This is a genomic window from Paenirhizobium cremeum, from assembly GCF_047553425.1.
GTDB classification, from domain to species: Bacteria; Pseudomonadota; Alphaproteobacteria; order Rhizobiales; family Rhizobiaceae; genus Allorhizobium; species Allorhizobium cremeum.
This window is the reverse complement of record NZ_CP180219.1, coordinates 57,672-114,608: the sequence shown is the minus strand read 5'-3', so window position 1 is coordinate 114,608 and position 56,937 is coordinate 57,672. Positions and strand designations below refer to the sequence as shown.

Genomic DNA, 56,937 nt, shown 5'->3' with positions numbered 1-56,937 from the left:
CGGCTGCCTCCATGCTAAGCGCCACCATAAGCGGCCTCGTTTTCGAATGGGCCCTGGGGAAGGGTGCCTTTCACATCTCTCCCGACGGAAGTTTGTTCGTCCGCACAATTCTCTCCAGTCTGACAAAGTGATTGACGGAGGGGGGGCCGCCAATAGTGGCGGTTTCACCTCTTTGGCCGAACGCGTGTGAAGGTACGCGCAGGTATCTGCGTCGTCTCGACAACCTGCCTGGTCGGCGGCGCTGCGCCTTTCTTTCTATCCATTCGGTTTCTCACAGGTATCCAAGACATTCCGGTCGAGTTGAGCGACTTCCACCTTTGGTCCGCGGAACGCAGAAAGCTTGCTATTTCAAATTTACAAACGTTGTGTTTGTATGTATAAACGAGACCAATCGTCCAGCGAGCGCGGTTCGACGGTTTGGTCGCTTCTGCACGGTGCGGCTTCGTCGCCTTCCCGTCCGATGGGGTCAAAGGCGGCGCGGCTGGTTCTTGCGCCATGGGGTGGAGGTGAACTGGAGATGTCGGAACACAGCGAGACCATTGCTGACGAAGCGATATCCGCAACGGCGGGGAGCCGTCGTCGTGCCATCGCTGCGAGCCATCGGCGAAAGCAAAGAGGCCGCTTCACAGGAATTTTCCGCTTACCGACTCTTATTCGGAGCCCCGCGGATCAGGGTCGGTGATGTCCGTGGGTTCCCCCGATCTCGGACATCAATCGGGACGCGCGCTCTCCGCTGCGCGCGTCCCAACTTTCTTCGGTATCTTTCGTGCCGCGATATCAAACCGGCGCAGGGCCATCTCCAACCGCTTCCGGCAACCCTCGGACTGGATACGTCTGGTCGCGCTCGGCATCCTTCTTATCGATCTTGCGGCCCTATCCTTGTTGAACACACTGTCAGGCTGGGGCATGAACGGTTATCGGCCGGGGATGGGTGCCGTCTTCGGAGGATTGCTCACCGGCATCATCACCATCCGGGTAGCGCGACCGGCACTTTACATGGATTGGATCGCAACCGGGATCCTGCAGATCGGGCTTGGGTTCATCCTTCCAGGGGAGCCGCAGTTGGCGGCCATGCCGGCATTCGCTCTGTTCTGCATTCTGTTCGCCGCTCTCGGAACAGTGAGGCTCTGGATTGGCGCGACACTGGAACCTGGCAAGGGAGCCGCCTCCCTGATGGCCGGCGGGTTGACGAGCCTGTTCTGCGTCGCATGGGCCGTCATCGACCGTTTCGCCGCAATCGGCGTGGCTTCCGATGTCATCGTGGCGACCGATCTCCTGCTCACGGGAATCTCGATCGTCGGCTTCGGTCTTGCCTTGCGTCATCCCCCTTCAAAGATGGAGTGAACCTGTGACGTGGGGTGCTTGCATGGAGCCTGGAGTTCCGCGTGACGTCCTGGTCGGTTCGCTGCCGGAACTGCCGGGGTGAGTTACAGCAATTGCGGGGTCCTCCCCAAAGGGCGAGCCTGAATTCCTGTCTACGATGCCTGCGGGAGTGCGGAGAGAGTATTCGTTTGGGGAGACAATGCAGCCGTTAGGATCGTCGACTCGGCCAAGGGGGAAACGGGAAGGATGAAGGAACCATGCTGTCCGTGTTCGACGATGTGAGCCTCGATGCCATAGACCGCGCGCAGGCGGGCCGATGTGAGGACTTCCGCTCCGCTGCCGGTAGCCTCGAGCCTTCCGCGATGCAGGAGCAGCAGGGTGTCGCCGTTCCGGGCCGCAAGGTTCAGGTCGTGTATCGCCATCAGAACGAGCGCGCCGGTGCGCTTCACATAGGCTCGCAGGCGGTCGAGGACGACCAACTGATGGCGCAGATCCAGGGCACATGTTGCCTCATCGAGAATCAGCAGCCGCGGTTGCCGCATCATCCTTTGCGCCAGCAATACCAGTTGCTGCTGCCCGCCCGATAGTGTGTTGATGCATCGCTCCGCCAGATGTTTCAGGCCGAACTCTTCCAGCATCCGGCCGGCGGCATCGATATCGTGGTCACCGATCCGCCAGCCTAGCTGCTCATGCCGCCCGAGAAGCAGTGTCTGCAGCACGGATAGCTCTGCTTTGACCGCGCAGTTCTGCGGCATAAAGCCGATGCATTTGCGGTCGACAGGCATGCCGTCCCAGAGGATGCGTCCGGAATGGGGGATCGAACCGGCGATGGTATTGAGAAGTGATGACTTGCCGGCGCCGTTCGGTCCGATCAGCGCGACGATCTGGCCCGCATGCAGGGACAGTGAAACACGGTCTATCACCTGCGTTCTTCCCCGGTTGACGCTGACGTTCCTGAGAGTGAGGCGATCGGTCATGCGATTTCTCCTTTGCCGCGGCGGGCGATGACGACGAACAACATGGGGACGCCGGCGACGGCGGTAATTATACCGACTGGAATGACTGCGGCGGGCGAGATGAGTTTTCCGAAAACCGAGGCACCGATCAGGATGATCGCACCGGTGAGGGCGGAAAGCGGCAGGGCGAAGCGGTGGTCTTCTCCGACGGCTGCCCGCGCCACATGTGGGGCGATCAGGCCGACGAAACCGATCGTCCCGACGAAGGATACCGCTGCCGCAGTCAGCAGTGCGACGAGCAGGAAGCTGCGCTTGCGCAGGGCATCGACCGACAGACCGAGGCTGGCAGCGTTGGCTTCCCCGAGGCGAAGAAGGGTGAGGTTCCAGCTGTCGCGCACCATGAAGGGCAGGCAGGCGACCAGGATCACGGCCGTGACCGTGACAGAGGTCCATGACGCTTTCAGAAGGCTCCCGAACAGCCAGAAGACGATCTCCTGCAGAACCTCCGGCGAGGCCATGAACTGCAGGAGGGATTGCATGGACTGGAAGAAGAAAAGGACGGCAATGCCGGCAAGAACGAGAATTTCCGGCGTGGAACCGCGCAGCAGCGCGACGAAATAGACGAGCGCGCAGGCAGCGAGGGTCATCAGAAAGGCAGAGGCCGGCACGCTGATGAAGCCGGGCAGGGGAAGGAGTCCGCCGAACATGATGGCTAGCGCCGCGCCGAAGCCGGCTGCTGCTGAAAAACCCAGTGTGAACGGGCTTGCAAGCGGATTGGCGAGAATGGTCTGCATCTGAAGGCCGGCAAGCCCGAGGCAGGCGCCGACCAGCACGCCCATGATGGTTTGCGGCATGCGCAACTGCCAGAGAATGGTGGCAGCCATACGGTCCTCGCCTGCCGGCCCGGCGACGAGCGCCGCCCATACGTCGGCGAGTGGCATGCCGGATGGGCCGCTGACCAGATCGAAGAGCAGCAGGGCGGCGAGAGCCGCCATGGCGAAGATGAGGGCGGTGAGTCGGGCAATGGCTGCGCGGCGATAGCCGCCACGCAGAGCGTGAATGGATATGGCCTCGGCTGTCATTGTCCGAGTGCCTTGTAGGGCAGCACGAAGACGCCATCGGCCTTGATCGGCATCCAGGTGTCGTAATAGCGCCGGATTTCGGCGGCCGGATCGATGTCCTTGAACGCCTCTGGATAGAGCTGCTTGGCGATGTACTGGGCGTAGACATAGTCGGAAAGCGTGCGCGCGCCGCCGTGATAGATGGCGTGCACCTGGTCGTTCCTGACGGCCGGCAGCTGATCCCAGCCCGGTCGTCCGAGATAGGCCTTCATGCGTTCTCGGGCAAGTTCATCCGTGGCTCCGAAGCCTACGGTGACGGCTTGCGGCCTGTTCAGCCATTCGGAGCCGGCAAGGAAGATAAGGTCCGGCTGCTGCGCCAGCACGTATTCCGGACTGAGAGGGCCCCAGTTCTCCACCTGCCCTTTGGCGATGTTGATGCCGCCGAGTTTTTCGATCAGCGTGCCCCACATGCCGTTGCCGTAGCTGTTTCCGACTTCCGACGGACCTTTCTGTGCGAGTTCGACATAGACTTTCTTGGTTGTCGGGGCAGCCTTTTGGATGCGCGCTTCTATATCCTCCATAGCTGCCTTGTATTCGGCCGCGAGCGCCTCGGCGCGCTTCTCGGAGCCCGTGACCTTGCCGAGCAGCAGCGTGGACTGCACATGTTTTTCCACCGTCTGGGCATTGTAGTCGAGGGTAAGCACCGGAATGCCGGCGGCATCGAACTGTTTTACGGCATCGCCGAGCGCGTCATACGACCAGGCGGCGAGGATGACGAGATCCGGCTTGGTGGCAATCGCCTTCTCAACGGAGAAAGTGCCGTTTTCGGTGTCGCCGATATCGGGAATGTTCTCGATCCCCGGGATTGCCCGGACATAGGTGGCAAACTGGTTCGGGCGCCAGTCCTTCCAGGTCGAGAGGGAAAGCGCAACCACCCGGTCCATGGCGCCCGGCCCGGCAACGGCAATGAAATCCTCATAATAAAAGCCAAGGACGATGCGCTTGGCAGGCTCGGCGAGTGAAACCTCACGTCCTTTCACATCCGTTACCCGGATTTCGGCAAATGCCTTGCCGGACAGGATGAGTATCGTGGCTACGGCAAGCAGTCTGAAAGCGTTTTTCATGACGTGTTTCTTTCGATTGGAGAATAGAGGGGTATCAGGCGATACACAGCGTGCCATCGACTGCGCCGCCACCGGCCAGCGCGGCCAATTTGTCGGCGTCGAGGATGCTGACGATCTGCGGATCGGAGAAATCGATGATTCCGCCTCGCTTCAACTGGTTGAGGTATCGGCTGACGGTCTCAATCGTCAGCCCCAGCCAATCGCCCAGATCGCTGCGGGTGAGGTAGAGATGAAAGGTTTCGGCCCGGCGACTTCCTACAAATCCCGGTCGACCGAATTGAAGGGCAAGATCGGCAATCGCCGCCGCGATCTTTTCCATCGTGGTCTTGCGGCCGAGAAGGGTTGCATGTTTCTGCGCGCGTTTCAGGCTATGAAGCAGCGCGTCCTCCACGTTCAGGCGTTCTCTCTGCGGGTCCACCGCTTCGATTTCGCTGTAGGTGCAGGCCTCGGCGCTGCAGTGGTTGGTCTTGCCGTGGGCAAGACCGAACAGGCGGCCCGGGCCGATCACGTCGAGGATCTGGCGTCTTTTTCCGTCAAGCGATTGCGTGAGCACGACGCAGCCGTCCTTCAGGCGAAGGATCGACGATCGTTCGGCGCCTTCGGTGTAGATCAGGGCGCCGGGGGCGATGAGGCGGCGCGGCGAGAACGGCGGTCTTGCGATTGGCGGCTGGGCCTGGAATTCAGGCGGCAGTCCGCGTGCCACCAAGGAAGCGGCTGGCAGGTCGAGCATAATGATACTCCGGCTTTCGACCGTCGCGTTGCGCAGGAAGGTTGGGGCATCGCGCGGTCGTGACGAATGATGTCTGCGGACGCGCTTGCGCCGCAGGTCTCAGACGATCAGGTCGGCCGGAGGGGCCCTCGGCGATGCGTTGGGGGCCAGTATAAGCCGCGGGACGACGGTTCTACGCGGTTCGAAAAGCGGTCCCGCGGCAAGCGCGATGCGCTCTCCCACCATATCGGCGGGTTGGGGCAGAAGGATAGAGGCGCCGAGGCGGCATGCCTCGCAGTCGCCGGAATAAGCATGATCCTGATCGCTGCCGTGTTCTGTGGTTAGGCATATGTCGGGCAACGTGCCGTCCGGCAGGACATAGGCCGCGAGCTCGGCGGCGGCGACCTCAGCCGGGAAGATAACAGGCACCTTGTGAGCGAATCCGACAGACAACAGGGCAATGGCGCAAAGCATGCGCACAGCCATCCGCCATTTGTCGCAGATCCGTTTCAAATCAGTCTCCCTCGCTTAATCTTAGAAAAGATATCCAGCCGATGGAATATGTTTGTTGCGCCAAATCAAACTTCGGTCCGTTTGTAGCTTCGACCGACGCGCAGCTGGGATCAGGCGATGGTCCCGAAAAGTCCTGCAACCGGCATAAGAACTGTCGTGTTGCCCGGCTCGCTCATTTTGGCGAAGGACCGCGCAATCGGATGACCCCACAGGCATGATGAAGCCGGACTGGTTGCAGGCGTTGCCGCTACTCCGCCCATCGCGGCTTGCGCTTTTCCGCGAATGCCTGACGTCCTTCGTGTGCGTCCGGGGTGTCGGCGAGTTCGGCGATCTTCCTCTCGGCGAAGGTAAGAATATCCCCCTCCGCCATGTTGCGCATTTCCCTCAAGGCTCGCTTGCCGGCGGCGATGGCATCCGGAGAATTCTGGGCGAGCCTGTCCAGAACGTCTGCAACAACCGTGTCCAGGACATCGGCAGGCGCAATGCCGTTGACCAGGCCGTATTGCCGTGCCGTCGTCGCATCGATGGTTTCGCCGAGATAGGCCATTTCCTGCAAATGCCGTCGGGGTATCTGGGTCGTCAACCTCGCGGCGACCATCATCGGAAAGAGGCCGACCCGGACCTCCGGTAGGCTGAATTTTGCGTGGTCGGCGGCGTAGGCGAGATCGCAGGCGGCGACCAGACCCATGCCGCCCGCCAGAACGGAGCCGTTGATCCGTGCGATCACCGGCTTGTTGCAGGCCTCGATGGCACGCAGCACCGCGGCGATCGGGTTGCCGCCGTCGGCTGCCCGGAAGATCCCCCCAGAATTTTCCTTGAGATCGGCGCCCGAGCAGAAGCTCCGCTCACCGGCGCCGGTCAGCACCACTGTCCGCAAGGTCGTGTCAGCGGAACCGTCTTCGAACGCCTCGACCATATGTTTCGCCAAGACGGCATTGAGGGCGTTATGCACCTCCGGGCGATTGAGTGTCAGCCACAATGTCTGTCCCTTACGCTCTCGCAGCAGTTCATCGGCCATCCTGTCCTCCGCTGTGTCGTCTGGCGAGCACTGCCCGGCCAGCCCGCGATTCATTGTGTCGTCCCAGCAGACGGCTGATCCAGTCGCCGGTTTCGGCGATAGCCTCTAGGTCGACCCCGGTCGAGATCTCAAGGCCGTGCAGCAGGTAGAGCAGGTCTTCCGTTGCGATATTGCCGCTCGCCCCCGGCGCATAGGGGCACCCTCCCAGGCCCGCGACGGAACTGTCGAAGACGGCAATTCCTTCCTCAAGGCTCGCCAGCACATTGGCGATGCCCTGCCCGTAAGTGTCGTGGAAATGCATCGCGATCCGTTCACGCGGTATCGTTGTCGCGACTTGGCTGATGAGGTTGCGGATCTGCCTTGCCGTGCCTACGCCGATCGTGTCGCCCAGCGAGATTTCGTAACAGCCCATGACAAGCAGTTCGTGCGCCATGGCCGCTACTTCGGCCGGCGGCACGTCGCCGTCATAGGGGCAGCCGGCGATGCAGGAAACATAGCCGCGAACCCGGATGCCCCGGGTAATGGCGAGATCGAAGACGTCACGAAGCCGGGCGAGGCTTTCGGCTCTCGAGCAGGCGATGTTCTTCAGGCTGAAGCCTTCCGACGCCGAAACGAACACCGCAATTTCGTTGACGCCTGCGGCAATTGCTGCTTCCAGACCCCTGAGATTGGGTATGAGAGCCGGATAGGTCACGCCCAGTCGCTTCTGAAGAGTGCGGAAGACCTCGGCAGAATCGGCCATCTGCGGCACCCATTTCGGCGAAACGAACGCGCCCGCCTCCACTGCCGGCAATCCGGCCTTTGCGAGACGTTCGATCAACTCGACCTTTACGGCGACAGGCACCTGTGTGCTCTCGTTCTGCAATCCGTCGCGGGGTCCGACTTCGACGACCCTCACTCTTTCCGGCATCCGCATGTCAGCCGGCCTCCGCTTCGAAATCCACCAGCACCGTGCCTGCCTCGACCATTGCCCCTTCCGCGCAGTTGAGGGTCACCACTAGCCCGGCGGCGGGCGCTCGGATCGTGTGTTCCATCTTCATCGCTTCCATGATGACAAGCGCTTCGCCCGCCTCGACGCGGTTACCCGCATCGGTCAGGATCGCACGAATGACGCCCGGCATCGGCGCTGCCAGCCCGCCGGTCGATGCTTCGGGCGCTGCGAACCCGGCGAGGTCGGGGGTGGTCACGTGATGGACGGTTCCGTCGACCACCAGATCGAAACCATCTCCATTCGGGAGAAAATAGCCTGTGCGTTTCCTCCCCCCGATGGTCGTCGAGAGCCTTCCATCTTCGGCCAGCAGACCCTCGGCAGATACAGTTTCACCGCCGATGCCGATCTCGATACCGCGTTGGAGAAAAAGGACATCCACTTCCAAGGGCTTTCCGGCAATGATGAGTTGCAGTCCCTGCCGTGCCGGACGGTTGAGCCGAAAGCCATTGGTCATCGCCCATGGGCTATGAGGATCGGCCGTCGCCATCGCGCGGCGCTGCATATCCGCCTTGTGTGCAAGCAAGAACCCGACTGCAGCCATTGCCGTCATCGTTCCGTCGGGAGTAAGGTCTGATCGCAGTCCGGCTTCATTGCGAGCGATGAATCCGGTGTCGAGATTTGCGGCCTCGAAATCCGGAAGTCCTGACAGCCGCGCCAGGAAGCCGGTATTGCTTGCCATGCCGGTGACGACCGTTTCGTGGAGCGCCGCACGCAGCCTGCGGACGGCCGTGGGACGGTCGACATCCCATACGATCAGCTTCGCGATCATCGGGTCGTAATGCACCGTGATCGCGTCGCCGGCCCTCACGCCGCTGTCGATACGAACATGGCCGTCCCGTTCGGGCAGGATGAGATGGCCGATCCGGCCGATTGATGGCAGGAAGCCGTGATCCGGGTCCTCTGCGTAGAGCCGCGCCTCTATCGCATGGCCCTGGATTTTGAGATCGGCCCAGTTATCCGGCAGGAACTCGCCCGCCGCAACCCGGACCTGCCATTCGACAAGATCCAGGCCGGTGATGAATTCGGTGACGGGGTGCTCTACCTGAAGGCGGGTATTCATCTCCATGAAGTAGAAATTGCCGTCCGCATCGAGCAGAAATTCCACCGTGCCGGCGCCGGAATAACCGATTGCGCGGGCACAGGCGATGGCGGCCTCGCTCATCCTCTTCCGCATCGCCTGCGTCAGACCGGGAGCGGGAGCCTCCTCGATCACCTTCTGGTGCCGGCGCTGGATGGAGCAGTCGCGTTCGAACAGCGAATGGCAATTGCCATGGTTGTCGGCAAAGACCTGCACTTCCACATGGCGGGGACGGGCGAGGTATTTCTCGACGAGCATCCGCTCGTCGCCAAAGGCAGCGAGTGCCTCCCGCCTTGCCGCTGCCAGTTCGGCGGCAAAATCCTCTGCCTTTGCGACGATCCGCATGCCTTTGCCGCCACCGCCGGCGGAGGCCTTGATGAGCACGGGGTAGCCGATCTTCATCGCTTCAGAGGCAAGGATCGTCGGCGACTGGTCATCGCCGTGATAGCCGGGAACCAGCGGCACGTCGGCCACGGCCATCAGGGCCTTTGCCGCGCTCTTGCCGCCCATGGCGCGGATTGCTGCAGCCGGCGGGCCGATGAAAACAAGACCGGCTGCCGCGCACGCTTCGGCGAAGTCGGCATTTTCCGAGAGGAAGCCATAGCCGGGGTGGATGGCCTCGGCTCCGCTCGTCAACGCGGCCTGGATGATCCTGTCGCCATCAAGGTAGGATTGGCGTGCTGGTGCCGGGCCGATGGCAACGGCTTCATCGGCCATGGCGACATGAGCGGCATCCCGGTCCGCTTCCGAATAGACGGCGACCGCCGCAATCCCCATGCGTTTTGCCGTGCGAATGACACGACAGGCGATTTCTCCGCGATTGGCAACAAGGATCTTTGAAAACATCGCCGCCTCACATCCTGAATATGCCGAATTGCGTACGCTCGACAGGGGCGTTCAGAGCCGCGGAAATACCAAGGCCAAGCACCATTCGTGTGTCCGCCGGGTCGATCAGGCCGTCATCCCACAACCGTGCACTGGCATGGTAGGGATGACCCTCGGTTTCGTATTTCTTGCGGATCGGCGCCTTGAAGGCTTCTTCCTCCTCGGCGGGCCAATCCTTGCGCTGGGCTTCCATGCCGTCGCGCCGGACTTGCGCCAGCACGGACGCCGCCTGCTCGCCGCCCATCACCGAAATCCGCGCATTCGGCCACATCCAGAGGAAGCGCGGCGAATAGGCCCGGCCGCACATGCCGTAATTGCCCGCCCCGAAGGAGCCGCCGATGATGACTGTGAATTTCGGCACCCTTGCGCAGGCGACAGCCGTCACCAGCTTGGCGCCGTCCTTGGCGATGCCTCCCGCCTCGTATTTCTTTCCGACCATGAAGCCGGTGATGTTCTGCAGGAAGACAAGTGGAATTCCACGCTGGCAGCAGAGTTCAATGAAATGGGCTCCTTTCAGCGCCGACTCCGAAAACAGAATGCCGTTATTGGCGACGATGCCGACGGGATAGCCGAAGATATGGGCAAAGCCGCAGACCAGCGTCGTGCCGTAGAGCGCCTTGAACTCTTCGAATTCGGAACCGTCGACGATGCGGGCGATGACCTCGCGAACGTCGAAGGGTTTTCTCGTGTCGTTGGGCACGATGCCGTACAGCTCCTCTGCCGGATAAAGCGGCTCGGCAGGCTGTCGGATTTCGATGTCGACGCGTTTCGCACGGTTGAGCGTGCCGACGATCCGGCGCGCCAGCGCCAGCGCGTGACGGTCGTCATTGGCGTAGTGATCGGTCACGCCCGAAATGCGGGAATGAACGTCGGCCCCGCCCAGTTCCTCGGCGGTCACCACTTCGCCGGTGGCGGCCTTCACGAGCGGCGGGCCGCCGAGAAAGATCGTGCCCTGATTTTTCACGATGATCGACTGGTCGCTCATCGCAGGCACATAGGCGCCGCCTGCCGTGCAGCTTCCCATGACGATGGCGATCTGGGGTATGCCTTCCGCCGACATGGTCGCCTGGTTGTAGAAGATACGGCCGAAATGATCCCGGTCAGGAAAGACCTCGTCCTGAAGCGGCAGGTATGCGCCGCCGGAATCGACGAGATAGAGGCAGGGCAGGCGGTTCTCCCGCGCGATTTCCTGGGCGCGTAGATGCTTCTTGACCGTCAGGGGATAGTAAGTCCCGCCTTTCACGGTCGGATCGTTGGCCACGATCATGCATTCCCGACCGGCCACCCGACCGATGCCGGTGAGAATACCTGCGGCCGGCACGGTTTCGTCATAAACGTCGTAGGCGGCGAACTGCGACAGTTCCAGAAACGGCGTGCCGGGATCGAGAAGCGCGTCCACCCGGTCGCGAGGGAGGAGCTTTCCACGAGCCGTGTGACGATTGCGGGCCGCTTCACCGCCGCCCATGGCGATCTCGGAAGCCTTTGCATTGAGGTCATCGACAAGGCCGCGCATGAAGGCGGTGTTGGCGTGATAGCTGGCGTCGCGCGTGATGTTGGATTTGAGCCGCATCATTCCCTCACGCATGACTCTTGAACAATTCACGGCCGATCAGCATGCGCCTGATTTCGCTGGTGCCGGCGCCGATCTCGTAAAGCTTGGCGTCGCGCAAGAGCCGCCCGGCGGGGCTTTCGTTCATGTAGCCGATGCCGCCGAGAAGTTGGATCGCATCGAGCGTCACCTGCGTCGCGCGCTCGGCGGAAAACAGGATCGCACCTGCCGCATCCTGCCGAGTGAGACGACTGTTATCGCCGGCGCGGGCCACCGCATAAACATAAGCGCGCGAGGCGTTCATCGCGGTGTACATGTCGGCAATCTTGCCCTGCACGAGCTGGAATTCGCCGATCGCCTTGCCGAACTGGTGCCGTTCGCGGCAGTAGGGAAGAACGAGGTCGAGTGCCGATTGCATGATGCCGATCGGGCCCGCCGCCAGCACGGTCCGTTCGTAGTCGAGGCCGCTCATCAGCACGGTAACGCCGTCGTTCACCTTGCCCAGCACGTTTTCCTCGGGCACTTCGCAATCCTCGAAAACGAGTTCGGACGTCGGAGAACCGCGCATGCCGAGCTTGTCGAGCTTCTGCGCCGGCCGGAAGCCCTTGAAGCCCTTCTCGATGATAAAGGCAGTAATGCCGCGCGGGCCGGCAGCCATGTCCGTCTTGGCGTAGACGACCAGCGTATCGGCTTCGTGGCCATTGGTGATCCACATCTTGGAGCCGTTCAGGAGGTAGTGGTCCCCTTTTCGCTCAGCCTTCAGCCGCATGGATACGACATCGGAGCCCGCTTCGGTCTCGCTCATCGCCAGCGAGCCGAGATGCTCGCCGGATATGAGCTTCGGCAGGTATCGCCGCTTCTGCTCGCCCGTGCCCCAGCGGTGGATCTGGTTAATGCAGAGGTTGGAATGGGCGCCGTAGGAAAGGCCGATGGATGCCGAGGCGCGGCTGATCTCCTCCATGGCGACGCAATGAGCGAGGTAGCCCATCTCCGCCCCGCCATATTCTGCGGAGACCGTGATGCCATGCAGGCCGAGCGCGCCCATCTCCGGCCAGAGATGTCTCGGGAAACGATCATTCCGGTCAATTTCCGCCGCAAGCGGCGCGATCCTGTCATGAGCAAACTTGCGCACGCTGTCGCGCAGCGCCCCGATCTCCTCCCCGAGACCGGCGTCGAAAACTGCGGCAAGATCCAGGCTCATCGCATATTCCTCCTCCCGACGGATTTCATGCAGCCGTCTTCAGTTGTGAAAGGCGGTCCGGCGTCTCCTCCACGCCGGCCGCCCCGCTCTATGTTTCCGTACCTCCGGTGAAGGCGGCCGACCGGCGCACGAAAGTCTTGATGGCGAAATTGGACTGGATGCGCGCCACACCCGGAACCGTCGTCAGGAAGTCCAGAAGCTCCTGGTAATGCGGCAGGTCGCGCACCATGGCGTGGATCAGGTAGTCCGAGCTTCCGCTGGTCTGGTAGCCGCCGACCACCTCCGGAATGGAGGCGACGCTATGTTCGAACGTCGTCAACGCGTCCTTGATCTGCCGTTCCAGCGTAACGGAGATGAACACGCCCATTGTGCCTAAAAGCCGGTTTTCGTCGAAGACGGCGGTGTAGCCGCGAATGATCCCCGATTCCTCCAGCTTGCGCACGCGCCTCAGCGTCGGGGTGAACGACAGTCCGATCCGGGATGCGAGATCGCGCCAGCTAATCCGCCCGTCCTCGCCGAGAACATGCAGGATTTTCTGATCGAAGGCGTCGAGCGTTTCCATGGATCAAATGATCTATAGTTCTTGAAGTTGATGGATCAAAGATATCGCTGTTGTCAAATCTGTCAATCAAAATAGCTTTGAAATGAAGTGGGGATAGTGATACCGTTCGCTCAGTCGGGAATTTTCAGATCGTTTGATCTCATGTCCCGGTGGTAAGCGTCCCGGCTTGGAGGAGCCGTGATGCGAGCAAGGCTCTTTCCAGGGAGGTGGAAAGTGACTGAGCATGATCCAGTCGTTATCGTCGGTTCCGCCCGTACGCCCATGGGGGGTTTTCAGGGCGATTTGAAATCCGTGGCCGCTCCGGCTCTCGGTGCCGTAGCTATTCGTGCCGCGCTCGAACGAGTCGGTCTTGCTGGAGATCAGGTCGATGAGGTGCTGTTCGGCTGCGTGTTGTCGGCAGGACAAGGGCAGGCGCCTGCGCGGCAGGCGGCGATGATGGCCGGCATTCCCAGTTCGACCGGTGCGACCACCATCAACAAGATGTGCGGTTCCGGCATGAAAGCCGCAATGCTGGCCCACGATCTCATCATTGCCGGCAGTTCGTCCATCGCGGTTGCAGGTGGCATGGAGAGCATGACCAATGCGCCCTATCTGCTCGACCGCGCCCGCAATGGTTATCGGTTGGGCCATGGCAGGGTTATGGACCACATGTTCCTCGACGGTCTCGAAGACGCCTATGACAAGGGCCGGCTGATGGGCACCTTCGCTGAAGAGTGCGCCGAAGCCTACCAATTCACGCGCGACATGCAGGATTCCTATGCTGTCTCCTCGCTGGAACGTGCCCGCAGGGCAATCGCTGAAGGCCGGTTCGACGGGGAGATCGCACCCGTGGCGGTTCCCGTTGGTCGGGACGAGCAGGTGATTGCCATCGATGAGCAGCCGGGCAAGGCGCGACCGGAAAAGATCCCGACCCTCAAGCCGGCCTTTCGCGAGGGCGGCACGGTTACGGCCGCAAATTCCAGTTCGATTTCCGACGGTGCGGCAGCGTTGGTGCTGATGCGCCGGTCTGAGGCCGAGCGGCGTGGGCTTGCACCCTTGGCCACGATCATGGGGCACGCGACCGATGCACGGGCGCCCGCCCGGTTCACCACCGCTCCCATTGGAGCGCTCGAGCGGCTTTCCGAAAAGGTCGGCTGGAAGCTGGACGACGTCGATCTCTTCGAAATCAACGAAGCCTTTGCCGTGGTTGCGATGGCGGCCATGCGTGACCTCGATCTGCCGCATGACAAGGTCAACGTCCATGGCGGCGCCTGCGCGCTTGGCCATCCGATTGGCGCCTCGGGCGCCCGCATCGTGGTGACGCTGCTCTCCGCACTGCGGCAGCACGGTCTCAAACGAGGAATGGCGGCGATCTGCATCGGTGGCGGGGAGGCCACCGCGGTCGCTGTCGAACTTTGCTGAAGAGTGGAACTCTTCGGCAAGCCGTCCGGAGGAGGCGGCGAGAGTAGGGAGGAAGCACAGGGCATGACCGAAAGCACGCATTTGAGCCTGCATGTGCCGGAGCCGGCAGTTCGGCCGGGCGACCAGCCGGACTTTTCCAACGTCAAGATTCCGAAGGCCGGCTCGGTGCCGCGACCGGAGATCGACGCCGCGCCCGAGAGCATACGCGAACTCGCCTATTCGATCATTCGCGTGCTCGATCATGAGGGCAATGCCGTCGGTCCCTGGGCTGGTCTTTTGTCCGACGAGGAGCTTCTTTCCGGGCTTCGGCACATGCTGCTGCTGCGCGCTTTCGATGCGCGCATGCTGATGGCGCAACGGCAGGGCAAGACGTCCTTCTACATGCAGCATCTTGGCGAGGAGGCGGTAAGCTGCGCCTTTCGCAAGGCGCTCTCCAGGGGCGACATGAACTTCCCCACTTATCGCCAGGCCGGATTGCTGATTGCGGATGGCTATCCGCTGGTGACCATGATGAACCAGATCTTCTCCAACGAGGGAGATCCGCTGCATGGCCGGCAGTTGCCGGTGCTCTATTCGTCGAAGGAGCACGGCTTTTTCACACTTTCCGGCAATCTCGCCACTCAGTTTGTGCAGGCGGTGGGATGGGCAATGGCTTCCGCCATCAAGGGAGACACGAAGATCGCGGCCGGCTGGATCGGTGACGGATCGACGGCGGAATCGGATTTTCATTCGGCCATGGTTTTCGCCTCGACCTACAAGGCGCCGGTCGTGCTCAACGTGGTCAACAACCAGTGGGCCATTTCCACCTTCCAGGGCATTGCCCGGGGTGGCTCCGGCACATTCGCCGCCCGTGGCCTCGGCTTCGGCATTCCGGCGCTGCGGGTCGATGGAAACGACTATCTCGCCGTCCACGCCGTCGCGCGCTGGGCGGTCGAGCGGGCGCGGCGCAATCTCGGGCCGACCTTGATCGAATATGTCACCTACCGCGTCGGCGCCCATTCCACCTCGGACGATCCGAGCGCCTATCGTCCGAAGACGGAGTCGGAAGCCTGGCCGCTCGGTGATCCCGTGTTGCGGCTGAAGAAGCATCTCATCGCGCGCGGGGTTTGGTCGGAGGAGCGGCACCTGCAGGCCGAAGCCGAGATCATGGACACGGTGATCGAGGCGCAGAAGGAGGCGGAAAGCCACGGTACCCTGCATGCGGGAGGCAAACCGTCCGTGCGCGATATCTTCGAGGGCGTCTATGCCGTGATGCCGGCCCATCTCCATCGTCAACGCAGGATGGCGGGGTGCTGACATGACCAGAATGACCATGATCGAAGCGGTGCGCAGCGCCATGGAGATATCCATGGCGCGTGACGACAACGTCGTCGTCTTCGGCGAGGATGTGGGCTATTTCGGCGGCGTCTTCCGCGCCACGCAGGGGCTTCAGGCGAAATACGGCAAGACGCGCTGCTTCGACACGCCGATCAGTGAATCCGGCATCGTCGGCACGGCCATCGGCATGGCGGCCTACGGGTTGAGGCCATGCGTCGAAATCCAGTTCGCCGATTACATGTTTCCCGCCTACGACCAGATCACCCAGGAGGCGGCGCGTATCCGCTATCGTTCCAACGGCGATTTCACCTGTCCGATCGTGCTGAGAATGCCGACGGGCGGCGGAATCTTCGGCGGCCAGACGCACAGCCAGAGCCCTGAGGCGCTGTTCACCCATGTCTGCGGCCTGAAGGTCATCGTTCCGTCGAACCCCTTTGACGCCAAGGGACTGCTGATCTCCTCGATAGAGGACCCCGACCCGGTGATGTTCCTGGAACCCAAGCGGCTCTACAACGGCCCGTTCGACGGCCATCACGACCGTCCGGTGGTTCCATGGTCCACCCATCCTCTCGGCGACGTCCCCGAGGGGCACTACACCGTCCCGATCGGCAAGGCCAAGGTCCGGCGGCCGGGCAATGATGTGACCGTGATCGCCTATGGCACCATGGTTCACGTGGCGCTCGCCGCCGTCGAGGAGACGGGCGTCGATGCCGAGGTGATCGATCTTAGAAGCCTGCTGCCGCTCGATCTCGATACGATCGTGCAATCCGTCTCGAAGACCGGCCGCTGCATCATGGTGCATGAGGCGACGCTGACCTCGGGCTTCGGCGCGGAGGTGGTATCGCTCGTGCAGGAGCATTGTTTCTACCATCTGGAAGTGCCCGTGATCCGCATCTGCGGATGGGACACTCCTTATCCGCACGCCCAGGAATGGGACTATTTCCCCGGCCCGCAGCGCATCGGCAGGGCGCTCGCAGAAATCATGAAGGCGTGACCCATGAGCGAATATGTTCTCAATATGCCCGATGTCGGCGAAGGTGTCGCAGAAGCCGAACTGGTGGAATGGCACGTGAAGCCCGGCGATCCAGTCCGTGAGGACATGGTGCTGGCTGCGGTGATGACTGACAAGGCGACGGTTGAAATTCCCTCGCCCGTCGCCGGTATCGTGACATGGCTCGCCGCGGAAGTGGGAGACTCGGTGGCGGTCAGGGCGCCGCTGGTCAGGATCGAGATCGCTTCCGGTTCGGTTGCGCCCGCACCGGTGGAGGAACCGCAGCCGGTTGCGAAAGCCGAAATGCCAGCGCTCCCGGTTCAGGTCGCACCCGCTCAGGACATCGTTCAGCCGGAGCCTTCCGAAAAACCCGGAAAGAGCGAATTCCTGCCGATGCCAGCCGGCGAGGCGGAAGCAAAGCCGCTGGCGGCTCCGGCCGTGCGGCATCGGGCACAGGCCTCCGGTGTCGACCTGAACAAGGTAAAAGGGACCGGGCCGGAGGGGCGCATCACACATGAGGATCTCGACGCCTTCCTGGCAAGCCGACCGCGTATGCCGGGCACGGCGACGGGCTTCGGCCGGAACACGGCGGTCGAGGAGATCAGGATCACCGGCTTGCGGCGGAAGATCGCCGAGAAGGTGGCCCTTTCCGCCGCGCGCATCCCCCACATCACCTATGTCGAGGAAGTCGATGTAACCGATCTGGAGGGGCTTCGGGCCGCGATGAATGGCGGGCGCAGGCCGGATCAGCCCAAACTGACGATCCTGCCGTTTCTGATGCGGGCGCTGGTCAGGGCAGTGGACGAGCAGCCGGTGATGAACGCCACTTTCGACGACGAGACGGGTATCGTCACACGATATGGCGCGGTGCATGTCGGCATTGCGACGCAGACGCCGTCGGGACTTTCCGTGCCGGTGGTACGTCATGCGGAGGCGCGCGGCATCTGGAATTGCGCTGCCGAACTCGCCCGCGTGGCCGAAGCAGCCCGGACCGGCCGTGCTAAGCGCGAGGAGCTGACGGGTTCCACCATTACCATTAGTTCGCTCGGGGCATTGGGCGGCATCGTCTCGACGCCGATCATCAATCACCCGGAGGTGGCGATCATCGGCGTCAACAAGATTGTCACGCGCCCGATGTGGGACGGCAGGGGACAGTTCATCCCCCGCAGGATGATGAACCTGTCCTCCAGCTTCGATCACCGCGTGGTCGACGGCTGGGACGCGGCAACCTTCGTCCAGCGGCTGAAAACCCTGCTGGAAACACCGGCGCTGATCTTCGTCGAGGACTGAAGGGTTCTTTCTGTTGCAGAAATCGCGTCGATGTCCGAGAGAGCACCGAAGATTTTTCGCGGGATTTCAGACCGGCGAATTTAACCGCCGGCGTTTTGCACTCAGAAGCGGTGGATCTTGAGGCCGAGGAATTTCTCCGTCACCACCACGACGATTAAGGTCAGAACCACCGAGATCGTGGAGACCGCGGCTGCTTCCGGCGTGAAGTTGGTGCGCAGGTAGTCGTAAAGCTGGATCGGCAGCGTCGCCGTCCCGACGCTCTTCAGCATGAACGAGATGGTGAAGATGTCGAAGGAGATGATGAAGGCGAAGAGGCAGCCGCCGATGACGCCCGGCTTGATGAGCGGCAGCATAATGCGGCGGAAGCGGGTGAATGCGCCTGCGCCTAGGCTGCGGGCTGCCATGCTCCAAGCCGTATCGTAGCTTTCAAGCGATGTGGAAACGTTGATGAACACGAAGGGAAGGGTAATCAGCACATGCCCGACGATCATGGCGAACATGGTCTGGGTTCCGATGCCGATCGTATAGACGAAGAACAGCAGTGCGATGGCGGTCAGCACTTCGGGAAGAAGCAACGGCGCCATCATGGTGATCCGCACCGCTTCCTTCAGCCGACCGGCGAACTGCACGAAGTAGATCGCCGCCATGGTGCCGATGACGCCGGAGATCACCGTCGATACGGCGGCGACCCACAGCGAGGTCTTGATTGCCCGGAGGAAGACCTCGTTATGGAAGAAGACGTTGTACCATTTCAGCGACAGGCCCTGCGGCGGAAAGGTGAGAAAGGCGCCGGCGTTAAACGAAGCGCCGACGACCACGAGGATCGGCGCCAGCAGAAAGACATAGATGAACAGGCAATAGACGGTGAAAAAGCGCTTGGACATCTCAGTTCGCCTTCCATTTCATGCGGGTCGCCAGCGAGAAGGCAACGACGATCAGGCCGCCGGTGACGGCGAGGCCAAGGGCCAGTGCGGAGCCGAAGGGCCACTGGAAGGTGTCCACGAGCGCATCAACGACCGAGACCGCCATTGTCTTCACCTTGGAGCCGCCGATCAGGGACGGTGTCACATAGGCCGACAGCGACAGGACGAAGGTCAGGATGCAGCCGGCCTGGATGCCGGGCATGGCGAGCGGCAGGATGATGCGCCGGAAGATGGTCGCCTTCGACGCACCGAGCGAGCGGGCGGCGGATTCCAGCGAGGGATCGATACCCTGGATGGCGTTCATGATCGGCAGGATCATGAAGGGCAGGAAGACGTGGGACAGCGCGATGACGATGCCGAGCGTGTTGTACATCAGGCCGACCGGGCGATCGACGATGCCGAGGTTCATCAGCGTGCGGTTGATGACGCCGTTATTGCCGAGCAGGATCGTCCAGCCGTAACTGCGGATGACGATGCCAACGAGAAGCGGAGAAAGCACGATGCCATAGGCAAGGCCGCGAAAACGCGAATTGCCGCGGGCAAGCTGCCAGGCAACCGGGAAGCCGAGCACGAGGCAGACGACCGTACAGATGAAGCCGATCATCAGGGTGTTCAGTGTCTGGCCGATGTAGAAGCTGTCGGACAGGAAGCGAATGTAGTTCGCCAGCGTATAGCCTTCGCCATAGGGCGCACCCTCACCCGGCGTGCGAAAGCTCATCACGACGATGGTGAGATAGGGCAGCAGGATGAAGACGAAGAGCAGGATTGCGGCGGGCGCGATCAACAGAAGCGGGGTGTGACGTCTGAAACCTGCTTCCGTCATGCGCCGATCTCCAATACCCAGTAGCGATCCGCAGGAACGCTCAGCTTTACCTGTTCGCCATCGGAGAAACGGTGGCGCGGGAAGGTCTGTACGTCGATTTCGGTGCCGCCATCGAGCTTCAGGCGATAATCCATGAGGCTGCCGGAATAGTAGCTGGACAGGACGGTCGCCGCGGTCCCTTCGCCGGAGGTGGCGATCTCGATGCCCTCAGGGCGGACGGCAAGGGTGATCGTCTCTCCCTGCCTCAAGGTTCGCTCGCAGGCGATTTCGGCCGGGCCGAGCGCGCTCTTCACACCGTAGCGGCCATCGCCAGCAACCGTCTCGACCGTTGCTGGCAGGAGGTTGACCTGACCGACGAATTTCGCCACCTCGGTGCTGGCGGGACGCTCATAGATATCCGAAGGGCTGCCGCACTGGGCGATCCGTCCGCCGAACATGACGACAACGCGGTCGGACATGGTCATCGCCTCGGCCTGATCGTGGGTGACGTAGACGGTGGTGATGCCGACGCGGCGCTGGATGTCGCGGATGAAGACGCGCATTTCCTCGCGCAGCTTGGCGTCGAGATTGGCGAGCGGTTCGTCGAGCAGCAGGATCTTCGGTTCGATAACCAGCGCGCGAGCAAGCGCTACGCGCTGTTGCTGGCCACCGGAAAGCTGGCGGGGATAGCGGTCGGCATGGTTGGACAGTTGCACCATGTCAAGCACCTTGGCGATGCGGTCGCGCATCTCGGCCTTCGGCACCTTGCGCATCTCCAGCCCAAAGGCGAGATTGCCGGCAACAGTCATATGGGGAAACAGCGCGTAATTCTGGAACACCATCCCAATATCGCGTTTTTCGGCGGGGACGTGCACGACATCCTTGCCGTCGAAGCGGATCGCGCCGCTCGAGACATCCTCGAAACCGGCAATCATCTTCAGCGTCGTGGTCTTGCCGCAACCGGAAGGTCCAAGCAGCGAGACGAATTCGCCCTCGGCGATGCGGATGGAGATCCCGTCCACGGCACGTGAGCTACCGTAGTCCTTGGTCAGCCGTTCGATGCTAACCTCTGTCATGGTGTCCAACTTTCCTATGGCCCGCAGAAAAGCGCGGGCATGCCTCGATGTCGAAAGTCCAGGCCGGCGGAGGGAATGCCGGCCTGGCATGCAATGAGGACGGGGATGCGCGCACGTATCACCCGCCCTTCCGGCAAGGTTACTTGACGGTCTTTGCCCAGGTCTCGGCGAATTCCGCCTGCTTGCTGTTCATGAATTCCCAGTCCCAGGTCAGGATATTGTCCATCTGGGTACCGGAAATCGGCACGTCGGCCTTGAGATCGTCGGGAACGACTACTTTCGAATTGGTCGGCGAGACAAAGAATTCCTTCATCAGCAGCGTCTGTACCTCGGGCGACAGCATGAAGTTCGCGTATTCGTAGGCGAGTTCCTTTTCCGGCGCGTTGACGAGGATGTTCAGCGTCTGGTCGAACATCAGCATGCCTTCCTCGGGCACGATGATATCGATCGGCAGACCCTGCTTGCGCAGGCGGGCGACTTCGCCAAAGTCGAAGGGTGCAACGACGAATTCGCCGGCGGCGATGCCGGTGGAGAGGTTGAAGTCCGCCTGGATCACGGGCCCGAGGTTTTCGAGCGCCTTGAAGCCGGCATCGACATCGTACTGATCCTTGCCGAAGATCTTGGAGAAGAGCATCAGCTCCATCTTGCCGGCGGTGTTGGCGAAATTGTAGAGGCCGATGCGGCCCTTGAATTCCGGATTGTCCCACAGATCTTTCCAGCCCTTTGGCGGCGTCGACACGAGGTCCGTGCGGTAGGCAAGCCCGATCGGCGAAACCATGGCGACCGCGCCCCAGCCGTCGGTCTTTTTCGCCAACGGATAGAGGTCGGCATAGTTCGGCAGCTTGGTGAGGTCGAGCTTTTCGAAGAAGCCTTCCTTGCGCAGGCTGTTGGCGAAGGCCTCGTTGGTCATGAGGAACGAATGGGGCGGTTTGTCGACGCCCGCGGCGCGCAGGTTGGCGCTCCAGACGCGGCCGTTGCCAGCGTCAAGCGTTACCGCGGCTCCGCTCTTGGCGGTGAAGGCCGGCGCAAGTGTCGTGCGCCAGAACTGCTCCCAGGCGCCCCCGAGGGTCGGTATCACCAGGGTCTTCTGCTGCGCGCGCGCCGGCAGACCGAACATGGCGGCTGCGGAAAATCCGGCCATCGCCGAAAGCGTCTGGCGTCTCGTCAAATTCGTCATTTCAGTTCCCCTTGTTGTTCAGGTCGTTCAGTGCATGCGTATTGCGAGTCTTGCATTCCCCCAGTCAGGCCTTCGAAAAGGCCTGGCTGGTCTTCAGCGCGATGTATTCGCCATAGGTGATCGGTTGGTATTTTGCCGTCTTGCCGCCCCGGGTGAAGGGTTCGAGGCACTCGATCACCGTTTCGGCGTTCGGGTTCAGAAAGAAGGGAATGGACTGGCGCCGGGCGCTGCCCTTGCGATCGCCCGGCGGATTTGCCACCCGGTGGGGCGTCGAGACCCATTCGTCATTCGTCCAGCGCATGAAGGCGTCGCCGATGTTGACGACGTAGGCGCCATCGATATTGGGTGCATCCAGCCATTCTCCGTCGCGGCGCTGGACCTGCAACCCGCCGGGGGAGGCTTCCGAGCGCAGGATGGTCATGAAGCCGTAATCCGTATGCATGCCGGCACGCATCTGGCCGGGCAGGGGCGTTTCCTCCTGCTCCGGATAGTTGATGACCCGGAGGGCCGAGAGGTGATTGACGAAGGAGGGCTCGAAGTATTCGGGCGGCAGGCCGATTGCCGCGCAGAACGCCCGACGCAGGTGAAATGCCAGCCGTTCCATCTCGCCGAAATAGTCGATGAAGGCCTGCTGAAGACCGGGCGGCTGGTCGGGCCACGCGCCGCCCTTGAGGCGGGGACCGAAGTTCAGGCTTTCCTTGTAGTCGCCGGGGGTCTTGATGCCGAGCGTCGCGGCAAGCGCCTCGTCCGCGATAGGCGAAAAGGCAACGCCGCCTTCGATGTCGGCGGTCCGGCCCTGTGCGGCTTTCCATTCCTGCGGATAATCGAAGAACTTACGGGCAAGATCGTAGAGCCGCCTGGTCACATCAGGCGAGACACCGTGGCCGGTGACAAGGAAGAAACCGGTGTCGCGCGCAGCTTTTTCAAGCTGGCGAACCACGTCCGAAGCGCCTTCCCCTCCTGCGATGAAGGGGGCGACATCTATGACCGGGATGGCCTGTCCGGAGACCTGTGGCGTTGTCTCACGCTGCATGACGACGATTTCCCTCTCGTACGGAGCGATCTTGCTTGTCGTTCCTTTTATAAACAGATGTTGACAAAAACATCTGTTGTTGTCCATATCCTGACAGCAGCAATTTTTCGAAAAACGCGGTCGGGTACGGATGGAAGAACTCGGAGAGCAGGAACGCGCGGTTCTGGAGCTGGTGAAGGCCAATCCGTTTGCCGGGCAGCAGGAGATCGCCACCATGATGGGGTTGGCGCGCTCCACCGTGGCGGCTCACATCGTCCAGCTCATTCAGAAGGGCTACATTCTCGGTCGCGGCTATGTGCTGCCGGCGACCCGGCGCGTGGCCTGTCTCGGCGGCGCCGTCTTCGATCGCAAGTACCGCGCCCTCGATCCGCTTGTGGAGGATACCTCCAACCCCGTCCAGGGATCGCGTACCAGCGGCGGCGTGGCCCGCAACGTGACGGAAAATCTTGCCCTGCTCGGCACGGAAACGAGCTTCATCTCGATCATCGGCAATGACGAACCAGGCCGGGAGATCCTCAATCATCTGCGCGAGCGGGGCGTCGATGTCAGCCAGGTGCAAATCAGCGACAAGGGCCGCACGGCTGAATACGTGGCGCTGCTGGAATCGACCGGCGCCCTGCGCTTCGGTCTTGCCGATATGGCGATCTTCGAGGAATTCCAACCGGCCGTGCTCGACCGCGTCTGGTCGCATATCGGTTCCGCCACCTGGATTTTTGCCGACTGCAACCTTCCGGTTGAAACCCTCGAGGCGCTCATTATGCGCAAGCGCGGCTCGCGCGCGAAACTTGCGATCGATGCCGTTTCGACGCCGAAGGTCGCCCGCCTGCCGAAGGATCTTTCCGGCGTCGATATCATCTTCATGAATATTGCCGAGGCAAACGCCTTCCTTGGCTGGCAGATGCCGGCATCCGGCGCGTCTTTGGACGAGGCGTGCGAGGCCGCGCGGGCTCTTCAGGCTGCGGGCGCCACTGAAGCCGTGGTCACGCTGGGGTCCACCGGTGTTGCCGTTGCCGCGCAGGACGGGATTGCCAGTTTCGCAGCCGTTCAGGCCTTGCCGGTCGATATGACCGGTGCGGGCGACGCGATGATCGCGGCGACGCTCCACCGGATCATTTCCGGCGACGATATCGTCCGCGCGGCTCGCATCGGCAGTCTCATGGGCACTTTGACCACCGAATGCACTACCAGCGTTCACCCCGCTCTTTCGGCGCATTTCATCGAGGCGAACCTCCATCGCCTCCAAGATTGACGCGCCCGCATACTGAAAGGAACCTCGGAAATAATGCCCCTTCTGAAACCCGAAATGAGCGCCGAAGTTGCCGCAGCCCTGGCTGAAGGTCGTCCTGTCGTCGCGCTCGAATCGACCATCATCACCCATGGCATGCCGTATCCGGCCAATCTGGAGACCGCGATTGCGGTGGAAGACACCATCCGGGCGAACGGCGCGGTACCTGCGACCATCGCCGTGATCGGCGGCAAGCTGCATGCTGGCCTCGATCGCGACACGCTTGCCGCGCTTGCCGCTGACAAGAGCGCGGTCAAGGCTTCCGGCCGCGACCTTGCCGCGGTCATGACGCGTGGCGGCACGGCCGGCACGACGGTCTCGGCCACCATGCGCATTGCCGAGCTTGCCGGCATTCCGGTTTTTGCGACCGGCGGCGTTGGCGGCGTGCATCGCGGCGCCGAGGAGAGCTTCGATATCTCTGCCGACTTGACCGAACTCGGCAGGACCGGCACGGCCGTCGTCTGCGCTGGCGTAAAGTCGATCCTCGATATCCCGAAGACGCTCGAGTTTCTCGAGACGCAGCGGGTTCCGGTCATCGCCTATGGCACGGATGCCTTCCCCGCCTTCTTCACTCGCGATAGCGGAGAAAAGGCCGATCATCGCCTCGACAGCGCCGAGGAGATCGCCAGGGCCATCGTCAGCCATCACGCGCTCGGTTCGGGAACGGGTCTGCTCATCGCCAATCCCATTCCGGAAGAGGCGGCACTCGACCCAGCCTTCATCAATGCAACGATTGCCGATGCTCTGGCAGAAGCCGAGGAGCGCGGCGTGACCCGCAAGGACGTGACGCCCTTCCTGCTCGCCCGGATCAACGAACTGTCCGAGGGCCGCAGCCTCAAGGCAAATATCGCGCTGGTGATGAACAATGCCGCGTTTGCCGCGAAGATCGCCGTCGCGATCAGAGCGTTGGCCCCAAGTGTGTTGGCCAGCGGTCGCTAGAGATTTCACGAAAGGAACGCCCCCATGAGCGACATGCCTGTTTTCGAGACCATTCTTTTCGAGAAGGACGCGACCGACAAGTTTGCGACCATTACTCTCAACCGGCCCGACAAACTGAACGCGATGAACAAGACGGCGATCCGCGAGATCGACGCTGCCGTGGCTGCGGCCGTCGCGGATCCGGATATCAATGCGCTGGTCATCACCGGCGCCGGCCGGGCGTTTTCCGCCGGCTATGATCTGCAGGGCGCCGACTACGACGTCGATATCGAGGACTGGCATGCCGATATGGGTGAGAACACCCAGGCGCTGCTGAACATCTGGAAGGCGCCGATCCCGGTTATCGCTTCCGTCAACGGTTACGCGCTTGCCGGCGCTCTCGAACTGATGATGGCTTGCGACCTTGCGATCGCCGCCGACACCGCCAAGTTCGGCGAGCCGGAAGTGCGACACAATTCCGGTCCGCCGTCGCTGTTCATGCCCTGGCTGCTCGCCACCCGCGATGTTCGCTGGCTGATGTATACCGGCGATCTCGTGGATGCCGAGGAAGCATTGCGCATGCATCTTGTCAACAAGGTCGTGCCCGCCGCCGAACTCAAGCAAAAGACCGAAAACCTGGCCCGCAAACTGGCACGCATGCCGGTTCCGGCGATCAAATACGCCAAGGCTTCGATCAACAACCAGCAGATCGCCGCCGGCCTGATGACCTCGATGGACTACAACGTGCATGCGATCGCCGCACTTCACGTCAGCCGCAAGGGCCAGGAGTGGATGGCCAATCTTGGCAGGATGTCCCTGAAGGAATATCTCGAGGTGCGTGACGCGCCGTTCAAGGGGCTTGACGACTAAGCTTCCCCCGGCCTTCTCATCCCCCGAAGGCCGGTCTTTGGGGCGGTGTCCGGTAGCTTTCGGCACCGCTCCCTCTTTCCTTCGGTTCATGCGCCGACCCGCTGGCGCGGTGCAATGGATGTCGCAGACGCCAGCACCGCAAGACGCTCCGTGAGAAGCGAGAAGAATGCCGCGTCATCCACGTCGCGAATGAAGAGCGCGTTGGCCGGGCGGCCGCTGACTTTCCACCAGTCGACCACGGTCATGCCCTTGGTCAGTTCGGATTCGGTTTCGATCTCGACGTTGCAGTGGCGGCCGCCGTAGATGTCCGGCCGGATCAGGTAGGCGATCACATTCGGATCGTGCAGCGGGCCGCCGTCGGTTCCGTATTTCTCCTCGTCGAAACGCTCGAAATAGTCGAGCCAGCCGGCAGCCACCGCGCCGAATTCGCCTTCCAGTGCGCGGATGTGTTCTACCCGTTCGCGCGTCGTGCGCACCTTATGCGTGACGTCGAGCGGCATCATGACGATCGGGACGCCGGAGGCGAAGACAATGGCCGCCGCCTGCGGATCGACGAAGATGTTGAATTCCGCGGCAGGGGTAATGTTACCGCCTTCGAACAGCCCGCCGCCCATCAGCACGATCCGATGGATGCGTGAGGCGATTTTCGGGGCCTTGGTCAGCGCTGTCCCGATATTGGTGAGCGGGCCGAGCGGGCAAAGCGTCACGGACCCTTCGGGCTCCTTCATCAGCGTATCGATGATGAAGTCGACGGCGTGGCGATCCTGCAGCGGCATAACGGGTTCAGGCAGATCGGCGCCGTCAAGTCCGGTTGCGCCGTGCACGTGTTCGGCAGTGACAAGCGGTGCGGCCATCGGTCTTGCGCAGCCGGCGAAAACGGGGACGTCGGCGCGGCCGGCAAGTTCCAGCACTTGGCGCGCATTGCGGTGAGTGAGGTTGAGCGGAACATTGCCGGCGACGGTTGTGATGCCCAGCACCTCCACCTCGGGACTGGCAAGCGCCAGCAGAATGGCAAAGGCGTCGTCCTGACCCGGATCGGTGTCGATGATGATTTTCTCAGCCATGAGCTTGTCCTTCGGTACCAGTTTCATCCTCGACGCCTCCTCTTCATGCGCTCTGGGAAAGCGGCGCTTCGCTCCGCCAGCGTCCGAGCAACTCATTCTTGCGCGCTTCGTATCGGCGGGCGGCTTCAAGCTTCACCGGTCCGAACCCGCGCACCATGTCCGGCAGGCCGGCAATTTCGATGGCGGAATTCAGCTTCGCCCGGGATAGATTTGCGGAGAGTTCCTCGACGAGCGCCACATAGTCCTCGATCATGCGCCGTTCCATGCGACGCTCCTCGGTACGCCCGAAGGGGTCGAGACGGGTGCCGCGCAAGCCCTTCAGCTTTGCCAGGATGCCGAAGACCAGGCTGATCCACGCGCCGAACGCAAGCTTTGCCGGTCGGCCGGTGCGCGCGTCGATGCGCCGCGAAAGGAACGGCGGCGCCAGATGATGGCGAATGCGGAAATCGCCCTCGAACTGTTCGGAAATCGCCTTGGCGAAGGACGGATCGCGGTGAAGCCGGGCCACTTCGTATTCGTCCTTGTAGGCCATGAGCTTGAAGGCGTTGCGGGCGACGGTTTCAGCGAATTCGCCTTTGCCGCCGATGGCCGCTTCCGCGACGCGTGCCCGTTCCACCATTGTGCGGTAACGCTTGGCATAAGCCGCATCCTGATAGTTGGTCAGGAATACGGCGCGCTTGTCGATCAGCATGCCGAGGCTTTCTACCTCGGGTGCTTCCTGTGAGAGGCCTGCGGCCTTGGCGACCGCATCGGGTTCGACGGCGAGGCGGCGGCCCCAGGCGAAGGCGGCGCGATTCATCGTGACGCCAGTGCCGTTGAGTTCGATGGCGCGCTGGATGGCGTCGAGGCTGATCGGGATCAAGCCGCGCTGCCAGGCGTTGCCGAGCAGCAGCATGTTGGCGGCGATGGCATCGCCGAGGAGCGCGGTTCCGGCGGTCGTCGCCGGCACCAGCGTAAGCGCATCCTCCCCGGCTGCCTTCTTCAGCGCACGCAGTGTGGCTTCCTGACGAAGGTCGATTGCGGTGTTCTGCACGAAGGCCGCGGTCGGGGCAAAGTGGTCGTCGATGACGGCGCGGGTACGGCCCTTGACGAAGGTCGGCAGCGCGGTGCGTCCGGCCGATACCACGACGTCGAAGCCCAGCACAACATCGCTTTCGCCGGGGCCGATGCGCACGGTGTTCAGCGCCTCGGGATTGGCGGAAATGCGAAGGTGAGAGACGACAGCGCCGTTCTTCTGGGCAAGCCCGGTCTGGTCAAGCGTCAGAACGGCAAGTCCGTCGATATGGGCAGCCATCGACAATATGGCGCTCACCGTGATGACGCCGGTACCGCCGATGCCGGCAAGCAGCATATTGTAGGGTTGGCTGAGATCGGCCTCGATCACGGGCAGCGGCAGATTGGAAGCGTCGATGCTCGTCGCACGTCCCGCGGGCTTGCGGATCTTGCCGCCCTCGACCGTGACAAAACTCGGACAGAAGCCCTTGATGCAGGAAAGGTCGGTGTTGCAGCTCGACTGGTTGATCCGTCGCTTGCGACCGAATTCCGTCTCTTTCGGCTCGATGGAAATGCAATTGGAGACAGCGGAACAGTCTCCGCAACCTTCGCAAACGAGTTCGTTGATGAAGGCGCGCTTGTCGGACACCGGGAATGCGCCGCGCTTGCGTCGGCGGCGTTTTTCGGCGGCGCAAACCTGATCGTAGATCAGTGCGGTCACACCCTCGGTCTCGCGCAGGTCTCGCTGCACGGCATCGAGTTCGTCGCGCGGATGAATGGAGACCTCACGCGGCAGGCGGCCTATCCAGGCATCCGGATTTTCCGCCACGACCACGACGCGTCGCGCACCCTCGGCGAGCAACTGGCTGACAACGGCGGGAACGCTCAGTTCGCCGTCATGGCGCTGGCCGCCGGTCATGGCGACTGCGTCGTTGAACAGGATCTTGTAGGTGGCATTGACCTTGGCGGCGATGGCCGCCCGGATGGCGAGAAGGCCGGAATGAAAATAGGTGCCGTCGCCCATGTTGACGAAGATGTGCTTCTCGTCGGTGAAGGGCGAAAGGCCGATCCAGGCACCGCCTTCGCCACCCATCTGGGTGAAGGTCGATGTGTTGCGATCCTCGACGCCGATAATCATCATGTGACAGCCGATACCCGTCGTGGCGCGGCTGCCATCAGGGATGCGCGTCGAGATGGAGTGCGGACAGCCGGAGCAGAAATAGGGCTCGCGCTTGAGTGCGGGAGTATCGTCCGCAACCGCGCCGGCAATTTCCTCGAGCCGCCGAGCGGCAGGACCGAGCGGACCGTCATTGCCGCCGAGACGCTGGACAAGCGCGCGGGCAACCGCGACCATCGAAATTTCGCCGATCGAGGGCAGCAACCGTTCGCCGGCATTTCTGGTCTTGCCGAAGACGCGCGGCCGCCGGTCGGCCGGCAGGTTGAAGAGCAGGGCCTTTAATTGCTCCTCGATCACTGGGCGTTTCTCCTCGACAACGAAAATCTCGTCGAAGTCGAGGGCGAAGCGGGAGATGCCTTCCGGTTCCAGCGGCCATGTCAGGCCGACCTTGTAGAGGCCGATGCCCAGTCGTTCGAGATCGTCTTCGCTCAGCCCCAATGCCGCGACCGCGCCGAGGAGATCGAGCCAGGACTTGCCGGTCGAGATGATGCCGAGCCGGCCGCGCGCCGGAGTGCCGGAACGGCGGTCGAGACGATTGGCCCGCGCGAAGGCCTTCACGGCCTCGATCTTGCGTTCCAGCCGCAGTTCCATCGCATGCGGTCCGTCGGGCCAGCGTAGCGACAGTTCGCCCGGTGCCGGTCCGTCCGTGGGAAGGATGATGGAGGGGCGGCCGGCGCCGATTTCCACCGTCGCGGTGCATTCGACGATTTCCGTCTGGCATTTGTAGCCGATCCATGCCCCGGAATAGCGGCTCATGGCCCAGCCGTAGAGGCCGTAGTCGATGTATTCCGCAATGCCCGCCGGCGAAAGCAGCGGCACCATGGCGGAGATCAGGTTGTGTTCGCTCTGATGGGGCAGGGTGGAGGAGGCGGCGCCATGATCGTCGCCGACGAGAAGCAGGACGCCGCCATGCTGGCTGGTGCCGGCGGCATTGGCATGCCGGATGACGTCCATGCTGCGATCGACGCCGGGGCCTTTACCGTACCACATGGAAAAGACGCCGTCGTAGCGGGTTCCCTTGAACATGCCGGTCTGCTGCGTGCCCCAGACGGCGGTTGCTGCCATGTCCTCGTTCAGGCCGGGCTGGAATTTGACATGCGCCTTTTCGAGGTATTTACGGGCCTTGACCATTTCCCGGTCGAAGCCGGCAAGGGGAGAGCCGCGGTAGCCGGAAACGTAGCCCGCCGTGTTGAGGCCGGCGGCGAGGTCGCGTTCGCGCTGGATCATCGGCAGGCGGACGAGGGCCTGCGTGCCGGAGACGAGGATGCGACCCTCCTCCAGCCGGTAGCGGTCGTCGAGGTCGATGCTCTCGTTGATCTGGTGGCTGGCGGCAATGCGCGACGGAGCGACGGGAAGGTTCATCTTGTGGCCTTTCCAGCGGCTTCGGTCTCCATGTCGAAGACGCGACCCGGATTGAGGATGAGATTGGGGTCGAATGCGCGTTTCATGCGGCGCATGGCGGCAATCTCGGAGGCGCTGCGCACCAGCGGCAGCCATTTCTTCTTGTCGAGCCCGATGCCGTGTTCGGCGGAAATGGCTCCGCCCGTTTCGGCAACGACTGCGAAGACGGCATCGGCGATGTCCTCGTCACGATCCGTCCTGACCATATAATGCAGGTTTCCGTCGCCAAGATGGCCGAAGACGTAAGGACGGGCGGAACTGTCTATCGCAAGCAGTCGGACCGCCGCATCGGCCAGGAAATCCTGCATGCGGGCCAAGGGAATGCTGACGTCGAAGCCGACCATGCGGTCCATGCTGAAGATGAAGGCGCTGCAGGCCTCGCGAAGCGCCCAGAGGCCGCGGTAATCCCTCGGTGATTGCGACACGACCACATCGTCCACGAGCCCTGCCTCGACCGCGCTCATCAGCGTTGCGGCGAAACGTTCGTGGTTCTCGCTTTTGTCCTGCCCCTGTATCTCGACGAGGGCATAGAGACCGGCGCCGACGGGAAGCGGCGGCGTGGCGAAACCGCCGGCAGCCACACCCGCATAGACCTCCGGGAAAATCACCTCGAAGGCGGACAGCAGCGGCCCGAGTTCCTGACGAAGCCGCGTAAGCAGCGCTTGTGCCGCGGCAAGCGAGGGCAGCACGCATAGGGCATTGACCTGCAAAGGTGGCAGCGGATGCAGACGCAGACAGGCTTTCGTGACGACGCCAAGCGTGCCCTCGGAGCCGATGAAGCTCTGGTTGAGGTCGTAGCCGGAATTGTCCTTGGGCAGGCCCTTCAGCGAGGAGAGCACGGAGCCATCCGGCAGGACCGTTTCCAGTCCGAGGACCTGGGCGCGGTACATACCATATCGGAGGACGCGAATGCCACCGGCATTGGTGGCGATGTTGCCGCCCACGGTGCAGGAACCGCGGGCGCCGATGTCGACGCCAAACAGAAAACCGGCTTCCTCTGCCGCCTCCTGAACCGATTGCATGGTGACGCCAGCTTCCGCGACGATTGTTCCGGCTCGCTGGTCCACGCTCTCAAGATGCGTCATGCGCTCCAGCGAAAGCGACACCTCGCCCTCGCGCGGGCGGGCGCCGCCGGAAAGGCCGGTCCTACCGCCCTGGATCACCAGGGGCTGGCCGAGATCATTGCAGGTGGAAAGAATGAGTGAAACGTCTGCGGTGTGGCGCGGCCTCAAAACCAGAGCCGGGCGAGGGCCGCGCTCGTCGGTGGCGTCGCTGCGATAACCGTCGCCGACATCGGCGCCAATCAGCAACGCGCCTTGATCGAGGTGCGTCGAAATCCTCCCGATCAACGCCGAGAGTTTCGCCTCCGTGGCATCGCTGGTTGCCGGGCGCGCGTCGCCGACGGCCGGGTCTGAGCCCGTCCCGCTATTCATTTTTTCTTGTTCCCCTGAATGGTTAGGGGCATCGTTATACAGGTTCCTATATTTGTCAAACCTATATTTAAAAGCTATGGTGTTCGCATGGCAATCATGGCATGCTCGCAAAAATCACGGGGAGAGACGGGTAATGATCCTGAGATATGACGAGGTCGTGCGAACGGGCATCGCCAAACAGGTGGCCGACAATATCCGGTCGGCAATCATGGATGGACGACTGAAGATCGACGAGCGGTTGCCGAGCGAGGAAGAGCTTGCGCGCAGCTTTGGAATTTCCCGCCCGACGGTGCGCGAGGCGCTGAAGCGACTTGCCGCCCAGAACCTCATTCATTCCAAGCGTGGTCCGACCGGCGGCAATTTCGTCAAGCGGCCGGACCCGGAAGGGCTTTCCAAGGCGATCACGGGTGCTGCGACGCTGCTGGTGGGCGTTGGCGCCTTCGATATCGACGAGATCGTCGTGGCGCGCCGGGAAACCGAGACGATCTGCTGCCGGCTTTCGGTCGAGAACCGCAGCGACGAGCATCTCGCGCTGATGGAAGACGAGATCCGGGTGCAGGAAGACGAAACGATCAGCGACGAGGATTTCTGTGCGTCCGACGTGCGTTTCCATCGTGCGCTTGTGGATTCAACCGGCAACGGACCGTTGAAGCTGATGATGTATACCGTCATCGAATCCTTCATCCCGGTCACCAACATGATCGTTTTCCGGGTGCGCGAGCGTCGCCAGGTTGCGGCCTTCCATCGGGAAATTCTCGATGCGGTTCGTCAGCGGCAGGCCGACCGGGCCATCGTTGCGCTTGGTGATCTCCTCGACTATGTCAGCCAGTCCTATGCGACGGCCGTTTCCGCGCGCGAGAGCCGTGCGGCTTCCTCCGGCCACGCCCCTGCATGAATTCAACCACCATTGTCCAAGGCCAGGAGCATCTCCCTACCATGAGCGAAACCTTTACCGCGATCGTTATCGATGCCGTGGATGGAAAGCCGAAGCCGGAATTCCGCCAGCTTTCCATCTCCGACCTGCCGGACAATGATGTGCTGGTCGAGATCGCGTTTTCGACGCTGAACTACAAGGACGGTCTTGCCGTGTCGGGCAAGGGACGGATTGCGCGGCGCACGCCGCTCGTGGCCGGCATCGATCTCGCCGGCACGGTCGTCGAGTCCCGTTCACCGCTGTGGAAGACCGGCGACAAGGTCGTCGTCAACGGTTTCGGTCTTTCGGAAACGGAATGGGGCGGTTATTCGCGCTTCCAGCGACTGAAGCCCGAATGGCTGATGCGTTTGCCGGAGACGTTTTCGTTCGAACAGGCGATGGCCATCGGAACCGCCGGTTATACCGCGGCGCTCTGTGTCAACGCGCTCGAGGACTGGGGCAGCATCAAGCCGGGTGAGGGCGAAGTGCTCGTAACAGGCGCGGCAGGTGGCGTTGGTTCGGTTGCGATCAGCCTTCTGGCGGCGCGGGGTTACAAGGTGACCGCTTCGACCGGACGTCCCGAAACCCATGACTACCTCGCCTCGCTCGGTGCTTCTGCCTTCATCGATCGCGCGAGCCTTGCCGAGAAGGGCGGTCCTTTGCAGAAGGAGCGCTGGAGCGGCGCGGTGGATAGCGTCGGCTCGACCACGCTCGCCAATGTTCTTGCCCAGACGGTCTATGGCGGCGGAGTTGCAGCTTGCGGTCTTGCCGGTGGTGCCGACCTTCCGGGGACCGTTCTACCGCATATCCTGCGCGGCGTTGCCCTGCTGGGCGTCGATTCCGTCATGGCTCCCATGGCGAAGCGCCTGCGCGCATGGCAAACCCTTTCGGAATCGCTCGACATCAAGCATCTCTCGGCATTGACGAAAGTCGAGCCGATGTCGAACCTTCCCGAACTCGCCGATGCCATCATCGCCGGCCAGATTCGGGGCCGCGTGGTCATCGACGTCAGACGCTGAGACAGGCGCTTCCTGACCGATCAAGCATTGGTCTCGGGGTAAAACAAAGGGGCGGACGGATGGCCATTGCCGGAACCGGGAAGAACAACGTGTTCGAGCCCTTCTTTACCGCCGGGGTCAGACCGTTTGCAACCTGCCGTAAACCTGAGGCGCGTTTCTTCAAAACGTCGGCGGCGTGCAGGCACTGATGACCTCGCAGGGAACCGGCCCCACACAGCGGAACCGGTGCGGTCGACGGCTTTCGAAGTAATAGGCGTCGCCCGCCCCCAGAATGCGTCTCTCGTCATCCACCGTCACCTCCAGCCGCCCGGAAAGAACGATGCCGCCTTCCTCGCCTTCATGCACCAGCGGAACCTTGCCCGTATCGGCACCCGGCTGATAGCATTCCTTGAGGATCTGCAGGCTCCTGCCGAAAAGGCTCTCGCCGATTTGCCGGTAGGAAATCGCTCCTTTGCCGATCTCCACCAGTTCTTCCGCGGCATAGAACGCCTTGCGCGGCTTTTCCGGTTCGAAAGCGAAGAACTCTGCAAGTCCGATGGGAATACCGTCCAGAATCCGCTTCAACGCACCGACGGAAGGGTTCGAGGCATTCGATTCGATCAGCGAAATCGTCGAGTTGGTCACTCCCGCCCGCTTGGCGAGTTCACGCTGCGAAAGATTGTGGGCCATGCGCAGATGGCGAAGCCTGTTTCCGATATCGACCGTCATGAGGCATCCGGGTGTTGAAGGTGTTCGAAATATCGAAACCTATGCCAATCGGCGCTTGAATATCAATGGCTTAAAAATATCAAGAAAAGGACTTGTTCGGTTGGAGAAAATCGCTGAACTCACGATATCTTAAAGGAGATCTCGCATGGACCACCGAAGCAAATCCAACGCCCCCGTCCTCGACAATTTCTGGATGCCCTTTACCGCCAACCGTCAGTTCAAGGCCACACCCCGGCTGCTGGCAGAGGCTGAGGGCATGTACTATACCGATATCGACGGCAACAAAGTGCTCGACGGCACCGCCGGCCTGTGGTGCTGCAATGCCGGCCATGGCCGCAAGAAGATCGTCGAGGCCGTTGAACGGCAGCTCCGGACCCTGGATTTCGCGCCGACCTTCCAGATGGGGCATCCGGTCGCCTTCGATTTCGCAGCCAAGCTTGCAGCCAATGCACCGGGCGGTGCCGCCGCCGGGCTCGACCGCGTGTTCTTCACTGGTTCCGGCTCCGAATCCGTCGATACCGCGCTGAAGATCGCCATTGCCTATCAGCGCGCAATCGGCCAGGGCACGCGCACCCGCGTCATCGGTCGCGAAAAGGGGTATCATGGTGTAGGCTTCGGCGGCATCTCGGTCGGCGGGCTCGTCAACAACCGCCGCATGTTCCCGCAGATCCCCGCCGACCATATGCGCCACACGTTGGACATCGAGCGCAATGGCTTTTCAAAGGGGCTCCCGGAACACGGCGTCGAGCTGGCGGAGGACCTGGAGCGGCTGGTCGCACTGCACGGCGCGGAAACGATCGCCGCCGTTATCGTTGAGCCCATGTCCGGTTCGGCTGGTGTCATCCTGCCGCCAAAGGGTTATCTGGAACGTGTGCGTGCCATTGCCGACAAATACGGTATCCTCTTGATCTTCGACGAAGTCATTACCGGCTTCGGCCGACTCGGCACCCCGTTCGCGACCGACTACTTCGGCGTGACGCCCGATCTCGTCACCACGGCAAAGGGCATCACCAACGGTACGATCCCGATGGGCGCGGTGTTCGCCAGCCGCAAGGTTTACGACGGCCTGATGGTTGGTCCGGAAAACGCCATCGAACTGTTCCATGGCTACACCTATTCCGGTCACCCCGTCGCCTGCGCCGCAGGTCTCGCAACCATGGAAATCTACGAGGAAGAGGGACTGCTGACACGGGCCGCAGGCCTTGCGGACTATTGGCAGGAGGCGCTGCATTCGCTCAAAGGCCTGCCCCATGTGATCGATATCCGCAACATCGGGCTGGTCGGCGCGATCGAGTTGGCCCCTCGTGACGGGGCTCTGGGCACCCGCGCTTACGATGTCTTCGTCGATTGCTTCCGGAAAGGTACCCTGATCCGCGTCACGGGAGATATCATCGCACTGTCTCCGCCTCTCATCGTCGAGAAGGACCAGATCGACAGGATCGTTTCGACGCTTGCGGATGCGCTGAAGCGCGCTGCCTGACAGAAAATGGCGGAATTCCTCGCCGTTTCGACGGTGAAGATATGATTGTCAAATACGGCCGGTGTGAAACACCGGCCGTTCCCGCTGGTATGTCAGGGTTTCGGCACAACGGTCGCGAGCTTGCGGAAGGTCGACAGGATCTCCAGCCGGCTGGCGATGCCCTTGGCGACGCGCACGATGGAGCCGGGGCCGATCTTCACGGGTTCCGACCCTTCCTGCGAATAAAGCGCCTCGCCTTCGACCACGACGAAGGTTTCCTCAAGGTCACGGCCCGGATAGCTGTATGTGCCGGGTTCGGCCTTCCAGACGGCGACGATGGTGCCATTCTCGATATCATCCTGCCAGATGGATCGCCTGTACGAGCCGCTGTCACGGCCATCCGCCGGCAGTCCTGGCGTCAGGTCAATGTCATCGGAAATATTGAAAATCGGCATGTTCATGGTTGGTCCCCTTGTTTGACGTTGATGAGCGCCGCGGGCTGAGCCCAGCGGCCATGGTTGTCATGATGCGATGAAAAACGCTCAGGCGTGCGGCGGCAGCGGCGCGCCTGAAAGCCTGGCTGCGATATTGTCCCTGATCCGGTAGTAGCGCAGAGTCAGGGCCGGGCCGAAGCTCATGTAGAAGGGTGCTTCCGTCAGGGGTTCGAGTTTCAGGGCCAGTTCGTTTTCCCGCTTGCCGAGCGCCCATTCCGACAGGATGGAGCCGAGCATGGAACCGGTCGGAACCCCACGTCCGGAAAGACCGGTCAGCGCCACCACACCGGGGGCGAGGGAATAGAAGCGGGGTACGGTGCGGTATTGCATATCGAGTTCGCCGAACCAGAAGTATTCCCAGCGGATCTCGCCCTTGATCTGCGGATGCAGCCATTTCAGCCGGTCGCTCATGACCTGCCGTGTATAGGCCATGTCGCGGCCGCGCCGACCCATCGGGAACATCGAGGCGACGATGCGTCCCTCGGCATTGTATTTGTAGACGTAGATGTCGCCGCGTCCGTCATGGATCGTCGTGTTTTTCGGCAGCACGGTGCGGCGCGTTTCCTCGTCCAACGGCTGGGTCGCCGCGACGAAAACCCTCTGGATCTTGAAGGTGCGGTCGAGCTTCGGCCATCCACCCACGGTGTAGGCGCCGGTGGAGAAGATCACCTTGTCAGCGATCACTTCTCCGTTGTCCGTCTTCACGGACCAACCGCCAGTCGGACTGCGGTCGCAGGCGATGACTGCCGAGCCAGTATGGATGATGCCGCCTTCCTGAATGACGGCGCGGGCAAGACCGCGCGCATAGCCGAGTGGATTGAGATGCCCGCCTTCCTCGTGCAGCCAGCCCCCGTGAAAACGTGGACTGCCGGTCAGGGCTTCCACCTCGTCCCGGTCGAGAAAACGGGTGCGGGCACCGACGGCATTGTAGGTTTCGACCTTCTTGTCGAGCCCTGCCAGCGCCCCCTTGTAGGGCGCGCCCATGACATAGCCGTTCTGTACCCATTCGCAATCGATCTGGTAGTCGCGGATCATGCTGGAAACACGGTCGTTTGCCCGCGTCTGGCGCTCGATCAGCCGTTCTGCCCAAGGTTCGCCCAACATCCTGCGCAGTTCGGGCAGGCTGTAATGGGTGAAGGTGGGGGTGCAGTGGCCGGCATTGCGGCCGGAGCCGCCGAAGCCGGCTTCTGCCCGCTCCAGCAGCACGACCTTGACGCCGGCCCGGGCAAGCTCGAGGGCGGTCGTCAGGCCTGTATAGCCGGCTCCGACAATGCAGACATCCGCCTGTACTCTGCCTTCCAGCGGTTCGGTTTTCGGCGCGGTGGCAGCCGTCGCATACCACAGCGTCACGTCGAAGGGAGAAAATGCGGCCATCGGAACACCTCAGTTCAGGTCGCTGCGGGCGTCGAGGGCATCGCGTAGCCCGTCGCCGATGAAGTTGAAGCTGGTTACCGCAAGCGTGATGGCGATGCCGGGAACGATGGCGAGCCACGGGGCGCTGTCGAGATATTGCTGGGCGCCGTTCAGCATGTTGCCCCAGCTCGGCAAGGGCGGCTGTATGCCGTAGCCGAGGAAGCTGACATAGGCCTCGAGCAGGATGGCGCGGGCAACGGTCAGCGTCGCGGCGACGATGATCGGGCCGATGGCATTGGGCAGCAGTTCGCGGAACATGATCCAGGCGTTGGAAAGGCCGAGCATGCGGGCGGCGAGCACGAAGTCGCGTTCGCGCAGCGAGCGGACCTCCGCCTCCACCAGACGGGCGATTTCCATCCAGCTCGTCACGGCGATGATGACGGTAATCATGAAGGGGCTTGGCTTGATGAATGCCGCAAGCGCGAGCAGCAGGAAAATGCTGGGGAAGGAGAGGAAGGCATCGACGAGGCGCATCAGTATGGCGCCGAGACGACCGCCGTAATATCCCGCGATGATTCCGATCACCGTTCCGAGCGCCGTGGACAGCACCATGGCGAAGAAGCCGACCAGCAGCGAGATGCGACCGGCGTTGAAGAGCCGCGCGGCAAGGTCGCGTCCGAGAGGATCGGTACCGAAGATGTGGTGGCCGGTGAACGGCGGTGCGAAGCGGGCTCGGAGGTCGATATAGAGTTCGTCATAGGGCAGAAGATAGGGACCGGCCACGCAGGCGATGACAAGCACGGTAATCATCACGAGGCCGACGACGGCCAGCTTGTGGCGAGCGAAGCGGCGGACGGTGCGGTTGTTCCACCAGCGGGAACGCGGTGCAAGGTCCGGGGAGGGAAGCGTCGTTGCGGACATGATGCGGCTCCTATCCGAGGCGGATGCGCGGATCGACAAAGGCGACCAGCAGGTCGGCGATCAGGCTGCCGAGCAGAACGAGAATGGCGGAAAACATCAGGAGCCCCATCACGACCGGGTAGTCGTGGTAGCCGAGGCTGTCGAGGAACAGGCGTCCCATACCGGGCCAGGTGAACACGGTTTCGGTGACCAGTGCGCCGCCGAGAATGGTCGGAAGCTGTAGTCCGGCGAGTGTAATCATCGGAAGCAGGGCATTGCCGACCACATGCTTCATCAGCACCCTGTTGGGTTTCAGCCCCTTGGCACGGGCCGTCCGCACGAAGTCCTGGTTGATGACATCCAGGGTGGCCGTTCGCATGTAGCGGCTCCACACCGCGATGTTGACCAGCGCCAGCACAAGGCTCGGCATCACGAGATGGATCGCGTAGTCGTAGAACGAACCATCGCCGATCGTGTACATGTTGCCGGCGGGTAGCCACGTGAGCTTCAGCGAGAAGACGTAGATGGCGACGAGGCCGAACCAGAAGGTCGGGATCGAAAGGGCGATCATCGCGCCGACGGTTGCCGCATAGTCGAAGACCGAATAGCGACTGGTTGCGCCCTTTATGCCGATCCATGTGCCGATCAGGATCGAGATCAGCGTCGAGGATAGCATCAGAAGCAGGGTGGCGAACAGGTGGCCGGAGATGATCTCCAGGACCGGTCTCTGGTCGCGGTAGGACTTGCCCCAATCGCCCTGCAGCAGTCTCCAGATCCAGTCGAGATACTGAATGGGCAAGGGACGGTCGAGACCCATCTGATGGGCGATGCGGTCGAGCGCCTCGCGGGTCATGCCGGGGGTCAGCGCATATTGCGACAAGGGCCCGCCGGGCGCGAGGTTGAGGATGGCAAATCCGATGACCGAGACGAGCAGCAAGAGCACAAGGCTCTGCCACAGCCGCTGAAGAAGGTAGGATAGCATGTGCGGGCTCCGGGATCACTGAGGGACACGTCAGGCCGGCCGCCTGTCGCACGGCCGGTCGAGGTTCCGTGGCCGGAGCCGATGCGGCGCCGGCCGGGTCTTCAGCTTCAGGCCCAGCGCCAGGTCGCGACGTTCCAGGTGTCGATGCGAACGTTGACGTTGGGGACGACGTTCTCGACGCCCTGCTTGTGGCCGCGAACCGTCGCATACTGGAAGAGCGGCAGGAACGGCAGTTCCTTGCGCATGATTTCCTGGATCTTCAGATAGACCGCCTTGCGTTCCTCCGGCACGAAGATCTCGCCGCCCTTGGTCAGCAAGTCGTCCACTTCCGTATTGGCAAACTGCCAGGTGTTCTGGCCGGCGCCACCCTTGGCAGGGCTCGAATTGGAGCGGAAGTAATCGGAGGTATCCGGGTCCGATCCGGTCAGGAAGTCGAGGCCGACGATGACGGTGTCGAATTTTGACAGCATCCAGTAATCGCCCCACATGACGGCCGGCGGCAGGTTGGAGATGGTCATCTCGACGCCGAGGTCCTTGAAAGACTGCTGCATATATTGCTGCACCTGTTCGCGGATATGGTTGCCGGCGGTCGTGGAGCAGGTGAAGGAGAGCTTCACGCCGTCCTTTGCGCGGATGCCGTCGGCACCGGGAGCCCAGCCGGCATCATCGAGAAGCTTCTTGGCCTTTTCGATATCGTATTCGTGTTTCGGCAGGTCCGGATTGAAATAGAAGGACTGCTGCGGCACGTAGCTTTCGGTCGGCGAGGGCAGGCCATAATAGAGCGCGTCGATGATCGATTGCTTGTCGATGGCGTGGTAGAGCGCCTCGCGCACGGCTGGATCCTTGAACTGCGGACGTTCCATGTTGAAGGTGAAGGATTCGATCGTCGACCCCGGCACGACGTTGACGTTCTTGCCTTCCAGCCCCTTCGCCTCGTCGTAATGATCGGGGGTGATCCACTGCAGGCCGACGACGTCGATATCTCCGGTCTTGAACTGGGTGTACATGACGTTGAGGTCGGGAACGTATTTGTAGATCAGCTTCTCGACATAGGGGCCTTCGCCGAAATAGTCGGAATTGGCTTCAAGCAGGATATGGTCGCCGGCGACGCGCTCGGACCATTTGAACGGACCGGTGCCGACGGGGGCGTTGTTGAAGGCGGCAGTGTTCTTGTCGGCTTCCGCGCCAAGAATGTGCTTCGGCGTGATGAAGGTCGAAGCGAGAATAGACGGATAGGGTGCGAACGGCTTTTCCATGCGCCACGTGATCTCGGTCGGCGACACGACGGTCAGGTCGCGCACCAGTTCGTGGCCGGTCTTGCGCCAGCTGCGGAAGTTGGGATCGACCAAGAGCTCGATGGTGAACTTGACGTCCTCGGCGGTGAACGGCTTGCCGTCGTGCCATTTGACGTCGTCGCGCAGCTTGACCTTCCAGTTCAGACCGTCGGCGGAAATGCCGCCATTCTCGACGGTCGGCACCTCGGCCGCCAGGGCGGCAACGAATTTGCCCTCGGGATCGACGGAAAACAGCGTGTCGAAAATGCTGAAGTGGATGCCCTCATCCACCTCGATGTGCGGCATATGCGGGTTGAAGACGGTCGGCTCTTGCGAGAAGCCGACGGTGAGCTGGCCCTTGATGGTTTTCGGCTGGGCGGCGAGCGCCTTGCCCATGCCCTGCATGCCGGAAAGAACGAGCCCCGAGGCTCCCAGAGCCATCAGGCCAAGCGCCTGCCGGCGGGTCGGTTTCATGAACGGGTTGTTGTGGTCAGACATGTCAGTTCCCCTTGTTGTTGGATATGATGAAACGTCAGTTTGCATTTCTGCGCCGCCTCTCCGGGCAGTTTTCGCAGCAAGGCGGCGAACCGTTCTTCACCGCCTGTTCCGGTGCCGCCGGCATTCCGGCCGACGGCAAAACCAGTCAGAAACCGCTGATCAGCTCGATCTTCGATCCATCGGAAAAGCGGTTGAAACGGAAGTTCTCGCGCTCGACGAGCGGCGGGCGTCCGGTCACGATGTCGGCCATCAGTCGACCGGCCCCGGGGCCGATGCCGAAGCCGTGACCGGAAAAGCCGGTCGCGACATGGAAGCCGGGAATGGCGTCGATCGCGTCGATCACGGGGATGGCGTCGGGCGTGACATCGATCATGCCCGCCCAGCGCTGCGCGATTTCCGCCTTCTCGAAGACAGGGAAGGCCTTCTTCAGTTTGGCGAGCGCGCTGTCGGTCATCGCTTTCGAGGGGATCGGATCGAGGACGCGGTTGTACTCGAAGGGAGAGGGTTCATCGAGCGCCCAATGGCGGGGCATGCGGAACTCGTCATAGAATCTGCCGCCGAAGCGGAAGCGGAGCGAACGCCACTCGTGCCCCAGCGCCGGCAGGAATTTCGTCGCGTAGCGGAAGGAGGCGGGCACGATGTCAACGATGTTCTGGAAACCGTCGGCAATGGTGTAGCCGCCGTCGAGCCGCTTGCGAATGGCAAAGCCATTCGACCACAAGGCCTCTTCCGGACCGCCTTCGAGCGGTTTCGTGCGCAGCACGGAGTTCATGACCTTCAGCTGCGGAAGATCGAGGCCATTATTGCCGAGGAAAAGGCTCGACCACGCGCCACCCGCGAGAACCACGGCCTTGCATGCGATCTCCCCGCGTTCGGTCACGACTCCGGAAACCCTGCCGGCGGAGAGCTGCAGGCCGCGTACCGCGCATTCGGTCAGGATATGGGCGCCCCTGTCACGGGCAGCTTCCGCGATCGCCGGCGCGGCCCGTTGGGGCTCCGCGCGGCAATCGCCGGCGGTGTAGAGCGCGCCGGCGATGTTCATGTTGGAGTCGGGGTACTTCGCTTTGAACTCCGCTGCGCTCAGCATGCGGGACTCGATCTGGTAGCCTTCAAGGTTGCGGTTCCAGCGTTCGTGCTCATCGAACTGCTTGTCGTCGGCGCAGGTGAAGACGATGCCGGATCGTTTGAAACCGGTCTCACGGGCGGTGCGCCGGTTGAGGTCGGCCCAGATACGAAGGGATTCCGCCATCAGCGGTACTTCGCGGGGGTCGCGGCGGGAGATGCGCACCCAGCCCCAGTTACGGCTGGATTGCTCGTGGCCGATCCCGCCCTTTTCGCAAAGCGCGACGCGAAGGCCGCTATCGACAAGTTCCAGTGCTGTGGAGGTTCCGATGATCCCGCCGCCGATCACGACGACGTCCACCTCTTTCGGCAGTTCCTCGTCGCCATGGACGGGAACGACATATGGACCGGGCATTTCAGAAAAACTCCTCAAGCTGACAATTGATGGCGAACTCGGCGACGGAGGCTTCGTTCGGAAGGGAAACGAGCAATGCGACGATGCGGGCGAGGTCGCCTGGCTGGGTCAACTGTTCGGCTGGCCGGTCGGTCAGGCCGGCAGCCATGTCGGTTGCGACGAAACCGGGGCAGACGGCGGTGGCGCGTACACCCTTGTCGAAACCGGCCTGCCGGATCGCATGGGAAAGTGCCACAGCCGCGAATTTGGAGACGGAATAGCTGCCCGATCCCGCCGACTTGACGCGTTTGCCGGAAAGCGATGCGAGAATGATGACGCGTCCCTGGCCGCTTTCGCAGAGCGGTTCCCATGCGGCCTTTGCAAGACGGCGCGGCGCCTTGACGTTGACAGCGAGCATCGCGTCGATGTCTTCGTCTTCCGCTTCAATCACCGTCTTGGGGATCATGATGCCGGCATTGGCGACGATGGCATCGACCCGTCCGAAATGGCGGAGGGCATCCGCGACCCAGCGCGCTTCGGCGCCGGGGTCATTTGCATCGTATTGTGCAAGATGCACGGAATTCGCCTGGTCTCCCGAGCTGGCCCAGTAGGGTATTGTCGGCTTGCGCATCCCGAGCGATACCGCCCAACCCTGTCGGAACAGTTCCGCGGCGATGTGATCGCCTATGCCCCTGCTCGCTCCTGAAATCAGCGCAACGCGCCGTCCGGTTTTGATGGTCATTCTGCAAGCCCTACAATCCGGCGATATGCCCGCCGCAGGATGTCCATGAGTTGTCGTTGCTCGTCTTCAGGGATGAAGTCGAAAAATTCGCGCGACTGCTTGGGGACGAGTTCGCGGACTTTAACGGCCAGGGCAGCGCCGGCCGCCGTGATGTAAAGCTCCTGAGCGCGGCTGTCTTCGGGGGAGGTTTCGCGCCGTAGCAGATTGTGCGCTTCCATCTGGTCGATGATGCGTCCCATTGCGGAGCGGTCCTTCATTGTCAGGTGGGCGATGACGGAAGGGCGGATGCCAGGATGGCTGTCGACGAGAAGCAGCGTTGTGATCTTGCCGGTGCCCTTGGCGACGTCGAGACCTTCGAGACATTCGTCGAGATCCCGGGATACTGCGAGATTGATCGCCCGGATGTAGAAGCTCAGCGTGTCCTTAAGGACGTCGAGATCGACCTCCTCGACGGTCGTTGGCGGTTTTGCTGGTATTTTCGGCATTCTGTTCCTGTCTCTTGCGGACATGAAGAACCGCCGGCGGCCTGCGGTATCTGCAGCCTGCCCATGCTGTCCGGCATTCATGTCGTGTGTCGTCGTGGCGGTAGGAAAGGACAAATGGTGGATGAATGCAACTATATTGTTGTCCTGATAAGAAATTTTTTCTCTTTTCCGGAAAGTTTGAGGCAACAACCAACACTCCGGATTCCCTGGGGTCCGGTCGGTTTTTCCCATGTTTTTTGCTTCGGCCGTAACGCACCCGCCGCCCGTTAGGAGAACGGGCAGGCGGGTCGTTTAAGGCGAATCTCCTTGAGGAAGCCCGTCAGGCTTCCGCGGCCCTTGCCGCTGGTTCCCAGTCCGCGCCGGGAATGGCTGAAACCAGCCGCTGCGTATATTCGTGCTCGGGTGCCCGGAATATCTTGGAGGGCGGACCGTGTTCAACCACGCTTCCCTTGTACATCACGATCACGTCGTCGCAGATCTGGCTTGCCACGCGCAGGTCGTGGGTAATGAAGATCACTGCGACCTTCATTTCCTTCTGCACGCGGGCCAGCAATTCGAGGATCTGTGCCTGGATGGAGACGTCGAGGGCCGAGACGGCCTCGTCCGCGACAAGCAGGACAGGATCGAACATTAATGCGCGTGCAATGCCGATCCTCTGGCGCTGTCCGCCGGAAAACTCATGTGGAAAGCGGTCGTAGGCCGCTTCGTCGAGACCGACCAGCTTCAGCAGGCGGAAGGCCTTGGTCTTCGCTTCATGGACGGCAAGGCCGTGGGCAACCGGCCCGACCGTCAGGATCCTGCCGATCGTGTGGCGCGGATTAAGCGACGCAAACGGATCCTGAAAGATCATCTGGATATAGGGCCGGAGCAGGCGAAAACTTTCTTCGGGCATGTTTGCCACATCCCGGCCGTCGAAGAGGATTCGCCCTGCATCGGGTTCTAGGAGTTTCAAAAGGACGCGGCCAAGCGAAGACTTGCCCGAACCGCTTTCGCCGACGACACCGAGGGTCTGGCCTTTGTGAATGACGAAGCTGACATCGTTGACCGCTTTCACCACACGGCCCTTGCTGAGAAATGAACCGGTCGTGCGGTATTCCTTCTGCAGGTTTTCCACCTGAAGTACCACGGGTGCGTCCTCGACTGCGGATCGGTCGTCGCCGCGCATGCGCGGCACTGCGGCCACGAGGCGCTGGGTGTAGGGATGCGACGGGCGGGTCAATACGTCTTCGGCCTTGCCCTGCTCGACCAGTATCCCCTTTTCCATCACCACGACGCGGTCGGCGATCTCCGCGACCACCCCGAAGTCGTGGGTGATGAACATCACGCTCATATTCTTACGCTTCTGGATCTTGCGGATGAGTTCCAGAATCTGTGCCTGTGTGGTGACGTCGAGCGCGGTCGTCGGTTCGTCGGCGATCAGGACATCGGGATCGAGCGCCAGCGCCATGGCGATCATGACGCGCTGCCGCTGGCCGCCGGAGAGGCGGAAGGGATATTGCAGGCGCATGAGCGCGGGGTCGGGAAGGCCGACCTCCTCCAGCAGTTCGAGCACCCTGGCGGTTCGGCTTTCCGGAGTGCCGACGCCATGGGCCGCCATAACCTCGGCGATCTGGTCGCCGACGGTCATCAACGGGTTCAGCGCCGAGAGCGGGTCCTGGAAGATGATCGAGACAGCCTGCCCGCGCAGCGGCCTGATTTTCTCCTCGGGAGTGGAGACGATGTCCATGCCCTTGAAGAGGATTTGTCCGGCCGTCACTTTGATCGACGGCGCGAGCAAGCCCATGATGGCGTTGGCGGTTACAGATTTGCCGGAGCCGGATTCGCCGATGATGCAAAGAATTTCACCGGCATTGAGATCGAATGAGATGTCCTGGACTGCATGGGCGCGTTCCATCTTGGGAGGTAGGCTGACTGTCAGATGACGCACCGATAGCACCACGTTGGGAGGCATGGAGGCTTGCGACATGGGTTCCCCTTGTTTTCTGGCTTCGTCGCTGATTGTGCCGCGCGGCCTTTTGACCGTCGTCGGCTACAAAATAGTGGATCGTATCCACTATTTTGTCCAGAGAGTTTGGAAAGGGCGTTTTGGTTTCTTCCGTAGAGAAAGATCGTAAGCGGGCACGGGGCGCCGCATGGGAGCAATATAGTTACAAACCGCGTTACGGCTGAACGTTCCGCCCGCAAGGACTGAGGCCGGTTCCATCATCCTTTCCCAGACCATCGGGAAGGCATCCGAAAATCTCTGCCTTCACTCTCCCGAACCGCGGAAAATCATTCCCGTTTGCCTGCCATGCCGAGGCAATCTCGCCTCGTTCTGTCATCCCTTGACCTATATGTTTGTTTCAGCATCAACATTTCTATCGGGATTTACTGGATGAAGCGCATTTTTTCGCTTTCAATCGTTGTGGCGGCGGTACTCGCAGGCGCTTCGGTCGGTCGGGCCGAGGACAAGATCCTCAACGCCTCCTACGACATTTCGCGTGAGCTGTTCGCGGCTGTGAACCAGGCTTTCGTTCCGAAGTACAAGGCCGATACCGGCAAGGATGTAACGGTCGATCAATCCCACGCAGGCTCGTCGAAACAGGCACGCTCCATTCTCGAGGGACTTGAGGCGGACGTCGTCACTTTCAACCAGGTGATCGACGTCGAGACGCTTGCCAAGGGCGGGTTCGTTTCGGCCGATTGGCAGAAGAATTTTCCCAATAACGCCTCGCCCTATTATTCCTTCCCGTCCTTCCTCGTCAGGGCCGGTAATCCGAAGAACATCATGAACTGGGACGACCTTGTCCGGGACGACGTCAAGGTGATCTTCCCGAACCCGAAGACCTCCGGCAATGCGCGCTATACCTATCTGGCGGCGACCGCATTTGCCAAGAAAGCCTATGGTGGCGACGAAGCCAAGGTGAAGGCGTTCGTTACCAAGCTCTTCGACAACGTTCCGGTCTTCGATACGGGCGGACGTGCCGCGACGACGACTTTCGTGGAGCGCAATGTCGGCGACGTGCTCGTGACATTCGAGGCCGAGACGCGCGGCATCGTCAAGGAATTCGGCAAGGACAAGTTGGAAACCGTAACGCCGCCCACCAGCCTTCTGGCGGAGTTTCCGGTCGCGATTGTCGACAAGGTTGCCGATGCCCGTGGCACGCGCGACCTCGCCAAGGCCTATCTGGACTTTCTTTACACACCGGAAGGGCAGCGTATTCTCGCTCAGAATGGCAACCGTGTGAACGACCCTGCCGTCAGCGCCGAGTTCAAGGATCAGTTCCCGGCCGTGGAACTCCAGAAGGTCGAGGACGTATTCGGTTCCTGGAGTGACATCCAGAAAACGCATTTCGCCTCGGGCGGGCTGCTGGACGAGCTTTACGGTCAACGTTAAGAACAAGCGCGGTTATCTGCCGGCCCGGCGGCTTCGGCTGTCGGGCGATTTATGTTTGAAGAGGTTGCCGTTTGAAACGCCGTGTCCTGCCCGGATTTTCGCTCTCGCTCGGCGTGACCGTTTTCTATGTCGCGCTGATCGTCGTCCTGCCGCTGACGGCGCTCGTATTCAAGGCCGCAAGCCTCGGGCCCGCCGATTACTGGTCGATCATTTCCTCCGCGCGGGCCGTCGCGAGCTATCGCGTCACCGTTCTTTGCGCCTTGGCGGCCACCGTTTTCAATCTGTTCTTCGGGCTGGCACTGGCGTGGGTCTTGTCGCGCTACCGGTTTCCCGGTCGACGCCTTGTCGATGCCGTCGTCGACCTGCCGTTCGCCTTGCCGACGGCGGTCGCGGGTATTTCTTTGACGACCCTCTTTGCGCCGGGCGGCCTGTTCGGTCGTTTTCTCGATCCGCTCGGCATCCAGGTCGCCTACACGCCGCTCGGCATCATGATTGCCATGGCGTTCACCAGCCTTCCTTTCATCGTCCGTACCGTTCAGCCCGTTCTTGAAGAGATCGATCCTGCGCTGGAAGAGGCCGCCCAGTCGCTCGGTGGCTCGGATCGCGAAGTCTTCACCCGCGTTATCCTGCCGCTGCTCAAACCCGCGCTGCTCGCGGGCGTCTCTCTGGCCTTCGCCCGCAGTCTCGGCGAATTCGGTGCAATCATTTTCATCGCGGGCAACCAGCCATTCGAGACGGAGATCACGGCTCTGCTCATCTTCATCCGCCTCGAGGAGTATGACTATCAGGCGGCCGCGGCCATCGCCTCCGTGCTCCTCATCACTGCCTTCGCCATGCTTGCCGTCACGAACGCATTGCAAAATCGCGCATTGCGCTACACGGAGCGGAGTTGAGCCATGCAAAACGCGAACGGACGCGCGCCGCGCGTCGGGGACACACCGCTGGTCCGCCGCAGTCTGATCGGTGGGGTCCTCCTGATCGGAGCATTGTTCATCCTTGCGCCTCTCGTGGTCATCGGCATCGAGGCTTTTTCGAAGGGAGCGGATGTCTATTGGGCGGCGGTCAGCCATCCCGATACGCGGAGCGCCATTCTGATGACCGTCCTGACGGCCCTCATCGCAGTGCCGTTGAATACGGTCTTCGGGATTTGCGCCGCGTGGGCGATCACCAAGTTCGATTTTCCCCTGCGCCGTCTCCTGATCGTCGTTATAGAGATTCCGTTCTCGATTTCGCCGATTGTCGCGGGGGTCTCCTATCTGTTCGTCTACGGTCTTCAGGGGCTGTTCGGCCCTCTTCTCCAAGACGCCGGGATAAAGGTGCTCTTCGCCTTGCCGGGCATCGTGCTGGCTTCGATGTTCGTCACGGCTCCCTTCGTGGCACGCGAACTCATTCCTCTCATGCAGGCGCAGGGCAGGGATCTCGAGGAAGCCGCTACATCGCTCGGCGCATCGGGGTTGCGGACGTTCCTGAAGGTGACACTCCCCAACATCAAATGGGCGCTGCTTTACGGCGTCGTGCTCTGCAATGCGCGCGTGGTCGGCGAATTCGGTGCCGTTTCCGTCGTCTCTGGCAATATCCGCGGCCAGACCAATACGCTGCCGCTTCATATCGAATTGCTCTACCACGACTACCAGACGGCGGGTGCCTTTGCTGCGGCCTCCATTCTTGCCGTCATCGCAATCTTTACCATTATCGCAAAGGTGCTGCTGGAACGCCGCGGCGCCGGGCGCAAGAGGCGGCCGGTCGCCGCCGCTGAAACCGCCGGGGAACAGACCGCATGAAAATTCGCCTCGACAACGTCGTAAAGACATTCGACACGTTTCGCGCCGTCCACGGCGTTTCCCTCGATATCGCCAGCGGAGAGCTGGTTGCCCTGCTGGGGCCATCCGGTTCCGGAAAGACTACCATCCTGCGCATGGTTGCCGGCCTTGAATTCGCAGATGGCGGCCAGATCTATTTCGGAGACCAGGATGCAACCGAAATTCCCGTGCGCGAGCGCGGAGTGGGGTTTGTCTTTCAGCACTACGCTCTCTTCCCGCATATGACCGTCGCCGAAAACATCGCCTTCGGCATGACGACTGCACGCGCCGTCAAACGGAGCCGGGAGGAGATCGACGCTCGGGTGAAGGAGCTTCTGGGGCTTGTGCGTCTTGAAGGGCTGGGCGGCCGCTTCCCGGGCCAGATTTCGGGTGGCCAGCGCCAGCGGGTCGCTCTGGCCCGTGCGCTGACCGTCGATCCAAAGGTGCTGCTTCTCGATGAACCCTTCGGTGCACTCGATGCGAAGGTGCGCCGGGACCTGCGCCGATGGCTGCGGGAGATCCACGACCAGCTCGGCATCACCACGCTTTTCGTCACCCACGATCAGGAAGAGGCGCTGGATCTTGCCGATCGCGTTGTCATTCTGAATGAAGGAAAAATCGTCCAGGCGGCCAGCCCTTCGGAAATTTGCCGCAATCCGGGCTCGGCTTTCGTCATGCGCTTCCTGGGAGACACGAATGTCCTGCGGACGGAAGCCGTCGGCGGACGTGCTCGTCTTGGCAAGGGGCAGATCGAGGCGGATGGCCTGGCGGACGGACCGGCTGAGGTGTTTTTCCGTCCTACCGAGGCCGAATGGTCGGTCAACGGGGAGGGGGATATCGCCGTAACGGTAAACCGGGTCATGGATCGTCCCGGAGAACGCAACCTCCTTGTCACGGCAGAGTCCGGCGAGAGCTTCGAGATCCGGGTGCCTTCAACGACTGAAGTCGTATCAGGGGCTTCCGGATCGATCAGCATTCGCAACTACCGGATTTTTTCCCTGAACGCGCGCTCCGCAGCGTAAGCTATCGACTACATAACCTCACCCACGAAGTACCGGTGCTATTCTATGGCGCGGGCCATGCAGCCACGACCTTCGCCGGGCTTGTTGCAAAGTCAGGATCAGCGCGCAGTTTGCCCCTAAACTGTGGGGCACTTCGCGGTCAGGCCGATGGCGGAACAACTGTCTCGCCTGTCGCTGCAAGGAGTGCATTCCGCGGGACGAGCGCGCCGTGATGTCCGATGACGGCGGCGGCGATCCGGGCTGCGGCGTGAGCTGCCGTCCGGGCGTCGCCGTCCTGAATGTAGTGGGCGAGAAAGGTGCCGTTGAAGCTGTCGCCGGCGCTTGTGGTGTCGACAATCTTTTCGACCCGGGCGGCAGGGATGAATTCCACGGGTTTACCCGTAAAGCCAAGAGTGATCCCGTTCGCGCCGTCCTTGACCACCACGCCAGCGGCGCCGAGCGCCCTGTATCGGGCAATCGTCGCCGCCGGATCGGTGTCGCCGAAATGTGTGGCTTCGTCGTCGAAGCTCGGCATGACGAGGTTCGCGGCTGATGCCCCTTCGGTGATGGTTTCCAGCATGGCGGTCTTGTCCTGCCAGAGATGGGGACGGATGTTCGGATCGAAGACCACGGTCTTGCCCTCCGCCCTTGCTTTCCGCAGCTCAGATATCAGTGTACCGGCGGCGTCGAGGCTCAATATTGCCAGCGTGATGCCCGAGAAGAAGAGCACATCCGATTGTTCAATCGCGGCCCGCAGATGGTTCGGATCGTCCGCAAGGGTCTTCGCCGCGGATGCCGAGCGCCAGTAGGAGAAGCTGCGTTCGCCATTATCGAGATGGATCATGTAGAGGCCGGGCGTGCGGCCGGCGACGCGCCTTATAAAAGCGGTCTCGACACCGGTGCCTTCGATGAAGGACAGCATCTCCTCGGATATCTTGTCCGTTCCGACGGCGCTCAGATAGCTGACCACCCAGTCATCGGGGGCCTCGAGACGGGCGTAATAGGCGGTGTTGAAGGTATCCCCCGCATATCCCTTGCTCAGAAGCCCTCCCTCCGCTTGGCGGAGTTCCACCATGCATTCGCCGATCGATAGCATTCGCTTCATATTGCCGTCCTGTCGTATTTAGCTGTCCGCTTGGCCGTGCCTTCTATGGCAACCGGGAGAGCCTGTGTTCGTCATCGATAAGGTTCAGCCTGGAAGGTGCCTTGTCGCCCCATTGCCACAGGACCAGATTGAAATCGTCGTCCGTTGCGCCTGGCGCGAAGCTGCGGACCAGCAGGGCATGATAGCCTGCGGCCGTCGCCTGCCTGGCGAATGCCTGCGTTCTTGCCTCGCCATGGGCTTTCATTTCGTCACGCCAGGTTGAAGCAGCCAAGGCCGCGGCATCCATTCCGAACGCCGCCAGTTCCGAGGCCTCGCGGCCGTCCAGAACCCTGTCGATCTCGGCGTCATAGGAAACGAGCGTGGTCGGCTGGAGATTGCCGACCTGGTTCGCTTCCCGCAATGCTGTCATGATGGAGAGCGATGCGTAGAGCGCCTGCATGCCTTTCGGATTGAAGCGTCCACCATAGAGTTCCGCGCCGCGGCCTGACAGCGGTTCGCGGGCGTAGATCGGGTTGAGGGCGCGATAGAGCTTGCCGCTAAAGGATAACGGCATGGTCAGGCGTGAACGCCGGCATCGATCGCGTCGATATAGTCGAGTACGTCCTCGGCCCGGCCATTGCGCACAAGCTGCATGGCGGTCTGGCCGGAAAAACCAGGCAGAGGCTCGGAACGATACCAGGCATACGCCATCAGGGCGGAGCCGAAGCGCGGCTCGACCTTGTTGAGGATCTCGACCATCTCGCGAAGACGACGCTGTGTCCTGTCCGAACGCACACGATCCTTGCGCTGAACAGCATCCCTGCCCAGCCCTACGGTGCGGGCGACTTCCTCGCTTGTCGTCCGTAGCGTGTCGGCGATCTTCCGTGGTGCGAACATCCCGTTATCCGAATACTGTGCCAGCCCCATGATATCGATCTCGACAGAATAAGCCTCTAATTTTGACGCAATATAGCGTCAAGAAAAGAGTTGTTCAATAGTCGGGAAAAAATGGTGGGATTTCGTCGGAACGACGCGACCATTCGTTTACGCCGCGAAATCCGCCGTCAGGCGGTGGGTGGCGTCGAGCACGATGGTCAGTGCACCGGCCCTGGCAAGAGGGACGGCGCCACAAAGACTGCCGGTCGTGATGATTTCTCCCGCAGCAAGCGAATTTTCCGGCCGGTCCGTCCGATTGGCCCAATCCGCGAGCCATGCAAGCACATCGCCTGCCGGATGTCTGGCTGCATCGGCAAAGATCACTTCGTCGCCCAGGGTGATTTCGAGTGGTGTGCCCGCCACTGCGTCAAGAGCGGAAAGCGGCAGCGTCGGCCCGAGCAGATAACCGGCATTGCCGAGACGATCGGCGAGGAAGAGCAGGTAGGGCGATTTGCTGCCCTCGACGAGGCGGCTGTCCAGGACCTCCAGGCCGAGATGGACGCTGTCGACCGCTTTGACGATTTCATCCCGACTGTAACCCTCCGTGCGGGGCGGCAATGCGGTGGAGAGTCGTATGGCGATCTCCGCTTCGATGGCGACGCCCGCCCGCCATGGGAAGGTCGCAGCATCGGCGATATGGAGCGGAAGCAATCGTCCCGTTACGGCAATGCCGTCAGGAGAACGGGCGACCTTGTAGCCCCCGGGTTCCGCCGGCGCATCCGCCGTGGTTATCGCCTGGACGGCAAAGGCCTCGGCGATCGTCGAAGGTGCAGGAAGACTGTCGGCAGGCATGCGCGCCTTGGCCTGTTTCAGCGCAGCAGCAAGAGCGGTCGGATCGAAGGAAATGGGGGACATGGTCATCATCCGGAATTGAAGAGGGATATCAGGTAGCCCTTGAAGGCGGTGCTGTCGAGCCGTGCTGCATCAGCTTGTAGCGCCGCATCCCATTTTGCCGCTTCAATCTGGGTACCCAGGCAGGGCGAACCCTGCCTGGATCTGACGTAGTTACGTCGTGAGATAGGCCGAAATGACCGCTGCAATCTGGTCCGAGTTCAGATCTCCCATGTGGGAGCCCATGAGTGCGTCCAGCTGAGCATCCGACAGGCCCGCAATGTCTTCGGTGGAGAGACCTGCGAGGCTGGTCGAACTGAAGGCTGCGATATCTTCGGTGGAGAAGGTGGCGAGATCTTCCATCTCCAGTGCCGCGACCTGTCCCGAAGTAAGGGCGCCGACCTGGCTCGAAGTTAACGCCTCGGCCTGCGCCGTCGACAGAGCTGCGATGACCCCGGTGCTCAGCCCCGAGATGGCCTGAGAGTTGAGGGCGGCGATTTCGCTGGTGGACAAGAGGGCGATATCGTCGGTGCCCAGGGCCGCCGCCTGCAATGCCGTCAGGGCGGAAAGCTGCGTCATGGAGAGCGAATCAATCTGGTCGGTGCTCATCGCAGCCACCTGATTATAGCCCAGCGAAGCTATCTGGCTTGTCGTCAGAACGGCGATCTGGCTTGTGGAGAGGCCGGCAATAATCGCGGTCGACAGGCCCTTGATGGCTGACGAACTGATAACGGCAAGCTCTGCGGTCGAAAAAGTCTCCATGTCTTCAGTAGAAAGACCCGCAAGGCCGTCGGAACTCAGGGCGGCAATCTGATCGGTGGAGAGGGATTCAAGCTGCTCCGCACTGAGGGCTGCGACCTGCTCGCTGCTCAGGCCATGAATGCCGGCGGTGCCAAGCGAGGCGATATCGTTCGTGGACAGCGCCGCGATGATGGCTGTCGAGAGCCCCTTGATCGCCGAGGAACTGATCGCGGCGAGTTCCGCGGTCGAGAAGCTTTCGAAATCCTCAAGCGTAAGGCCTGCAAGAGCATCCGAACCGAGGGCGGCGATCTGCGTCGTCGAGAGGGCGTCCACCTGTTCCGCGCTCAGCGCCGCGACCTGGGCGCTCGTCAGACCGGCGATGCCTGCCGCACTGATGGCAGCGATCTGGCTTGCGGAGAGCGATGCGATGTCGTCCGTGTCCAGCGCCGCGATCTGCTTCGAGCCGAGAGCCGCTATCTGCGCGGTCGACAAGGCTTCGATCTGCTCGGAGCTCAGCACGCTGATCTGGCTGGTGGAGAGCCCGGCAATGCCGGCCGCGCTCAGGGCAGCGATCTGGTCCGGCGTGAAGGCGGCGATGGCCGCCGTCGACAGACCGGACATGGCGGCCGAGCTGATCGCGGCAATGTCGGCGGTCGAGAACATGTCGAGATCATCGGTGCCGAGAGCTGCGATCTGTTTCGAGTTCAGTGCGGCGACCTGCGTGGTGGACAGGGCCTCGACCTGTTCCGGGCTGAGGGCAACGATCTGGCTCGTCGAGAGCCCGGCAATGCCGGCTGCACTCAGGGCCGCGATCTGAGTGGTGGAGAGCGCGGCAATCGTGCTTGTCGCGAGGCCGGCAATCGCGCTCGAGCTGATCGCCGCGATATCTGCGGTCGAGAACATGTCCAGGTCGTCCACGCTCAGCGCGGCAATCTGGGTCGAGCTCAGCGCAGCAACCTGTGTCGATGACAGGGCTTCGACCTGCTCAGGACTGAGCGCTTCCATCTGGCCGATGGAAAGCCCGGCGATGCCGGCCGTGCTGAGTGCCGCGATCTGGCTTGTGGAAAGCGATGCAATCCCATCCGTGCCAAGAGCCGCAACCTGTTTCGACGTCAGGGCCGCAAGCTGTGCGGTCGTGAGGGCGTCGATCTGCTCCGGGCTGAGGGCGGCGATCTGGCTGCTGGAGAGGCCGGAAATGCCTGCGGCGCTCAGCGCCTCCACCTGATCGGCCGAGAGCGAGGCCAGAAGGTCCGTCGACAATCCGACAATGGCGCTGGAACTGATGGCTGCAATCTCGGCGGTCGTGAACGTGTCCAGATCATCCGTGCCGAGCGCGGCAATCTGGGTCGAACTCAGCACCGCTATCTGGGTTGCGGTCAGCGCTTCAACCTGTTCCGCGCTGAGGGCTGCGATGTCGTCGGTACTCAGGCCCTTGATGCCGGCAGTACTCAGCGCCGCTACCTGCTTGGTGGAGAGCGCCGCGATATCATCGGTCCCCAGCGCCGCGATTTGCTTGGAACTCAGCGCTGCTATCTGCGTGGTCGACAGGGCCTTGAGCTGCTCAAGGCTCAGCGTTTCGATCTGGGAGGTAGAGAGCGCCGCGATGCTCGTCGCACTCAGCGCTTCCACCTGATCGGTCGAGAGCGATTCCAGGAGGGTGGCAGACAAGCCGGCAATTGCGCTCGAGCTGATCGCCGCGATATCTGCGGTCGAGAACGTCTCGATGTCGTCCGTGCCGAGGGCCGCGATCTGTGTCGAGCTCAAAGCCGAAACCTGAAGGGACGTCAGGGCCTCGACCTGATCGGTGCTCAGAGCCGCGATCTGATCACTGGAGAGGCCCGCGATACCGGTTGTGCTCAGAGCCGCGATCTGGTCCGTCGAAAGGGCCGCCAGCAAGGCGGTGGAAAGTCCGGAGATCGTGCTGGAAGCCAGCGCCGCGATGTCCTTGGTGGAGAACATGGCGATATCGTCGGTTCCAAGCGCTGCAATCTGCGTCGAGCTGAGAACGGCGACCTGCGTGCTTGTCAGGGCCTCGACCTGCTCGGCGCTCAAGGCCGCGATGTCGTCGGTGCCCAGGGCCTTGATGCCGGCCGTGTTCAGCGCGGCGATCTGGTCGGTGGAGAGGGCGGCAATGTCGTCGGTGGAGAGGGCGGCAACCTGCCGGGAGGTCAGCGCATTCACCTGCGCAGTCGACAGGGCGTGGATCTGCCCGGTGCTCAGCGCGTTGATCTGATCCGTCGAAAGGCCGGCGATGCTGGCCGCGCTGAAGGCGGAAAGCTGGTCGCTCGACAGGCTCGCTATAAGGTCCGTCGACAATCCGGCGATCCCGCTGGAACTGATTGCGGCGATGTCCCTGGTCGAGAAGGTCGCGATATCGTCCGTGCCAAGGGCGGCGATCTGCGCGGAACTCAGCGCGCCGATCTGCGCGGTGGAGAGGGCCTCGACTTGCGCGGTGCTCAGAGCGTTGATCTGGCCCGTAGACAGGCCAGCTACACCGGCAGTGCCGAGAGCCGCGATCTGTGCCGTGGAGAGGGCCGTAATTTCCTCCGTGCTGAGGATCGCGACCTGTCTGGAGGCGAGCGCTGCGATCTGGGCTGTGCTCATCGCCTTGATCTGATCGCTGTTCAGGGCCTCGATCTGCTTGGTCGTAAGGCCTGCCACACTGGCTGTGCTCAGGACGGCGATCTGTTCGGTCGAAAGAGATGCCAGGACAGCGGTGGACAAGCCTGCGATCGCGTTGGCACTGATGGCTGCAATGTCGGCGG

Annotated in this window: 50 protein-coding genes (2 of these 50 running past the window's edge); 16 read left to right on the top strand and 34 right to left on the bottom strand. The window is 62.0% G+C overall.

Translation table 11 applies throughout. From position 1 onward, the window contains the following. Positions 1-131: the 3' end of a TetR/AcrR family transcriptional regulator gene (locus ACLBKR_RS21980; protein ID WP_112829821.1), read on the top strand. It extends 475 nt beyond the left edge of the window; 131 of the gene's 606 nt are visible here — the last part of the coding sequence; the start codon falls outside the window, past its left edge; the stop codon is at positions 129-131. 550 nt (positions 132-681) lie between these two features. Further along, complete coding sequence (locus tag ACLBKR_RS21975; RefSeq protein WP_113339992.1) at positions 682-1,344, top strand: hypothetical protein; 663 nt, start codon at positions 682-684, stop codon at positions 1,342-1,344. Between the two features lie 131 nt (positions 1,345-1,475). Here ACLBKR_RS21975 and ACLBKR_RS21970 read toward each other — a convergent pair whose 3' ends face one another. The 11 genes from ACLBKR_RS21970 to ACLBKR_RS21920 all read right to left on the bottom strand — a co-directional run bounded on the left by ACLBKR_RS21970 (position 1,476) and on the right by ACLBKR_RS21920 (position 12,970). Next, a complete protein-coding gene (locus tag ACLBKR_RS21970) occupies positions 1,476-2,300 on the bottom strand; it encodes an ABC transporter ATP-binding protein (protein ID WP_113446873.1) in 825 nt (274 codons plus the stop codon). Beyond that, positions 2,297-3,361, bottom strand: a complete 1,065-nt coding sequence (locus tag ACLBKR_RS21965) for an iron ABC transporter permease (RefSeq protein WP_113339990.1) — start codon at positions 3,359-3,361, stop codon at positions 2,297-2,299. The genes ACLBKR_RS21970 and ACLBKR_RS21965 overlap by 4 nt, the downstream gene beginning before the upstream one ends. Next, positions 3,358-4,464 (bottom strand): ABC transporter substrate-binding protein, encoded by a 1,107-nt coding sequence (locus tag ACLBKR_RS21960; RefSeq protein WP_113446874.1) that lies wholly within the window; start codon positions 4,462-4,464, stop codon positions 3,358-3,360. The genes ACLBKR_RS21965 and ACLBKR_RS21960 overlap by 4 nt, the downstream gene beginning before the upstream one ends. Positions 4,465-4,498: 34 nt before the next feature. Then, the gene (locus ACLBKR_RS21955) at positions 4,499-5,194 is read right to left on the bottom strand and encodes a Crp/Fnr family transcriptional regulator (protein WP_113446875.1); all 696 of its coding nucleotides are present in this window, start codon (positions 5,192-5,194) and stop codon (positions 4,499-4,501) included. A gap of 99 nt (positions 5,195-5,293) precedes the next feature. Continuing rightward, positions 5,294-5,686, bottom strand: a complete 393-nt coding sequence (locus ACLBKR_RS21950) for a hypothetical protein (RefSeq protein ID WP_414902219.1) — start codon at positions 5,684-5,686, stop codon at positions 5,294-5,296. Between the two features lie 247 nt (positions 5,687-5,933). Continuing rightward, positions 5,934-6,704 carry an enoyl-CoA hydratase-related protein gene (locus ACLBKR_RS21945; protein ID WP_113446877.1) on the bottom strand — a complete coding sequence of 257 codons (771 nt, stop codon included), beginning with the start codon at positions 6,702-6,704 and terminating at the stop codon, positions 5,934-5,936. Beyond that, complete coding sequence (locus tag ACLBKR_RS21940; protein ID WP_113446878.1) at positions 6,694-7,620, bottom strand: hydroxymethylglutaryl-CoA lyase; 927 nt, start codon at positions 7,618-7,620, stop codon at positions 6,694-6,696. Before ACLBKR_RS21940 ends, ACLBKR_RS21945 begins: the two co-directional genes overlap by 11 nt. A 1-nt stretch (position 7,621) precedes the next feature. Continuing rightward, positions 7,622-9,619, bottom strand: a complete 1,998-nt coding sequence (locus ACLBKR_RS21935; RefSeq protein WP_113446879.1) for an acetyl/propionyl/methylcrotonyl-CoA carboxylase subunit alpha — start codon at positions 9,617-9,619, stop codon at positions 7,622-7,624. 7 nt (positions 9,620-9,626) lie between these two features. Continuing rightward, on the bottom strand, positions 9,627-11,231 hold the full coding sequence (locus tag ACLBKR_RS21930) for a carboxyl transferase domain-containing protein (protein ID WP_414902232.1): 1,605 nt from the start codon (positions 11,229-11,231) through the stop codon (positions 9,627-9,629). Between the two features lie 4 nt (positions 11,232-11,235). Beyond that, positions 11,236-12,408: an isovaleryl-CoA dehydrogenase gene (locus ACLBKR_RS21925; RefSeq protein WP_414902215.1), complete on the bottom strand. Its 1,173-nt coding sequence runs from the start codon at positions 12,406-12,408 to the stop codon at positions 11,236-11,238. An 88-nt stretch (positions 12,409-12,496) separates the two neighbouring features. Beyond that, on the bottom strand, positions 12,497-12,970 hold the full coding sequence (locus ACLBKR_RS21920; RefSeq protein WP_113339982.1) for an Lrp/AsnC family transcriptional regulator: 474 nt from the start codon (positions 12,968-12,970) through the stop codon (positions 12,497-12,499). A gap of 213 nt (positions 12,971-13,183) precedes the next feature. On the opposite strand from ACLBKR_RS21920, the gene ACLBKR_RS21915 reads away from it, so the two are divergent. From ACLBKR_RS21915 to ACLBKR_RS21900, 4 genes are all read left to right on the top strand, one after another. Beyond that, positions 13,184-14,371 carry an acetyl-CoA C-acyltransferase gene (locus ACLBKR_RS21915; RefSeq protein WP_162757640.1) on the top strand — a complete coding sequence of 396 codons (1,188 nt, stop codon included), beginning with the start codon at positions 13,184-13,186 and terminating at the stop codon, positions 14,369-14,371. A 63-nt stretch (positions 14,372-14,434) separates the two neighbouring features. Beyond that, on the top strand, positions 14,435-15,667 hold the full coding sequence (locus ACLBKR_RS21910) for a 3-methyl-2-oxobutanoate dehydrogenase (2-methylpropanoyl-transferring) subunit alpha (protein ID WP_414902212.1): 1,233 nt from the start codon (positions 14,435-14,437) through the stop codon (positions 15,665-15,667). A 1-nt stretch (position 15,668) separates the two neighbouring features. Next, complete coding sequence (locus ACLBKR_RS21905; RefSeq protein WP_414902210.1) at positions 15,669-16,682, top strand: alpha-ketoacid dehydrogenase subunit beta; 1,014 nt, start codon at positions 15,669-15,671, stop codon at positions 16,680-16,682. Between the two features lie 3 nt (positions 16,683-16,685). Continuing rightward, a complete protein-coding gene (locus tag ACLBKR_RS21900; RefSeq protein ID WP_113438698.1) occupies positions 16,686-17,969 on the top strand; it encodes a dihydrolipoamide acetyltransferase family protein in 1,284 nt (427 codons plus the stop codon). A 101-nt stretch (positions 17,970-18,070) separates the two neighbouring features. On the opposite strand, the gene ACLBKR_RS21895 is transcribed toward ACLBKR_RS21900, so the two are convergent. From ACLBKR_RS21895 to ACLBKR_RS21875, 5 genes are all read right to left on the bottom strand, one after another. Next, a complete protein-coding gene (locus ACLBKR_RS21895; protein WP_113438697.1) occupies positions 18,071-18,853 on the bottom strand; it encodes an ABC transporter permease in 783 nt (260 codons plus the stop codon). Between the two features lies 1 nt (position 18,854). Then, positions 18,855-19,715, bottom strand: a complete 861-nt coding sequence (locus tag ACLBKR_RS21890) for an ABC transporter permease (RefSeq protein WP_113446884.1) — start codon at positions 19,713-19,715, stop codon at positions 18,855-18,857. Beyond that, positions 19,712-20,770, bottom strand: a complete 1,059-nt coding sequence (locus ACLBKR_RS21885) for an ABC transporter ATP-binding protein (protein ID WP_113446885.1) — start codon at positions 20,768-20,770, stop codon at positions 19,712-19,714. Before ACLBKR_RS21885 ends, ACLBKR_RS21890 begins: the two co-directional genes overlap by 4 nt. 139 nt (positions 20,771-20,909) lie before the next feature. Further along, the gene (locus ACLBKR_RS21880; RefSeq protein ID WP_113446886.1) at positions 20,910-21,947 is read right to left on the bottom strand and encodes an ABC transporter substrate-binding protein; all 1,038 of its coding nucleotides are present in this window, start codon (positions 21,945-21,947) and stop codon (positions 20,910-20,912) included. A gap of 64 nt (positions 21,948-22,011) precedes the next feature. Then, positions 22,012-22,980, bottom strand: coding sequence for a 2OG-Fe(II) oxygenase family protein (locus tag ACLBKR_RS21875; protein WP_113446887.1), 969 nt, complete (start codon positions 22,978-22,980; stop codon positions 22,012-22,014). Between the two features lie 130 nt (positions 22,981-23,110). Here ACLBKR_RS21875 and ACLBKR_RS21870 point away from each other — a divergent pair, with 130 nt between their 5' ends. Genes ACLBKR_RS21870 through ACLBKR_RS21860 form a run of 3 tightly spaced genes read left to right on the top strand, consistent with a single transcriptional unit; the run spans position 23,111 to position 26,053 of the window. Then, entirely contained in the window at positions 23,111-24,229 is a 1,119-nt protein-coding gene (locus tag ACLBKR_RS21870; protein ID WP_113446888.1) for a carbohydrate kinase, read from the top strand. Between the two features lie 33 nt (positions 24,230-24,262). Then, the gene (locus tag ACLBKR_RS21865; RefSeq protein WP_113446889.1) at positions 24,263-25,204 is read left to right on the top strand and encodes a pseudouridine-5'-phosphate glycosidase; all 942 of its coding nucleotides are present in this window, start codon (positions 24,263-24,265) and stop codon (positions 25,202-25,204) included. 24 nt (positions 25,205-25,228) lie between these two features. Then, positions 25,229-26,053, top strand: a complete 825-nt coding sequence (locus ACLBKR_RS21860; RefSeq protein WP_113446890.1) for an enoyl-CoA hydratase/isomerase family protein — start codon at positions 25,229-25,231, stop codon at positions 26,051-26,053. Between the two features lie 86 nt (positions 26,054-26,139). On the opposite strand, the gene ACLBKR_RS21855 is transcribed toward ACLBKR_RS21860, so the two are convergent. Genes ACLBKR_RS21855 through ACLBKR_RS21845 form a run of 3 tightly spaced genes read right to left on the bottom strand, consistent with a single transcriptional unit; the run spans position 26,140 to position 32,121 of the window. Next, positions 26,140-27,117, bottom strand: coding sequence for a nucleoside hydrolase (locus tag ACLBKR_RS21855; protein ID WP_113446919.1), 978 nt, complete (start codon positions 27,115-27,117; stop codon positions 26,140-26,142). A 43-nt stretch (positions 27,118-27,160) separates the two neighbouring features. After that, positions 27,161-30,649: an indolepyruvate ferredoxin oxidoreductase family protein gene (locus ACLBKR_RS21850; RefSeq protein WP_113446891.1), complete on the bottom strand. Its 3,489-nt coding sequence runs from the start codon at positions 30,647-30,649 to the stop codon at positions 27,161-27,163. Then, positions 30,646-32,121, bottom strand: coding sequence for an FAD-binding oxidoreductase (locus tag ACLBKR_RS21845; protein ID WP_113446892.1), 1,476 nt, complete (start codon positions 32,119-32,121; stop codon positions 30,646-30,648). The genes ACLBKR_RS21850 and ACLBKR_RS21845 overlap by 4 nt, the downstream gene beginning before the upstream one ends. 133 nt (positions 32,122-32,254) lie before the next feature. Here ACLBKR_RS21845 and ACLBKR_RS21840 point away from each other — a divergent pair, with 133 nt between their 5' ends. Continuing rightward, positions 32,255-33,016 carry a FadR/GntR family transcriptional regulator gene (locus tag ACLBKR_RS21840; RefSeq protein ID WP_112829848.1) on the top strand — a complete coding sequence of 254 codons (762 nt, stop codon included), beginning with the start codon at positions 32,255-32,257 and terminating at the stop codon, positions 33,014-33,016. 41 nt (positions 33,017-33,057) lie between these two features. Continuing rightward, positions 33,058-34,053, top strand: a complete 996-nt coding sequence (locus ACLBKR_RS21835) for an MDR family oxidoreductase (protein WP_414902203.1) — start codon at positions 33,058-33,060, stop codon at positions 34,051-34,053. Between the two features lie 159 nt (positions 34,054-34,212). Here ACLBKR_RS21835 and ACLBKR_RS21830 read toward each other — a convergent pair whose 3' ends face one another. Then, the gene (locus tag ACLBKR_RS21830) at positions 34,213-34,761 is read right to left on the bottom strand and encodes a cupin domain-containing protein (RefSeq protein ID WP_099061186.1); all 549 of its coding nucleotides are present in this window, start codon (positions 34,759-34,761) and stop codon (positions 34,213-34,215) included. Positions 34,762-34,906: 145 nt separating this feature from the next. Here ACLBKR_RS21830 and ACLBKR_RS21825 point away from each other — a divergent pair, with 145 nt between their 5' ends. Continuing rightward, a complete protein-coding gene (locus ACLBKR_RS21825; RefSeq protein ID WP_113339966.1) occupies positions 34,907-36,241 on the top strand; it encodes an aspartate aminotransferase family protein in 1,335 nt (444 codons plus the stop codon). A gap of 92 nt (positions 36,242-36,333) precedes the next feature. Here the strand turns inward: ACLBKR_RS21825 and ACLBKR_RS21820 are convergent, their stop codons facing one another. The 9 genes from ACLBKR_RS21820 to ACLBKR_RS21780 form a co-directional block, all read right to left on the bottom strand. Continuing rightward, the gene (locus ACLBKR_RS21820) at positions 36,334-36,681 is read right to left on the bottom strand and encodes a cupin domain-containing protein (protein WP_113339965.1); all 348 of its coding nucleotides are present in this window, start codon (positions 36,679-36,681) and stop codon (positions 36,334-36,336) included. A gap of 81 nt (positions 36,682-36,762) precedes the next feature. Continuing rightward, a complete protein-coding gene (locus ACLBKR_RS21815) occupies positions 36,763-38,088 on the bottom strand; it encodes an NAD(P)/FAD-dependent oxidoreductase (protein ID WP_414902200.1) in 1,326 nt (441 codons plus the stop codon). Positions 38,089-38,097: 9 nt separating this feature from the next. Then, complete coding sequence (locus ACLBKR_RS21810) at positions 38,098-38,988, bottom strand: ABC transporter permease (protein ID WP_414902198.1); 891 nt, start codon at positions 38,986-38,988, stop codon at positions 38,098-38,100. Between the two features lie 10 nt (positions 38,989-38,998). Continuing rightward, positions 38,999-39,949 (bottom strand): ABC transporter permease, encoded by a 951-nt coding sequence (locus ACLBKR_RS21805; RefSeq protein ID WP_414902196.1) that lies wholly within the window; start codon positions 39,947-39,949, stop codon positions 38,999-39,001. 107 nt (positions 39,950-40,056) lie between these two features. Next, complete coding sequence (locus ACLBKR_RS21800) at positions 40,057-41,721, bottom strand: peptide ABC transporter substrate-binding protein (protein ID WP_113446897.1); 1,665 nt, start codon at positions 41,719-41,721, stop codon at positions 40,057-40,059. Between the two features lie 145 nt (positions 41,722-41,866). Next, entirely contained in the window at positions 41,867-43,198 is a 1,332-nt protein-coding gene (locus ACLBKR_RS21795) for an NAD(P)/FAD-dependent oxidoreductase (protein WP_112829856.1), read from the bottom strand. Position 43,199: 1 nt separating this feature from the next. After that, the gene (locus ACLBKR_RS21790; protein WP_112829857.1) at positions 43,200-43,919 is read right to left on the bottom strand and encodes an SDR family NAD(P)-dependent oxidoreductase; all 720 of its coding nucleotides are present in this window, start codon (positions 43,917-43,919) and stop codon (positions 43,200-43,202) included. Further along, positions 43,916-44,404 carry a MarR family transcriptional regulator gene (locus ACLBKR_RS21785; protein WP_112829858.1) on the bottom strand — a complete coding sequence of 163 codons (489 nt, stop codon included), beginning with the start codon at positions 44,402-44,404 and terminating at the stop codon, positions 43,916-43,918. The genes ACLBKR_RS21790 and ACLBKR_RS21785 overlap by 4 nt, the downstream gene beginning before the upstream one ends. Positions 44,405-44,723: 319 nt before the next feature. Continuing rightward, entirely contained in the window at positions 44,724-46,370 is a 1,647-nt protein-coding gene (locus ACLBKR_RS21780) for an ABC transporter ATP-binding protein (RefSeq protein WP_112829859.1), read from the bottom strand. 408 nt (positions 46,371-46,778) lie between these two features. Between ACLBKR_RS21780 and cysP the strand changes: the two genes are divergently transcribed. The 4 genes from cysP (at position 46,779) to ACLBKR_RS21760 (ending at position 50,601) form a co-directional block, all read left to right on the top strand. Further along, positions 46,779-47,780, top strand: a complete 1,002-nt coding sequence (gene cysP, locus ACLBKR_RS21775) for a thiosulfate ABC transporter substrate-binding protein CysP (RefSeq protein WP_112829898.1) — start codon at positions 46,779-46,781, stop codon at positions 47,778-47,780. Between the two features lie 71 nt (positions 47,781-47,851). Next, positions 47,852-48,673, top strand: coding sequence for a sulfate ABC transporter permease subunit CysT (gene cysT, locus ACLBKR_RS21770; protein WP_112829860.1), 822 nt, complete (start codon positions 47,852-47,854; stop codon positions 48,671-48,673). 3 nt (positions 48,674-48,676) lie between these two features. Further along, positions 48,677-49,561: a sulfate ABC transporter permease subunit CysW gene (cysW, locus tag ACLBKR_RS21765; protein WP_112829861.1), complete on the top strand. Its 885-nt coding sequence runs from the start codon at positions 48,677-48,679 to the stop codon at positions 49,559-49,561. Then, entirely contained in the window at positions 49,558-50,601 is a 1,044-nt protein-coding gene (locus ACLBKR_RS21760) for a sulfate/molybdate ABC transporter ATP-binding protein (protein WP_112829862.1), read from the top strand. Before cysW ends, ACLBKR_RS21760 begins: the two co-directional genes overlap by 4 nt. 139 nt (positions 50,602-50,740) lie before the next feature. Here the strand turns inward: ACLBKR_RS21760 and ACLBKR_RS21755 are convergent, their stop codons facing one another. From ACLBKR_RS21755 to ACLBKR_RS21735, 5 genes are all read right to left on the bottom strand, one after another. Next, on the bottom strand, positions 50,741-51,685 hold the full coding sequence (locus ACLBKR_RS21755) for a sugar kinase (RefSeq protein WP_113446898.1): 945 nt from the start codon (positions 51,683-51,685) through the stop codon (positions 50,741-50,743). 43 nt (positions 51,686-51,728) lie between these two features. Continuing rightward, entirely contained in the window at positions 51,729-52,238 is a 510-nt protein-coding gene (locus ACLBKR_RS21750) for an RES family NAD+ phosphorylase (protein ID WP_112829864.1), read from the bottom strand. A gap of 2 nt (positions 52,239-52,240) precedes the next feature. Beyond that, positions 52,241-52,591: an MbcA/ParS/Xre antitoxin family protein gene (locus ACLBKR_RS21745; protein ID WP_113339952.1), complete on the bottom strand. Its 351-nt coding sequence runs from the start codon at positions 52,589-52,591 to the stop codon at positions 52,241-52,243. 117 nt (positions 52,592-52,708) lie between these two features. Further along, positions 52,709-53,455 carry a fumarylacetoacetate hydrolase family protein gene (locus tag ACLBKR_RS21740; RefSeq protein ID WP_414902190.1) on the bottom strand — a complete coding sequence of 249 codons (747 nt, stop codon included), beginning with the start codon at positions 53,453-53,455 and terminating at the stop codon, positions 52,709-52,711. Positions 53,456-53,605: 150 nt separating this feature from the next. After that, positions 53,606-56,937, bottom strand: partial view of a hypothetical protein gene (locus ACLBKR_RS21735; RefSeq protein WP_113486396.1) — the 3' end only. Its footprint extends 3,580 nt past the window's final position; the window shows 3,332 of its 6,912 coding nt (coding positions 3,581-6,912); the start codon falls outside the window, past its right edge; its stop codon occupies positions 53,606-53,608.

Excerpts from the sequence above, each read along its gene's own strand:
- ACLBKR_RS21960 (WP_113446874.1), bottom strand. The coding sequence starts at position 4,464 with ATGAAAAACGCTTTCAGACTGCTTGCCGTAGCCACGATACTCATCCTG.
- ACLBKR_RS21800 (WP_113446897.1), bottom strand. The coding sequence starts at position 41,721 with ATGTCTGACCACAACAACCCGTTCATGAAACCGACCCGCCGGCAGGCG.
- ACLBKR_RS21955 (WP_113446875.1), bottom strand. The coding sequence starts at position 5,194 with ATGCTCGACCTGCCAGCCGCTTCCTTGGTGGCACGCGGACTGCCGCCT.
- ACLBKR_RS21785 (WP_112829858.1), bottom strand. The coding sequence starts at position 44,404 with ATGCCGAAAATACCAGCAAAACCGCCAACGACCGTCGAGGAGGTCGAT.
- ACLBKR_RS21805 (WP_414902196.1), bottom strand. The coding sequence starts at position 39,949 with ATGCTATCCTACCTTCTTCAGCGGCTGTGGCAGAGCCTTGTGCTCTTG.
- ACLBKR_RS21855 (WP_113446919.1), bottom strand. The coding sequence starts at position 27,117 with ATGGCTGAGAAAATCATCATCGACACCGATCCGGGTCAGGACGACGCC.
- ACLBKR_RS21780 (WP_112829859.1), bottom strand. The coding sequence starts at position 46,370 with ATGTCGCAAGCCTCCATGCCTCCCAACGTGGTGCTATCGGTGCGTCAT.
- ACLBKR_RS21760 (WP_112829862.1), top strand. The coding sequence starts at position 49,558 with ATGAAAATTCGCCTCGACAACGTCGTAAAGACATTCGACACGTTTCGC.
- ACLBKR_RS21920 (WP_113339982.1), bottom strand. The coding sequence starts at position 12,970 with ATGGAAACGCTCGACGCCTTCGATCAGAAAATCCTGCATGTTCTCGGC.
- ACLBKR_RS21835 (WP_414902203.1), top strand. The coding sequence starts at position 33,058 with ATGAGCGAAACCTTTACCGCGATCGTTATCGATGCCGTGGATGGAAAG.
- ACLBKR_RS21930 (WP_414902232.1), bottom strand. The coding sequence starts at position 11,231 with ATGATGCGGCTCAAATCCAACATCACGCGCGACGCCAGCTATCACGCC.
- ACLBKR_RS21740 (WP_414902190.1), bottom strand. The coding sequence starts at position 53,455 with ATGTCCCCCATTTCCTTCGATCCGACCGCTCTTGCTGCTGCGCTGAAA.
- cysP (WP_112829898.1), top strand. The coding sequence starts at position 46,779 with ATGAAGCGCATTTTTTCGCTTTCAATCGTTGTGGCGGCGGTACTCGCA.
- cysW (WP_112829861.1), top strand. The coding sequence starts at position 48,677 with ATGCAAAACGCGAACGGACGCGCGCCGCGCGTCGGGGACACACCGCTG.
- ACLBKR_RS21965 (WP_113339990.1), bottom strand. The coding sequence starts at position 3,361 with ATGACAGCCGAGGCCATATCCATTCACGCTCTGCGTGGCGGCTATCGC.
- ACLBKR_RS21925 (WP_414902215.1), bottom strand. The coding sequence starts at position 12,408 with ATGAGCCTGGATCTTGCCGCAGTTTTCGACGCCGGTCTCGGGGAGGAG.
- ACLBKR_RS21910 (WP_414902212.1), top strand. The coding sequence starts at position 14,435 with ATGACCGAAAGCACGCATTTGAGCCTGCATGTGCCGGAGCCGGCAGTT.
- ACLBKR_RS21885 (WP_113446885.1), bottom strand. The coding sequence starts at position 20,770 with ATGACAGAGGTTAGCATCGAACGGCTGACCAAGGACTACGGTAGCTCA.
- ACLBKR_RS21895 (WP_113438697.1), bottom strand. The coding sequence starts at position 18,853 with ATGTCCAAGCGCTTTTTCACCGTCTATTGCCTGTTCATCTATGTCTTT.
- ACLBKR_RS21935 (WP_113446879.1), bottom strand. The coding sequence starts at position 9,619 with ATGTTTTCAAAGATCCTTGTTGCCAATCGCGGAGAAATCGCCTGTCGT.
- ACLBKR_RS21870 (WP_113446888.1), top strand. The coding sequence starts at position 23,111 with ATGGAAGAACTCGGAGAGCAGGAACGCGCGGTTCTGGAGCTGGTGAAG.
- ACLBKR_RS21745 (WP_113339952.1), bottom strand. The coding sequence starts at position 52,591 with ATGGGGCTGGCACAGTATTCGGATAACGGGATGTTCGCACCACGGAAG.
- ACLBKR_RS21905 (WP_414902210.1), top strand. The coding sequence starts at position 15,669 with ATGACCAGAATGACCATGATCGAAGCGGTGCGCAGCGCCATGGAGATA.
- ACLBKR_RS21790 (WP_112829857.1), bottom strand. The coding sequence starts at position 43,919 with ATGACCATCAAAACCGGACGGCGCGTTGCGCTGATTTCAGGAGCGAGC.
- ACLBKR_RS21795 (WP_112829856.1), bottom strand. The coding sequence starts at position 43,198 with ATGCCCGGTCCATATGTCGTTCCCGTCCATGGCGACGAGGAACTGCCG.
- ACLBKR_RS21810 (WP_414902198.1), bottom strand. The coding sequence starts at position 38,988 with ATGTCCGCAACGACGCTTCCCTCCCCGGACCTTGCACCGCGTTCCCGC.
- ACLBKR_RS21825 (WP_113339966.1), top strand. The coding sequence starts at position 34,907 with ATGGACCACCGAAGCAAATCCAACGCCCCCGTCCTCGACAATTTCTGG.
- ACLBKR_RS21830 (WP_099061186.1), bottom strand. The coding sequence starts at position 34,761 with ATGACGGTCGATATCGGAAACAGGCTTCGCCATCTGCGCATGGCCCAC.
- ACLBKR_RS21820 (WP_113339965.1), bottom strand. The coding sequence starts at position 36,681 with ATGAACATGCCGATTTTCAATATTTCCGATGACATTGACCTGACGCCA.
- ACLBKR_RS21840 (WP_112829848.1), top strand. The coding sequence starts at position 32,255 with ATGATCCTGAGATATGACGAGGTCGTGCGAACGGGCATCGCCAAACAG.
- ACLBKR_RS21975 (WP_113339992.1), top strand. The coding sequence starts at position 682 with ATGTCCGTGGGTTCCCCCGATCTCGGACATCAATCGGGACGCGCGCTC.
- ACLBKR_RS21970 (WP_113446873.1), bottom strand. The coding sequence starts at position 2,300 with ATGACCGATCGCCTCACTCTCAGGAACGTCAGCGTCAACCGGGGAAGA.
- ACLBKR_RS21940 (WP_113446878.1), bottom strand. The coding sequence starts at position 7,620 with ATGCGGATGCCGGAAAGAGTGAGGGTCGTCGAAGTCGGACCCCGCGAC.
- ACLBKR_RS21875 (WP_113446887.1), bottom strand. The coding sequence starts at position 22,980 with ATGCAGCGTGAGACAACGCCACAGGTCTCCGGACAGGCCATCCCGGTC.
- ACLBKR_RS21815 (WP_414902200.1), bottom strand. The coding sequence starts at position 38,088 with ATGGCCGCATTTTCTCCCTTCGACGTGACGCTGTGGTATGCGACGGCT.
- ACLBKR_RS21755 (WP_113446898.1), bottom strand. The coding sequence starts at position 51,685 with ATGAAGCGAATGCTATCGATCGGCGAATGCATGGTGGAACTCCGCCAA.
- ACLBKR_RS21880 (WP_113446886.1), bottom strand. The coding sequence starts at position 21,947 with ATGACGAATTTGACGAGACGCCAGACGCTTTCGGCGATGGCCGGATTT.
- ACLBKR_RS21850 (WP_113446891.1), bottom strand. The coding sequence starts at position 30,649 with ATGAACCTTCCCGTCGCTCCGTCGCGCATTGCCGCCAGCCACCAGATC.
- ACLBKR_RS21845 (WP_113446892.1), bottom strand. The coding sequence starts at position 32,121 with ATGAATAGCGGGACGGGCTCAGACCCGGCCGTCGGCGACGCGCGCCCG.
- ACLBKR_RS21945 (WP_113446877.1), bottom strand. The coding sequence starts at position 6,704 with ATGGCCGATGAACTGCTGCGAGAGCGTAAGGGACAGACATTGTGGCTG.
- ACLBKR_RS21900 (WP_113438698.1), top strand. The coding sequence starts at position 16,686 with ATGAGCGAATATGTTCTCAATATGCCCGATGTCGGCGAAGGTGTCGCA.
- ACLBKR_RS21860 (WP_113446890.1), top strand. The coding sequence starts at position 25,229 with ATGAGCGACATGCCTGTTTTCGAGACCATTCTTTTCGAGAAGGACGCG.
- ACLBKR_RS21750 (WP_112829864.1), bottom strand. The coding sequence starts at position 52,238 with ATGCCGTTATCCTTTAGCGGCAAGCTCTATCGCGCCCTCAACCCGATC.
- ACLBKR_RS21865 (WP_113446889.1), top strand. The coding sequence starts at position 24,263 with ATGCCCCTTCTGAAACCCGAAATGAGCGCCGAAGTTGCCGCAGCCCTG.
- ACLBKR_RS21890 (WP_113446884.1), bottom strand. The coding sequence starts at position 19,715 with ATGACGGAAGCAGGTTTCAGACGTCACACCCCGCTTCTGTTGATCGCG.